The organism is Acidimicrobiales bacterium (assembly GCA_016794585.1).
In the GTDB taxonomy this organism is placed as follows: domain Bacteria; phylum Actinomycetota; class Acidimicrobiia; order Acidimicrobiales; family DATDAH01; genus JAEUJM01.
The window spans coordinates 57,672-115,342 of the sequence record JAEUJM010000019.1 but is presented as its reverse complement, the minus strand read 5'-3'; the positions used below and the strand labels follow the sequence as shown (position 1 = coordinate 115,342).

The window sequence follows — 57,671 nt, the reverse complement described above, 5'->3', positions numbered from 1 at the left end:
GAGGAGCTCTGGCGCTTTCCCCAGGGGTACCACCCGCTCTACTTCTTCGAGATCCCGGGGGACACCGTCTGGGGCGCCACCGCGCGGTTGTTGCACCAGTTGCTCTCGGTCGTCACGGGGACGGGACGATGAGCGAGGGGACGGGCCCCGTGGAGCCGCCCAGCTTCCACATGACGCCCGACGAGTTCCGCCGGCGGGGCTACGAGGTCGTGGACTGGATCGCCCGCTACCTGGAGGGAGTCGAGGACCGACCGGTGCTGTCGCAGGTGGCGCCGGGCGAGGTCCGGTCGCAGCTGCCCGAGCACCCGCCCGAGCACCCGGAGCCCTTCGAGGCGGTCATGGCCGACGTCGAGCGGGTCATCCTCCCCGGGGTCACGCACTGGCAGTCCCCCAACTTCTTCGCCTACTTCCCGGCCAACTCGTCGGGCCCGTCGGTGCTCGGCGACCTGCTCTCGTCGGGCCTCGGCGTGCAGGGGATGCTCTGGGCCACCAGCCCGGCCTGCACCGAGCTCGAGACCGTCGTGCTCGACTGGGTCATCGATCTGCTCGATCTGCCCGACCGCTTCCGCTCGACCGGTGCGGGGGGAGGCGTGATCCAGGACTCGGCGTCGAGCGCCACCCTCTGCGCCGTCATCGCCGCCCGTCACCGGGCGGCCCCCGACGGCGACCTGACCGGCCTGGTGGCCTACACCTCGAACCAGGCCCACTCGTCGGTCGAGAAGGGCGTGCGGGTCGCCGGGCTGCCCGCGTCCGCCCTGCGCACCATCGACGTCGACGAGTCGTTCGCGATGCGCCCCGACGCCCTCGCCGCCGCGGTCGAGGCCGACCTGGCCGCCGGACTTCGGCCATTCTTCGTGTGCGCCACCGTGGGCACGACGTCGTCGACGGCGCTCGACCCGGTGCCGGCCATCGCCGACGTGTGCGAGCGCCACGGCCTCTGGCTCCATGTGGACGCGGCCATGAGCGGATCCGCAGCGGTGGTGCCCGAGCTGCGCTTCGTGAACGACGGCCTCGAGCGGGTCGACAGCTACTGCTTCGACCCCCACAAATGGCTGTTCACCAACTTCGACTGCGACTGCTTCTACGTGGCCGACCGCTCGGCCCTCGTCGGGGCGCTTTCGGTGCTGCCCGAGTACCTGCGCAACGCCGCCTCCGAGGCGGGCGCGGTCGTCGACTACCGCGACTGGCACGTGCCCCTGGGCCGGCGCTTCCGCGCCCTGAAGCTCTGGATGGTCATCCGCCACTACGGCGCCGAGGGCCTGCGCCACCACCTCCGGCGCCACGTCGAGCTCACCCGCGAGCTGGTGGGCTGGATCGACGCCGACGACCGCTTCGAACTGGCTGCCCCCGTGCCCCTGAACCTCGTGTGTTTCCGCCACGTCGGCGGGGACGAGGTCAACCAGCGCGTCCTCGACGCCTGCAACGCATCGGGGGCCCTCCACCTCACCCACACCCGGCTCGACGGACACCTCACCCTGCGCCTGTGCGTCGGCCAGACCACCACCGAGCGCCGCCACGTCGAGGCCGCCTGGCAGCGCATCGCCGGTCTGGCCTGACGGGTGCGCCGACGCGCGCGCCTGCTTCAGCGGGGCGGAGCCACGTCTGCCATCTCCGTCAGCATCGGGGCCAACTCGGCCCACATGGCCTCCGCCACCATCCGGGCGCCGATCTCGTTGGTGTGGACGTCGCTGATGTAGACCTCGTCCTGACGTCCGTCCAGTGCGTCGGAGATGTCGACGACGTCGTTCGGCAGGCCGGTGAGGACCGCGGGGCTCCACCCCGTGGAGGTCGGCTGCCAGAAGAAGCGGACGGGTACGCGGTGCGTCCGGGCGAGTGGTCGGATCAGGTCCAGGGACCGGCGGTAGACCGACAGGGCGGCGGCCCGTTGCTCTTCTTCGCTCTCATCGCTCAGGTGGGCTTGCCACGACGGTGCCGGTGCCGTGCCGAAGAGGTGGTCCGCCGTCCGCCAGAGCCCACTGCTGCGGCGGTAGGCGTCGAGGAGCTCCCGCGGTCCTCCGAGGAAGCCGGGGGCGGTCTCGTGTTCCTCGTGGAAGCGGGTGGCGAGGGACTGGAGGCTGCTGGCGCCGAAGTGCGTGGGATCGGTGGAGTACTCGGTGCGCTGCGCCAGGAACTCGTTGTACCCGTCGTAGAACACCGCCAGATCGAACTCACGCCCTGCGGCGAGGAGACGTTCGAAGTAGGCCTGCTCCTGCCAGGAGACCCATGCCGGGAAGCCGTAGTTGTGCACCTCGAGGGTGACGCCGTCCTCCTCGGCGAGGCGAGCCACCTCCGAGGGGACGGTGTGCTCGTCGCGCTGTCCGATGCCGAAGGTCGTGGACCCACCGAAGAACGCCACCCGGAGCGGGGTCGCGCCAGGTGATGGTGAGGGCCGGTAGGACCGCCGCGCCCCGTCCTCCACGTTGAGGTGAGGGCTCCGGAAAGGGTGAGGTGCGGCGACGATGAAGGGGACGTACGTGGGTGTTACGAGCTGGAAGTCGGCGAGGGACTCACCGAAGCTCGCGGCCCAGGGCTCGTCGACGACGTTGGGCATGGCCATCGTCTCGGCCGCCGCCTCCCGCTTCTGGGTCACGAGATCCCCACGGTCGGCGGGAGGGAGGAGCCCGGTCCCCGAGAGCAGGGCGCCGGCGAGGACGTCGACGGCAAGGAGTCCCAGGACGAAGGAGGCGACGAGGGCCGGTCGGGGTCGCGGCAGACTCCGTCGCCGAGCCTGGCGCCGGCGACCCGGCGAGGTCGGCCGAGCCCGGGTGGCCGGGGGAGGGTCGCCGGTCGCTCTTGCTGTGTGGGCACGGCGGGCCGCCCTCGGGTCGTTGGGTGCCCGGGTGCGCCACCGGCTGTCGCGTTGGCGCCGGGTGGTTCCGAGGGGCGGGCTCCGAAAGAGCAGGCCGAGGATCCAGCCGGGGACCACCAGGACCACGAAGACCATGGTCAACGCGACCCGCGCTGCGGCCAGCGCCACTGCTCGTGGTGCGGCCAGGACGAAGGTGACGGTTCGTCGGGCGAGGCGGGGGCGGAGAACCACGAGCTGTGCCCAACCCGCCGCGACCACGATGATCGCCCCGCCGAGGACGGGCCGACGAGCGGACAGGGCCACGGCCAGCGCGAGGGTCGTGGCGATGACCGCCAAGGTCCCAGGGCCGAGCGCGGCGCGCGGCCGGTCACCCGCCCGTCCGTCGGCTTTGTCCTCCGCCCCGAACGCACTCGACGTCGCCATTTCGGCCGCGACCCCAGTACCGATGACGGCCATCGTAGTCATCGGAGCCGATCGGCTCAGGGGCTACTTCGCCGTCATCTCGATCTTCAGGCGGCCCATTGTCGGATTCGGGGGAGCGCCCGCCGTGATCGCCGGTGGCCGGGTACCGTTTTGCCCATGTCGGTGACCGTGACCTTCGAGGGCGACGACCACGCGCACGTCGTGACACAGGTGCGGGAATGGCTGGAGACCGTGGAGGCCGAGCCCCAGGGCCCGCTGACGCCGGCCGAGGCCATCACCCAAGGCGCTGAGGTCACCAAGGACGCGCTGCGCATCATCGCCCAGGCCGCGCCCGCCCCCATCGCCCAGAACGACGTGTTCCAGCGCCTCACCGGCATGGGGTACAAGGCGACCGACGCCACCCGGAACGCCCTCGTCACCGGGGTGGGGGCGATCGAGGACGCCACCGGCGGGGGCGTGGTCAAGGAGGTGCGCGACACCGGCCGCGATGCGATCTATGAGATGAACGTGGCGGTGGCCAAGCAGATCCTCAAGCAGCTCCACGGCACCTGACGGAGCCGCTCAGCGCTCGGCGTCATCTGAGAGCGCCTCGAGCTCGGGCCCGATCTCGGCCCACAGCGCCTCGGCCATGATCCGGGCTCCCACCTCGTCGGTGTGCACCTCGTCGATGTAGACCTCGTCCTCCCGGCCGTCGAGCGCATGGGAGACGTCGATGACGCCGTCCGGGAGGCGGTCGATGAGCTCGTCGGGCCATCCCGCCTTCGCCGGTTGCCAGAAGAAGCGGACGGGGGTGTCGTGTGCGTCGCCGAGGGCGTTCGCCAAGGCGATGGCCCGTCCGTAGATGTCGATCGCGGCATCCGCCTGCTCCTCGGGGGTGGCGGTGGCGCGTCGCAGCCCGCCCTGCGAGGCGGTCGGGTCGGGGACGGCCTCGCCCAGCAGGAGGGCGATCCCGCTGTTGCGCCGGTAGGCCGTGGCGAGCTCGGAGGCACCGTCCCAGAGGCCCGGGTCCTCCTCGTGCTCGGCGTGGTAGTCCGAAGCGAACCGGTCCATCACGTCGGCGCCGAGGTGGGTCGGGTCGGGGGAGTAGCCGGTGCCCTGCACCAACAGCTCGTTGAAGCCGTCGTAGAAGACGATCAGGTCGTACTGGTCGCCACGGGCGAGGAGGCGCTCGAGGTACTGCACCTCCTGCCAGCTCACCCAGCCGGGCAGCCCGTAGTTGTCGACCTCGAGCGCGATGCCCTCCTCCTCGGCGAGGCGGGCGACCTCCGAGGGGATGGTGTGCTCGTCGCGCTGGCCGACCCCGAACATGACCGACCCGCCGAAGAACGCCACCCGCAGGGGCTCGCCCTCGCCGGCGGCAGGTGTGTAGGACAAGCGCTCGTCCTCGGTCGTGTTCAACGACTCGCTGGTGAAAGCTCGCGGTCCTCGCACGAGGAAGGGCGTGTAGGTGCCGCCGCCGAGCTGGTAGTCGATCAGCGCCTGGCGGTACTCCTCGACCCACGGCTCGTCGGCGAGGGGAGGGGCTGCCATGGTGGCCGAGACGGCCTGCTCGACCTGGCGGCGGGTGTCGCCCCGGGGTCCCTCACGCACACCGGTGGCCGAGAGCACCGCGCCGAGGGCCAGGTCGGCCACGAGCAGGGCGAGCACGACGCCGAAGCCCACGAGCACGCGGTGGCGTCTCCCGGACCAGCGTGGCGGACGGACAGGGGCGGAAGGGGGGTTGTCACGGGCGGGCTCGTCGGTCGCGGGGGCACGCGCCTCCGTCGGCGTGCCGGCCGAGCCTCCGAAGCCCCGCTCCGGTCCGAACGTCCGGTGCGACGGCGGGGACGACACCGCGGACCCGCGGGTGATCCAGCCGTCGCCCTTCACGCCACGCGGTCGGCCGAACCGGCGGCGGTGGAACGGGACGGTGAGCACCCAGACGGGGACGACGATCGCCACGAACACCACGGACAGCAGGAACCAGGACAATCCCGTGCCGACCACGTGGGCCACCAGGTGCGCGGCGCGCGTCGCCGTGGCCTCGAACCAGCCCCGGAAGCGGGGCGAGACGAGGCGCGCCTGGAGGAGAGCGAACACCAGGGCCGCCATCGCGAGGGCCAGCCAGAGGTGGCCACGGACGACCAGGACCGCTGCGACCACCAGCCCGCCCACCGGGGCGAGGCGGGCGAACCAGCGGTGCGATCCGCTCGTCACCGGGTCGGTGGACGCGACCGGTCCCCAAGTGTCCCAGGTACTCGGGTGCGCGTCGGTGGTCAGGGGGCCGTCCTCTCGCTGGACCGTCCATGTTCGCCCACCGCAACCCCCGGGAGGGGGTCGGCGCCGGGCCAGAGGTGGACCAGCGCGCCGGCGGCCAGCACTGCGACCAAGGGGACGACCGGGTAGCGGTAGTGGGGATCGACGACGCCGCCGGCGATGGCGAGGGTGTAGAGGGCGATGGGCACCCAGACGACCGAGGCCCGACGGCAGGCCGGGACGAGGGCCAGTCCGGCCACGGCCCCCGCGCCCACGAGCCACCCCCACCAGTCGGCGACCGCCTCGAGGGGCCCGTGCCAGTGGCCCGCCCAGCCCGGATCCTCGAAGTTGCGGGCGCCGTCCACCACCCGGCCCTCGCTGCTCCACGTCTCCCAGACCTTGCGGGCGCTGAGCTCGGCCTCCTCCACGGGGTGGGTGACGGCCCAGCGGACGCCGCGGCCGGTGGCATCCCGGTACCACGCGACCTCGTCGGTGTCGACGGGCATCGCCTCCGCGGCCGACCCCGAGAGGCCGTAGAGCGTGGCGAAGCGGCGCTCGGCGTAGGGCGAGGTGCCGTAGCAGTCGTCCTGGATCTCCTGGCTGAGCTTCTCGGGCTCCCACAGGGCCGGCGCCTCGTCGTGGTGGCCGAAGCACACTGCCCCCGCGTTGTTGGTCGAGGCCGGGGACCAGAAGCCGACCTGCACGCCGTTGCGGATGGTCCAGGGGACGAGGCAGGCCGCCGCGACCCCCACCACGATCAGCGTCGGCCGCAGCGCACCGCGCCACGAGCCCCGCGTGCCGCGGACGGCCAATGCGGGCGCGGCGAGCGCGATGACGCCGGGGCTGCGGACGAGGAAGGCCGCGGCCACGAGTGCGCCGACCGCCACCCATCGGCGGGTCGATGGCCGGGCCGCGGCGATCGAGGCCATCGAGAGCGCGCCGAGGAACAGAGGGGTGAAGGCCGTCTCGGTGTGGGCCGTGGACGTCCAGTAGACGAGCGCGGGGCACAGCGCGACCAGCCACGCGGCGGTGTTGCGTGCCGCTCGGCCGAGCCAGCGGTCGGCGAGGACGCCGGCGAGCGCGACGGTGGCCGTGCCCGCCGCCACGTTGACGAGCGAGGCCACGAAGGCCGTGCTGGCCCAGCCGGTCTGGCGGGCCAGCCACACGAAGGGCGAGAGGACAGCGGGATAGCCGGGTGGCCAGAAGGCGCTGGGGCCTCCACCTCCGCCGAACGTGGGCATGTCGCCCTCGGAGAACCCGACCGCGATGCGGAGGTACTCGGCAGGGTCTCGCAGCCCGGTCGGCGTGCGGGTCGCCCACACCACCCAGACCAGGCGCACGGCGAACCCCACGACGATCGCGGCGACGAAGACCGCTCGTCGGCCCCCGCCCGGTCGTCGGCGGCGCACGGCGCCGGCGGCACGGACGCCGGTTGCGTGCGCACGGTGGGTCGAGGAGCGGGCCCCCGCCGAAGCCGCCGAAGCCGCCGAAGCCGCCGCAGCCGCGACCGCGACCGCAGGCCGGACGCGGTGCGTGCGCTGTGATCGTCGGGCCCGCCGGGAACGGCGGAGCAGGGCCCACTCCGTGAGGAAGAGCAGGCCGAGGGTCACCGCCACCGCCGCCGCGAGCCGCTCGCCGAGGGCCGCGGACATGGCGGCGACGTTACCGCGGCGGCCCGACCCGTCGGTCCGCGACCAGGGGTGCGAACGCCGGCGGCCCGCGCCCGAGGACCCGGTCGAGAATCCCGCGTGCGCCGGTCTCGCCGGCCGCGACGCCCGACTAGACTGACCACCTTCACAAAGACGATGACACCGACAGACAAGGGGTGAACCGGCGTGGCTGAGATCGAGATCGGGATCGGCAAGTCGGGGCGGCGGGCCTACGGGTTCGACGACATCGCCATCGTCCCCAGCCGTCGCACGCGCGACCCCGAAGACGTCGACATCTCGTGGGAGATCGACGCCTTCAACTTCGAGCTCCCCCTCATGGCCTCGGCCATGGACGGCGTGGTCAGCCCGGCCACCGCCATCGAGATCGGCCGGCTGGGCGGCGTGGGCGTGCTCAACCTCGAGGGCCTCTGGACCCGCTACGAGGACCCCGACACGCTGTTCGCCGAGATCGCCGAGCTCCCGCCCGAGAAGGCCACCCTGCGCATGCAGGACATCTACTCGGCGCCCATCATCCCCGAGCTCATCGGTGAGCGCATCCGCCAGATCAAAGAGGCCGGGGTCGTGTCGTGCGCCTCGGTCACCCCACAGCGCACCGAGGCCTTCGCCAAGGAGATCCTCGACGCCGAGCTCGACCTCCTCGTCATCCAGGGCACGGTCGTGTCGGCCGAGCACGTCTCCAAGACCGCCGAGCCCCTCAACCTGAAGCGCTTCGTGCGTGAGCTCGACATCCCCGTGATCGTGGGCGGCTGCGCCAGCTACCAGGCCGCCCTGCACCTCATGCGCACCGGCGCCGCCGGCGTGCTCGTGGGTGTCGGCCCCGGCCACGCCTGCACCACCCGTGCGGTGCTCGGCCTCGGGGTCCCGCAGGCCACCGCCATCGCCGACGCCCGGGCCGCCCGCATGCGTCACCTCGACGAGACCGGCGTCTACGTCCACGTCATCGCCGACGGCGGCATGGGCACGGGCGGCGACATCGCCAAGGCCATCGTCTGTGGCGCCGACGCCGTGATGATCGGCTCGCCCCTCGCCGCCGCCAGCGAGGCGCCGGGCCGGGGTTACCACTGGGGCATGGCCACCTTCCACCCGACGCTGCCCCGCGGCGCCCGGGTCCAGACCGTCACCCGGGGCACCCTCGAGGAGATCCTCGTCGGCCCCGCCCACGAGAACGACGGCCGCATGAACCTCTTCGGGGGCCTGCGCACTTCGATGGCCACGTGCGGCTACGAGTCGGTCAAGGAGTTCCAGAAGGCCGAGGTCATGGTGGCGCCCGCGCTCCAGACCGAGGGCAAGAACCTCCAGAAGGCCCAGGGCGTGGGGATGGGTCACTGAGCCAGGCAGCGGCGACCGACGAGGTCACGCCCACCGTCCTGGTCGTCGACTTCGGCGCCCAGTACGCACAGCTCATCGCGCGCCGGGTCCGTGAGGCCCACGTCTTCAGCGAGATCGTCCCCCACTCGGTGAGCGCCGCCGAGGTCGCGACCCGGGCGCCCGCCGCCATCATCTTGTCCGGCGGCCCGGCCTCCGTGAACGTCGAAGGCGCCCCCCGGCTCGATCCCGAGATCTACGAGCTCGGCGTCCCCCTGCTCGGCATCTGCTACGGCGCCCAGCTCGTCGCCCTGCAGCTCGGCGGCGCCGTCGAGGGCACCGGGAAGGGCGAGTACGGGCGCACCCAGCTCGAGGTCACCAACCCCGGGGTGCTCATCCACGACTTCCCGCCGGCCACCCAGGACGTCTGGATGAGCCACTTCGACTCCATCGTGGCCGCGCCCGAGGGCTTCACCATCACCGCCCGCACCGCGGACGTGCCCGCCGCGGCCTTCGAGGACCCCGACCGGCGTATCTTCGCCACCCAGTTCCACCCCGAGGTGGTCCACACCCCCCAGGGTCAGGCCATCCTCGAGCGCTTCCTCTACGAGGGCGCCGGCTGCTCGCCCTCGTGGACGATGCGGTCGATCATCGACCAGTCCGTCGAGGCCATCCGCGCCCAGGTGGGCGACGAGAAGGTCATCTGCGGGCTCTCCGGCGGCGTGGACTCCGCCGTCGCCGCCGCCCTCGTGCACAAGGCCGTCGGCAGCCAGCTCACCTGCGTGTTCGTCGACACCGGCCTGATGCGCCGCGACGAGGGCGACCAGGTCGTCGAGACCTTCCGCCGGCACCAGGGCATCGAGCTCGTCCACGTGCGTGCCGCCGACCGCTTCTTCGAGCGCCTCGCCGGGGTCATCGACCCCGAGGAGAAGCGCAAGACCATCGGTGAGCTGTTCATCCGGGTCTTCGAGGAGGCCGCCGGCGGGCTGTCCGACGCCCGCTTCCTCGTGCAGGGCACGCTGTACCCCGACGTCATCGAGTCGGGCACGCCCGACGCCGCCAAGATCAAGAGCCACCACAACGTCGGCGGCCTGCCCGAGGACATGGACTTCGAGCTCGTCGAGCCCCTCCGCAGCCTCTTCAAGGACGAGGTCCGCGAGGTCGGCCGCGAGCTGGGCCTGCCCGACGAGATCGTGTGGCGCCAGCCCTTCCCCGGTCCCGGCCTGGGCGTGCGCATCATCGGTGAAGTCACCCCCGAACGGGTGGCCATCCTCCAGCACGCCGACGCCGTCGTCCGCGAGGAGATCAAGGCCGCCGGCCTCGAACGCGACATCTGGCAGGCCTTCGCGGTGCTGCCCGACATCCGCAGCGTCGGGGTCATGGGCGACGAGCGCACCTACGCCTATCCCATCATCGTGCGGGCGGTCACCAGCGAGGACGCGATGACCGCCGACTGGGCGAGGCTGCCCTACGACGTGCTCGAGCGCATCTCCTCGAGGGTGATCAATGAAGTGCGCGGCGTGAACCGCGTCGCCTACGACATCACCTCGAAGCCGCCGGGCACGATCGAGTGGGAATAGCTTCTCCTCTCCTCGCTTTCCTCTTCGTCTTCCGTCACTGACCGGTCGGCGGGTCCTGTCGGCGGAGTCCGTTTCCGGCCATGCTCGTCCCTGCGCGTGGCCGGAAGCCGTTCCGCCGCCACCCGCCGACCTCCCCTGCCGCCTTCGGCGGTCGTGGGGCGGTCGTTGCGCACCTCGGGGCGATCGTGTCCGGCGGCGGGGACGTGCTGCGGCTCCGCCGTTCCTTGCTTGGGGGCCGAGCCTCACCGGTGGTGACCCACGTCTTGTGGCGGGTGAGGCCCAGCCGTCTCGTGGCGGGGCCTAGCGGTCGGCGGGGGCCTCGGGGGTGATGGTGGGGTCGGCGGGCACGACGACGGGGTCGGGGGACGCGGGAACGGGCTTGGGGGCGGCGGCGTCGTTGCTGCCGGCCTTGAACTCGCGCTGGGCCTGGCCGAGGGAGCGGGCGAGGTCGGGGACCTTGCGGGCGCCGAAGAGGAGCATGACGACGGCGAGGACGATGAGGAGCTCGGGGGCACCGAGGTTCATGGGGACGGTCCTTTCACGGGGTTGCCTGGTCTACGGAGCCACCCCCTGGTCTGGATGAGAATTCGCCCGGACCCGTCCAGATCCGGGCTCGCCTCCGTACCAGGGGCATGTCCTCGCTGATCCCGATCCCGTGCGCGGCCCTCGTGGCCGCACACGGGTAGTCCCGTGTTCAACATCGGTGGGGCCGAGCTCTTGGTGATCCTGCTCGTGGCGCTGCTCGTCCTCGGGCCGGACAAGCTGCCCCAGGCCGCCCGTCAGGTGGGCCACTTCGTCGGAGAGTTCCAGCGGGTCGCCGGCGGTTTCCGCCAGGAGATCCAATCGGCGCTCGTCGTCGAGGACGCCAAGGCAGGACGGGTGGGCAAGGAGGACAACGCCGGCCGCCCGTCGACGCCGCGATCCTCGATGCCGACCGCTGACGGTCCTGGTGTCGACTCGGCGGGTGAGCCACCGGCCGAGCAGGTGGCGCCGTGACCGCCACCGCGACGGGACCTCCGTCAGAGGCGCCGGTCGACGAGGCACCCCACATGACGCTGTTCGAGCACCTGACCGAGCTGCGCAACCGGCTGTTCAAGGCCGTGCTGGCCGTGGTGCTCGGAGGGGCGGTCGGCTGGCTCTTCTACAACCAGATCCTCGACTTCCTCGTCCAGCCCTACTGCGAGGTCCAGGGCGGGGACTGTGCCCTGTTCGTCACCGATCCGCTCGAGGGCTTCCGCACCCGCTTGCAGATCGCCGGGTACGGCGGCGTGTTCCTGGCCATGCCCGTGATCTTGTGGCAGGTCTGGCGCTTCGTCACGCCGGGACTGCACGACCACGAGAAGCGCTACGCCGTACCGTTCGTGGGCTCGGCGTTGACGCTGTTCGCCATGGGTGCCGCGCTGGCGTTCGTGACGCTGCCGAAGGCCCTCGACTTCCTGATCAGCATCGGCGGCAGCGAGTTGCAGGAGATCTACTCGCCCGCGAAGTACCTCAGCCTCATCACCTACATGATGCTGGCGTTCGGCGTGGGCTTCGAGTTTCCCGTCTTCCTGGTGTTCCTCCAGATGGTGGGCATCGTCTCGCCCGAGAAGCTGGCCGGTGCGCGGCGCTGGGCCATCGTCGTCATCTTCGTGGCGGTGGCGGTGCTGACCCCGAGCGGCGACCCCTACAGCCAGTTCGTGCTGTCCATCCCGATGGTCCTCTTCTACGAGATCTCGATCCTGATCGGTCGCGCCCTGCGCCGTCGCCGGCTGGCGGCCGCTGAGGCATGAGGTCATCCGCCGACCCCGACGGCTCCGGATACCACCCAGTACCAACACCCACAACGAGGAGACACACCATGAGTGTCGATGACCGAGGGCTTCGAGAGCTGATCTCGGAGTCCCAGGACCTGCAGAGCGATGCACTGCGAGAGGCCAGGGCGAACGCCCCAGCGGTGCAGGAGCTCGGCGCGTCCCGACGTGGGCGGAAGCCGGATCTGGACAAGACGAGGCAGGTCAACAGCGAGCGACGCCGCCTGCTGCGCAACGGCGGCTTCGGCGTGAGCGCCCTGGCCGCCCGCGGCCTGCTCGGCTCGGCCTTCGGTGCTGCGGTGTTGAACATCGTGGCCCGCCCGGCCGGGGCCCAGGAGGACGTCGACGTGATGACGCTCCAGACGGCGGCTTCGCTGGAGAACCTCGCCGTGGCGACCTACGAGGCCGCGCTGACCCTGCCGTTCATCAAGAACGGCAACGAGGTGGTCAAGGCCTTCGCCATGACCACCATGGAGCAGCACGCCGAGCACGGTGCCTCGTTCAACGCCCAGGCCGAGGACCTGGGCGGCCAGCGTCAGACGGAGGCGAACCCCAAGTACGCCCCCATCGTCGAGGACGCGACCCCCGGCCTGAACTCCCCGCTGAAGGTCGTCGATCTGGCGGCCACCCTCGAGGAGGTGGCCACGGACACGTACCTCGCCAACCTGTCGCTCGTCCAGGATGCGGAGACCCGCACCCTGTTCGGCAGCGTCATGGGCGTGGAGTCGCAGCACCTCGCCGTCCTGCGTGCCGTCAAGGCGCTCCTGGAGGCCGACGCGGCCGACCTGATCGCCCTGCCGCCCGACATCGCCGCCTACCCGGCAGCGGCCGGCAGCGTGGCCTTCCCACAGCCGTTCGAAGAGCCAGACATGGCCAGCCCGCCCGAGGAGGGTGCCGTCCGATGACCATCGATACCCAAGGATCCAATCCCGTGTCGGCGGCTCCCACGTCGAGTGGGCTCAGCCGGCGCAAGTTCCTGGCGGTCAGCGGCATGACCGCCGGCGTCGCGGTCCTCGCGGTCGCCTGCGGCAGCGATGACGACAGCGGCTCCGGCGCAGCCGGGACCACCGCGACCACGGCTGCTGGTGGCAACACCACGACGACCGCGGGCGGCGGCGGGGGCGACCTCGCCATCGCCGCCGGTGCGGCCGGGCTCGAGGTCCTCGCCGTCAACACCTATGGGGCGGCGCTCGACGCCGCCACCGCCGGTGACCTCGGCGAAGTGCCGCCCGCCGTGGCGGAGTTCGCGACCAAGGCCAAGAACCAGCACCAGGCCGCGCTCGACGCGTGGAACGGTGTGCTCGCCGACAACGGCGAGGCCGAGGTCAGCGATCCCCCGGCCGACCTCGAGACCACGGTGAACGATGCGTTCGCCGAGGTCACCGACGTCATCGGTGTCGCGGAACTGGCGCTGATGCTCGAGGGCATCGCGGCGGACACGTACCTGGACGCCCAGTCCATGCTGGAAGGCAGCGATGCCAAGGCGCTGGCGGGTTCCATCCAGGTGATCGACCGCCAGCACATCGCCATCCTCAACTACGTCCTGGGCGAGTACCCCGTCCCGGACACGTTCCAGAACACCGACCAGTCGGTCCTCTCCGGCTGATCCACGACGGCCGCTCGCGCGGCCCGACCAGGTGCTCAGGTGCCTGGTCGGGCCGTGTGGCGCGCTCGGGTGTCCTCGCTCAGAGAAGGCCGTAGCGGTCGGGGGTGGTGTCGAGGAGCTCGTCGCTCGGGCCGCCGAGCCAATCGAGTGCGAGCGCCTGGAGCGAGCGGGCGTCGAGGGTGGAGGGGAGGTCGCCGTCGACGAGTGCGCCGAGGCCCAACTCGCCGACGATGCCACCGCGTGCCAGCGGGCCCACGACGAACTGGACGTTGCCGTTGCCGTGATCGGTGCCGAGGCTCCCGTTCTCCGCGACCCGTCGGCCGAACTCGCTCGTGGTGATCACGAGCACGTCGTCGGCCCGGCCTTGGGCCTCCATGGCGGCGAGGAAGCGGGTCAGGCCCGTGGTGACGTCGGCGAGGAGCTGGGCGTGGCGCTCGGGCTGGTTGGCGTGGGTGTCGAACCCGTCGACGCCGACCACCACCACCTCGGTGCCCACGTCGAGGCCGATGATCTGCGCCGCGACCTCGAGCAGCGTCGTGGCCGGGGTGGGGTCGACGGCCTTGGTGGACCCGCCGCCGACGCCCCCGCCCGCTCGGGCGAGAACGTCAACGCCCTCGATGGTGGCCGGGATGGCGACCTGCGCCGCGGCGACGAGCGGATCGGCGCTGACGGGGGCCGCAGACGCGGCGAACGCTGCGGCCACGGCGTCGGCATCGACCCCCGGGCCCGGCGGCGCGAGGAGTTGGAAGGACCGGGGGGAGGTCACCACCGTGGAGAGGCTGCGCTCGGCCAGCAGGACCTGACTACTCGCGCCGAGGGCCACGGCACGCAGCGGCGTCGGCCGTTCGCCCCCCGTGGCGTCGAGCCAGCGCCCCAGCCACGAGTCGGTGAACGGGGTGCGTCCGCCGGCGCGCCACACATCGGTGGCGACGAAGTGGGAACGGCTCTGGTCGTCGAGCCCGATCCCTTGGAGCGCGGCGAGACGACCGGCCTCCCAGAGGGGGAGCAGTGGGGCGAGGGCCGGGTGCAGGGAGTACCGGTCCTCACCGGGGAGGGCCAGCAGGTCGGCCTCGGGGACCGCGACCGTGGGCCGGGCACTCCGGTAGCGGCCGCTCGCGGGCACGAGGGTGTTGAGGCCGTCGTTGCCGCCGGCGAGCTCGATGACGAGCAACACCCGCCGGCTCGAGCTGCTCGGCGTGGACGTCGCGGCGTCCTGCACCTGATCGTCGATGAGCTGGGACCAGAGCGCGGTGCCGGCCGCCAGCGCTCCCGCGGTCCCACCCGCCAGGGCCAGGAAGCGGCGACGGGTCAGGGGGGACGTCACGCCTGGACCAGGTCCGGGGAGGCCAGCGCTACGGCCAGCACGCCGATCCCGTCGTCGTTCCGGCTCGACGACGCGAGGCCAGCGAGCGCCTCGCGGGTGGCCGGGCCGAATCCCTCGGGGCGACCGAGGGCGTCGGCGAGGGCACCCAGGTCCCCGCTCGCCGCGGCGCGGCGGGCCGGGTTGTCCTCGCCGGTGGCCCCGGCCACGACGCCGGCCAGGTTGTACCGATGGGCCGTCGTGGAGGAGGTGAGCCACGTGGTGCCTCCCGTCCATCCCGACACATTGGGGGGCCACAGCGGCAGGTGCCCGGCGTCGTAGAGGGTCCAGTAGCGGTCGATGCGATCGATGGTGGCCCCGGTGGCGCGTTGCGCGGCGAGGAGCCAGGGCAGAGGGCCGAGCACGAGGCCGGCGGTGCGTCCCTCGGCCACGGCCTCGAGGGTGGCCCGGGCGAGCACCCTCAGGTCGAGGTCCGCGGCGCGGAAGCGTCTGCCCAGCTCGGCCAGGAGCGCGGGGTCGGCCTCCGGCCCCAGCACGGCGCGGCCGAATCGCGCGGCGACGAAGCGGGCGCAGGCCTCGTGCTCGACCACCGCGGCGATGACGCTGTCGACGTCGTGCACCCTGTCACGACCTAGGTAGCGCTGCGCGGTGTCGTCGTGGTCCGCGGCCACGAAGACGCCGCGGCCCGCCGACCGGAGTGGGTCCGGGTTCGCGATGTCGGCGTCGATGCGCCAGCCAGTGAGCGCTCGCGCCCCGGCTCGGACGTCCTCCTCGGTGTACTCGCCGACGCCGAGGGCGAAGAGCTCGAGCAGCTCCCGGGAGTAGTTCTCGTTCGGTGCCGTCCCCGTGCTGTCGCCCCCGTCGAGGTAGCGCAGCATGGCGGCGTCGATGGTGATCGCCCGGAGGAGTTCCGGGAACGGGCCCAGCCCGGCCCGCCGGAACAGCTGGATCTGGTTGACCATGGTGGGCACGTGCACGACGACCGCGATGCTCGAGACCAGGTGGCCGTGCCAGTACCAGGCCATCCACTCCTCGAAGGGCCGCTCGGCCACCAGCAGGTGGTCCATCCACCGGCTCGACGCGTTGAGCGCTCCGCCGCCGCCGTCGGCCAAGGGCATGTCGACCCCCACCCAGGGGTCGGCGGGGCCGTTGGGCAGGCCATGGGTGTCCGGTTCGACCAGGCGGTCGATGACGGTGTCGACCCCGAGGGCGGCGAGCTCGTCGAGCTCGCCCGGGGCGAGTCCGAACGCCGCCCGCCGGTAGAGGCGCGCGATCGCCTCGCGCTCGTTGTCCCCGTCAGCCATCGTTCGCGACCTCGGGGCCGATCGTAGCCGTGGGCTCTCGGCGGCGAACGTCGGGCCGGACCCGGCGACTCGTTACCATGCGCCCGCCCATGACCTGCGCTCGATTGGTGGACCGCCGCCCCTCGCTCACGGCCGACGAGCTGGCGGCCGGTTTCGTGCCCCCGGCCCGCTTCGCCGGCGTCCGCTTCGACAACTACGTGCCCAACCCGGCCCATCCCTCGCAGGCGGCGGCGCTGGGTGCCCTCGAGGCGTTCGGCGCCGTGCCGGCCGAGCCGGCGGCCGGCGACGGGGGTGGCCGGTTCTTCCGCCGAGCGAGGACCTCTGCACCGGCCTCGCCCGCGGCGCTCTACCTCGACGGCGGGTACGGGGTCGGGAAGACCCACCTGATCGCTGCCCTCTTCCACGCCGTGCCGGGGCCGGCGGCCTACCTGACCTTCGCCGAGCTGACTGCGGTGATCGGCTTCGTGGGGATGGACGAGGCCGTGCGGGCCTTCTCCCGCTACCGGTTGCTGTGCATCGACGAGTTCGAGCTCGATGACGTGGCCAACACGCTGATGGCGGTCACCTTCCTGCGTCGCGTCCTGCCGGGCGAGGAGCGGCCCACGGGCACCCGGGTGGCCACCACCTCGAACTCCGTGCCCGACCAGCTGGGCGAGGGTCGCTTCGCCGCCGACGACTTCAAGCGCGAGATCGCGGCCATCGCCGCGCACTTCGACGTGCTGCGCATCGACGGGCCCGACTACCGGGCGTCGTCGATCGTGCCCGTCGAGTCCCTCGACGACGACGAGGTGGCCGGCGTGGCTGCCGCGGCGGCGGGGCCGGTGTCCGACGACGACTTCGACCCCCTACTCGCCCACCTCCGGGTGGTGCACCCGGTGCAGTTCGCCGCCCTCATCGACGGGCTCGACACCGTGGTGCTCCGAGGCCTGCACCCCATCGCCAACCAGGGCGACGCGCTCCTGTTCGTCCACCTCGTCGACGAGCTCTACGACGCCGGCGTCACCGTGGCCGCCACCGGGTGCGGGGTGCACGAGCTCTTCCCCGAGCCCTATCGCTCGGGGGGCTACCGCAAGAAGTACGGGCGGGCGGAGTCCCGCCTGTCGGCGCTCCTGGCCGAAGCCACCACCTGATCCCGCCGGCGGAGCCGCTCCGAGGGGCGAGGAGCCAGTCTGGGGCGGGGGAGGTTGACCGCCGGAGGCGGGCAGCGGGGTGATCGAACCGGGTGGCGGAGCCGCTCCGAGGGACGAGGAGCCAGTGTCAGGTGCCGGCGAGGCGGGCGACGACGGGCGCCATGTCGTCGATCGCGCTCATGCTGAGGCCGATGTAGGAGATGCCGAAGCGCTCGCGTTGCTCGACCAACTCGTCGACGATCTCGTCGACGGTGCCCGCCAGCGAGTGGGGGCTGGCAAGGGCGGCTTCGGGGGTGAGGCCGAAGCCCGGCCCGAGCTGCTCGGCCAGGCCGACGCGGTCGTCGGTGATCACCGCGAGGTGGATGCGCACCTGGAGCTCGAGGTCGTCGAAGCGGGCGCCGGCGGCCTCCCGGATCCAGGCGATCTTCTCGGCGGTGTGCTCCGCGGTGCCGTCGGGGCCGACGCTGGCGTCGATGCGTCCGCCGTGGAGGTTGAAGTTGAGACCCACGATGTCGGCCTCGCGGGCCGCCAGCGTCAGCATCCGCCGACCCCCGCCCCCGAGGAGCAAGGGCGGTCCGGGGCGCTGGACCGGTTTCGGTGTGCCTTCGAGCCCGCGGATCTCGTAGTGGTCGCCGCGGAAGTCGACGGGACCGTCGGCGAAGAGGCCCTTCATCACGGTCAGTGCCTCGCCCAGGCGGTCGATGCGGGTGCCGGCAGGGTCGAGGGGGATGCCGGCCTGTTCGTAGTCGCTCGTCATCCAGCCGGCCCCCACCCCCAGCTCGAGGCGGCCGTCGGACAGCAGGTCGAGGGTGGCCGCCTCCTTCGCCAGGACGACGGGGTGGTGGTAGTCGTTGGCATAGGTGAGCGCGCCGATGCGGATGGTGCTGGTCGCCGCGGCCGCGGCCATCAGGCCGACGGTGGGGGAGAACTGCGCGTCCAGGTGGTCGCCCATCGTGAAGGTGGCGTACCCGAGCTCCTCGGCCTTGCGGGCGAGGGCCGCCCAGCCGGCGGCGCCGCCTTCGCAGTGGCCGCACTGGACGCCGAAGCGGAACGGGTGGGGCATGGCGGCAGAGACTACTTTCGGCCCATGGCGGACACCCCCGACGGTTGGGACCCACTGGACGACTTCGTCGCGCACGAAGTCACCTACGACGGTCAGCGCAAGACCGTCTACCGAAAGGGTGAGGGCCCCGCGGTCGTCGTCATCTCCGAGATCCCGGGCATCACGCCGGCCGTGGCCGACTTCGCCCGCCGGGTGGTCGACCTCGGTTGCACCGTGGCGATGCCGTCGCTGTTCGGCGACCCTGGCCGGCCCATCTCGAACGGCTACGCGGCCCGGTCGCTGACCGGTGCCTGCGTCTCGAAGGAGTTCGCCACGTGGGCAGCGGGTCGGACCTCTCCGGTCACGGCGTGGCTCCGGCACCTCTCCCGGGACCTGCACGACGAGCTGGGCGGGCCCGGCGTCGGCGTGGTCGGCATGTGCCTGACCGGCGGGTTCGCGCTGGCCATGATGGTCGACGAGGAGGTGGTGGCCCCCGTGCTCAGCCAGCCGTCGCTGCCCTTCCCGGTCGGCAGGGGCCGCAAGCGCGACCTCGGCATCTCCGACGCGGACCTCGCCCGCGTCAAGGAGCGGGTCGACGAGGGCGTCTGCGTGCTCGGCCTGCGCTTCACAGGCGACCCGGTGATGCCCGCCGACCGATTCGCCCGCCTGCGCGAAGAGCTGGGGGACGGCTTCGTGGGCGTCGAGATCGACTCGTCGAAGGGCAACCCCCACGGCATCCCCACCAACGCCCACTCGGTGCTCACCGAGCACCTGGTGGACGAGCCCGGCCACCCCACCCACGACGCGCTCAACCAGGTGCTCGATCTCTTCCGCGAGCGCCTCTTGAGCGAGGCCTGAGGCCGGGTCCGAACGGGCCCACCCTTCGAAATCCCAGGGATGTGATGCACGGGTAGGGTGAGCGCGTGAGCTCGTCCGGCCCCTCCGCCGACCCCTTCGGCGGGGGCGGCGCGGCCAGCCTGCTCGACGGTCTGAACCCCGCGCAGCAGGAGGCGGTCCTGCACCACGAGGGCCCGCTGCTGGTGGTCGCCGGCGCCGGCTCGGGCAAGACGCGCGTGCTCACCCACCGCATCGCCCACCTGATCCGCGAGCACCGCGTCTCGCCCTTCGAGATCATGGCCATCACCTTCACCAACAAGGCCGCCGACGAGATGAAGCAGCGCGTGGCGGCGCTGGTGGGCCCGGTGGCCGCCAAGATGTGGGTGTCGACGTTCCACTCGGCCTGCGTGCGCATCCTGCGCCGTGACGCGGCCCGCCTCGACTACCCGTCGTCGTTCACGATCTACGACCAGTCCGACGCCCGCCGCCTCACCGGCTACGTCATCCGCGACCTCAACCTCGACCCCAAGCGGTTTCCGCCACGGGGCGTGCACGCCACCATCAGCGCGGCCAAGAACGACCTGATCCGCGCCGACGAGTACGCCGAACGTGCGCAGGTCATCTACGAGCGCAAGGTGGCCGACGTCTACTCCGAGTACCAGCTGCGCCTGCGTCGGGCGGGGGCCATGGATTTCGACGACCTGCTCATGGTGGCCGTCGAGCTCTTCCAGAAGAACCCGGACGTGCTCGAGCACTACCGGCGGCGCTTCGGCCACATCATGGTGGACGAGTACCAGGACACGAACCGGGTGCAGAACGAGCTGGTCCTCTTGTTGGCCGGCGGCCACCGCAACGTCTGCGTGGTGGGCGACAGCGACCAGTCGATCTACCAGTTCCGCGGCGCCGACATCCGCAACATCCTCGAGTTCGAGGAGGCCTTCCCCGACGCCACGGTGATCGTCCTCGAGCAGAACTACCGGTCCACCCAGACCATCCTCGACGCCGCCAACGCCGTCATCGCCAACAACATGGGCCGCAAGCCCAAGGAGCTCTGGACCGACCAGGGCGGGGGCATGGCCATCGCCCGCTACCACGCCGACGACGAGGGCGACGAGTCCCAGTGGGTGGTGCACGAGATGTCGCGCCTCCACGACGACGGCGACGCCCGGTGGGGGGACTTCGCGGTCTTCTACCGCACCAACGCCCAGAGCCGGGTGCTCGAAGAGCAGCTGATGCGCCAGGGCGTGCCCTACAAGGTGATCGGGGGCACGCGCTTCTACGACCGACGCGAGGTGAAGGACGCCCTCGCGTACATGAAGGCGGCGGTCAACCCGGTGGACGAGGTCAGCATCAAGCGCATCCTCAACGTCCCCAAGCGCGGCATCGGGGACAGCACCATCGGCCGGCTCGACGCCTGGGCCAAGTCGCACGACCTCGCCTTCATCGACGCCTTGCGGGCCGCACAGGAGGCAGGGGTCAAGGGCACCGCGGTCAAGGGCATCGCCGCCTTCCTCGAGCTGTTCGACGAGCTCGGTCGCATCGCCGCCGACGGGCCCGCCTCGCTGCTGCAGGCCGTGCTCGATCGCACCGGCTACGCCGACGAGCTCGAGGCCGAGCACAGCGTCGAGGCGGAGGGCCGTCTCGAGAACCTCGCCGAGCTCGTGGGCGTCGCGCAGGAGTTCGAGAGCGTCGACGAGTTCCTCGAGCAGGTGAGCCTGGTGGCCGACACCGACCAGCTCGACGACGACGACTCGTTCGTGGTGCTGATGACCCTGCACTCGGCCAAGGGCCTCGAGTACCCCAACGTGTTCCTCATCGGCCTCGAGGACGGCGTGTTCCCGCACCTGCGCTCGCTGGGCGAGCCCGACCAGCTCGAAGAGGAGCGCCGCCTCTGCTACGTCGGCATCACCCGGGCCCGGGAGCGCCTCTTCCTCAGCCACGCGTGGAGCCGGATGCTCTACGGGTCGACGCAGTACAACCCGCCCAGCCGCTTCCTCGACGAGATCCCGGAGGCGCTGGTCGAGGTGGTGGAGGGCAGCCGGGCGGTGGGACGGCGGCGCCAGGCCTCCACGTTCGCCGGTGAGGGTCGGTCCTCTGGGGGTGGCGGCTCGTCGTACTCGTCGCACTCACCCGGGCGTTCGTCCATGGACCGCCACCGCGACGAGGTGGTCGAGCGGGCCCTGCGGCCGGCGCCCCCCCAACCCAGCGGTGCCGATGCCCTCGGCCTGCGGGTGGGCGACGACGTCCGCCACGGCACCTTCGGTGAGGGCGTCATCATCGACATGGAGGGCAGCGGCGACAAGACGCAGGCCACCGTCCACTTCCGCGACGCCGGCCAGAAGGTGCTGCTCCTCTCCTGGGCACCCTTGGAGAAGCTCTAGCCGGGCACCGAGAACCACCCTGTCCAGATCGGGTCAAGTGAGGACCCTGTGCCGGGCCCCAGGTCCGCGAGCACACACATGTAGGGAGGATTCGACAAACAGCGATAACCGTCGCAGGGGCGCTCACCGCCCGACTTCATCGCCAACTGCCGTTCGACGATGCTACCGTTCCGATGCTCGTAGACGATGAGGCAAACCGAACAACTGGAACATTACCATGACCTCTAAGGACGATGAGGAATGGCGCGCCTTTGAACACGAAGTGGCGCGTCTATATCGGGCTCTTGGCTACAGCGTCACCGAGGATGTGCTGATCCGGCAATGTCAGATTGATGTTCTTGCGGAGCGCTCAGTTGGAGGAATCCGCCCTCTACGAATAGCAGTTGAGGTTAAGCACCGTAGGACAGGCTCGGTTCCGATACAAGAGGTGCGAGACTTCATTCATACGGCAACTATTCTGCTAACCGCCGGAGAAGTTGCTACGGCGGTACTCGTTACCAACACAGCGATTACGCGCGCATCTCGAGCGCTGGTCGAGACAGATCACCGGATTAGACTATCCACCATCGATGATGTACGCCGAGACCTCGTCTACAACGAGGATCATTTGCGCAACTGGATGTTGGAGTACGAGCGCACGCAGGTTTCGACGCGGTTCATTGACATAGGACTCGCCTTGAAAGGCCGCCGAGCGTCAGGGGCCACTGTGCTGACGCTGGTTTCTACTCTTGATGCAGACCCCGAGACCAACTCCGTCGTTCTTCTTGCCGACTATGGTGCGGGCAAGACCACAGCGTTGGAGCGCATCAAATACCAACTCCTTCAGTCTCATCTTGCATCTAAAGAGGGGCGCGTTCCATTCATGATGAGCCTTAAGGGCCTGCTAGACTATCCCGATCTCGACTCGTACATACGAGCATCTCTAATGCAGGACCTGGGCAGTCAATGCGATCTTCGTACGTTCTGGCGTCTGGTTGACGAGGAACAGTACCTGCTGCTGTTCGATGGATTTGACGAGATCGCCGTCCAACCTTCGGCAAAGGATCGCGCTGCGTATATGGCACGCATAGCGCCACTCTTCTTCAGCAGGTCTCCAGCAATCCTGTCGAGCCGGCCCAGCTATTTCGCTACAAGAGCTGAGTATCAACGGTTGACGAAACCGGCTGCCGGCTCAGTGTCTTCGCGCGCTGCCACCGGTGATGAAGACCGCCACGTCACGAGTTCGCGCGCCCGAACACTGTATTCGACACTACAGCAGGAAATGCAGCGCGAGCGTGGAGATCGACCGGCACCGGTGTGGGAGTGCAAGACCTTCGTAATTCAACCTCTGACGATGGATCAAGTGCGCTCGTATGTATGCGCTCTAGGCGATGAGTTTGCAGATCTGGGTATAGCGGATCCTGGTGATGTTCTAGACTTCCTAGAGGCGGTATACGACCTTTCGGACTTGGTTACTAGACCGATTCTTCTGCAGATGATAGTCAGGACCGTGCTTTCGGGAGGTATCGACATATATGATCGCACTCGGTCGCTTGGGGCATCTGAGCTTTACGAGGTCTATACCGAGATCCGGCTGGAAGACGATCCGCATAAGGTACCAGCACGTAGGAAGGGTCTGGGTGTCACGAAGCGTCGACAGTTCGCTGAGCTGTGTGCGTGGAGAATGACATCCCTACAGCAACTTCATCTAAGTCGGGAGGAAGCAGAACGACTCGCCCGGCGACTGGAACCGAGCCCACCGCGAGTTAGTTCGGAGACACACGGTAATGCTGTCGAACGTGTCATGACCGATCTTCGTACGTGTTCCTTCCTCACAACGGATGATGACGGCAATCTTCGATTCGTCCACAAGTCGTTCCTAGAATTCTTCTTGGCGTCGAAAATACGCCAGACGGTGCTTGTCGGCTCTGATATGACGGAATTGGAGACACCGCTTTCGCAAGAAGTGCTGTACTTTCTCGGCGCCATGACGGTTGTGACCGACTCAGGCGGATCGAATGACCTGCATGTAGCGATTGCGGAGTGGATCTCTCGTACGAATCGACTGCAAGACGCAGGAAGATCGCGTGAATCTGCGATCCGGAGTAATCTGCTCGCCGTTTTGTTCTATGGTCCCCAAGACGTGTCTCACGCAGACCTGGACAAGGGTTCGGTTCCACATGTTCGACGAAGGACCTTGCGGATCAGGGAATCCCACTTGCGAGACATCGTGTTCGACCAACTGGACATTTTGGAGCTGTCGCTTGAGGATTGCAAGCTTGATCAGTGCGTGCTTAACGGCAGTATTGACGCCACAAGTATTCTGAGATCTGACGTTCGCTTGGAACTTCGTGGAGCCAAGTCGGTGACGTGCGAGGATGTGGTCGGAGAGATGGTGCTCCGTGACGTGAGCGCGGTGGCTCTCACCGAGTGCGACCGGTTGGCGGTGTCGGTGGACGGTGGGACCGCTACCAGCGTCGACCTAGTCAAGGGCGTCGTGAGTGTCCGCGGAGGAGCTATTAGGCGTTTGAGCATTGCCGAATCGGTGTCTGAGATCAGGGTCGAGCAGGCTCAATCCTCGGCAGTGAGTCGTATCGAAGCCGTGGATTCGCTCGTCACTATTCGGCCGGGGGCAAGTCTGGGTCGCCTGGTAGGTGGCGCTGACTTCACCAGTGAGGTCGATACCCAGTTTACTGGCGTTCTCGAGTCGTGTCTCCTTCTCCTTGACTTTCGTATGCCACTGGCATTCCTCAACAATTTGTCCCTTGAGAGATGTGTGGTCGTAGGTGGTTATCTTGTTCGGTCTGGCTCTCAGTTACTCCAAGAGTATCGAGAGACGGGGCGCTTCGAGGCACCTATATATGCCTCTAGTTTGGCAATGTCCATTCAGGTCGGTCATCGGTCCGGGGGCAGGTCGGATCAGCGGAAGCGACGACGCCGAACGATTGACGATTTGTCATTGAGCGCCGCGAGCTTTGAGTTCGGCTGGGGTGATCGTATTCCTTGCGAATCACCGGTGTGGAGTCGTATCGATGACCGATCTGAGTTCGGGCGGCAGTTGAATGTATTGAACTCCCCAGGAGTCGCGGAGCCAGCACTCAGCCTCCTTGAGCCGTTCAATGAGCTTGTGCGTGGCACCTGCGGCGCTGGAGCTGGTCCTCTTCTCACCAGGTTCGTTGAGGAAGCTGAGACGGCGATAGCGAGTTCGCTGGCGTGGGCGTGATCTGAGTGAGGCCTGGTTGGCGGTGCTTGAGGGCCTGGCAGCTGGCCCGTCAGTTCTCGTCGGGGACGTCGGCGGGGTCGGCCTGCCAGATGAACCGGGCGGACGCCGTGGCGTCGGTCTCGTCGGTTTCGGGCACGCCGGCCAGCTCGAAGGTGAAGCGGAACGTCTCCGCGGCAGGCAGCTCGGTCACGGTGGCCGCCTCGACACCGTCGCCGCGTGCGGCCAGGCCGGCGAGCGTGCCGTCGTAGACCGTCTCGGTCGGCGTGAAGCCGGTGCAGTCCTGGAAGGCGCCACCGGTGCCCCGCTCGACCTGCACGTCGAGGAGCCCGGCGAGCGTCCCCTCGGCCTCGGTGGACAGGCCGACGGTCACGGGCAGGACGTTGCCCTCGTAGCTGACCACGATGCAGTCGCGCTCGGGCCGACCGGGGACCATGTCGTCCACCGCGAAGAGCGAGCTGCCGGCGTCGTCGTCGGTCAGCTCGACCGAGCCCACGCCGAGGCTCACGTCGGCCCCGGCGTCCTGGGTGCCGAGTGCGGCGCGTGACCGGGTCACCACCAGGACGCTCACGATCAACAGTGCGATGGCGGTGGCGAGCGAGCGGGCGGTGGTGCGCCCGGTGCTGGCCTCCTCCGCGGCGAGGTCGATGGGGCCGCTCTCACGCTCCAGGATCCGGCTCATTCGCCTTGCACCTCCTCCGTCGGTGCCCCTTCGGGATCCGGTTCGTCGAGCGCCGCTGCTCCGCTCCGCTCCGCAGCCTCGAGGATCATGCTCGCACCCCCATGGGCGGTCGGGCCGCCAGCGGGGTGGGCACGCCGCCGAGGAGGACGGCGACCTGCTCCGGGCTCGTGGGCCGGTGCAGGAGGTAGCCCTGGATGAGGTCGGCGCGCATCTCCCGCAACAGCACGAGCTGCTCCTCGACCTCGATGCCCTCGGCGATCACGCGGAGGCCGAGCTCGTGGGCCAGGCCGATGACGGATCGGACGATGGCCCGGTCGTGGTCCTCCTCGCCGGCGAGGCCGTCCACGAACACCTTGTCGATCTTCAACACGTCGAGGGGGAGCTCGCGGAGGTGGCGCAATGACGTCTGCCCCTGCCCGAAGTCGTCGAGGGCGAGGCGCACGCCGCGGGCCCGCAGGCTCTTCATAAGGTCGACGAGATCGCTGCCGAGGGCGACCACGTTCTCGGTCACCTCGAGGAGGAGCGATGCCGGGGGCATGGCCGTCTCGCCGAGGATGCGGTCGAGGTCGGCGCTGAAGGCAGGGTGGTTCAGCTGGCTGGGGGAGACGTTGACGGCGAGCAGGAGCGTGGCGCCCCGGGGGGCCTGGCGCCACTGGGCATGGGCGCGGGTGGCGGTGCGCAGCACCCACCGGCCGACGTCGACGATGAGTCCCGACTCCTCGGCCATCGGGATGAGGGTGCTCGGCGGGATGGCCCCGTGCTGGGGGTGATCCCAGCGCACGAGGGCCTCGACCGCCACGATGGACTGGTCGTACGCCCGGTAGATGGGCTGGTACACGAGGCGTAGCTGGTCGCGCTGCAACGCGGTCCGGAGGTCGGCCTCGAGCTGGAGGCGGGTGACCGACGCCGTGTCGTGTCCGGCCTGGTAGAGCGCCCAGCGGGCCCGACCACCGGCCTTGGCCCGATACATGGCCTGGTCCGCCCGACGGACGAGCTCGGCGGGGTTGGTGAACGGGCGCGGCGCCAGGGCGATGCCGATGGAACAGGAGATCGCCACCTCGTGGCTGGCGACCACGAAGGGCTCGTTGAGGGCGCCCACCAGGCGCTCGGCGACCCTGGTGGCGTCGTCCGCGGTGGCGACCCGGTCGAGCAGCACCACGAACTCGTCGCCGCCGAGGCGACCCACGATGTCCTCGGCCCCGACCGCCCGCACGAGGCGTTGGGCCACCGCGATGAGCAGCTCGTTGCCGGCGTCGTGGCCGAGGCTGTCGTTGACGGGCTTGAAGCGGTCGAGGTCGATGAACAGCACGGCGGCCTGCTCGTCGACGGGCGCGGGCCGGGTGACCGACTCCTCGAGCTTCTGGAGGAAGCGGGCCCGGTTGGGCAGGCCGGTGAGACCGTCGTGGAAGGCCCGGTGCTCGAGCTGGTCCCGCATGGCCCGCTGCTCGGCCACCAGATCGTTGTTGCGCATGGCCACGCCGGCCTGCGCCGCCAACAGCTCGAGGCACTCGAACTGTGCGGCGCTCACCGTCGAGCCCGCCCGGGCGCCGGCCCGGAGCGACGCCGACGCGCCCAGCGCGTGGAGCGGGCTCGCCACCACGACCTCGAGGCCGGCGCTCTGGAGGTCGACGAGCTCCTCGGGGACGTCGGTGGAGCGATCGCTGACCATGGTGCGGTGGGTGGCGGCGGCGGCCACGGCCCCACCCGCGGGCCGCTCGGGGCCGGGAAGATGGAGGTCACTGGTGGACTGGGTGCCGGTGACGAACCAATCGCCCGACGGACGCCGCACCGCGAGGTCGACCGCGTCGAAGCCGAGCCCGAGGGCGGACGACGTGACGGCGGACACGACCTCGACCTCGATGCTGGTGACGCGGTGACCGGCCTCGGCGACCGTCTCGAGGAGCTTGCCCCGCTCGGAGGCCTGCTCCCAGGCGTCGCGCTGGCTGCGGATGTCGATCAGGAGCTGCTCGGACAGGTAGCCGGCCGGGATGGTGACGAGCAGGATGACGCCCACGCGCTGGACGGCGAGGTCGATGGCGGCGAGCACCTCCTCCTGGGCGGCGCCGGCGGCGTTGACCATGAGGGCGATGTACGCGGTGGAGATGAGGGCCCACACCGCCATCGCGCCGCGCAGTCGGTACTTCAGGGCGCCTTCGAGGACGGGCACCACGAGCAACACCCACATGATGTCGCGGCCGGACACGTCGAGTGAGGTGGCGAGGGCCAGCACCAGGGCGCTGTCGGCGGAGATCTCGACGAACGACAGCAGCGACTGCTTGCGAGGGTCGGAGGTCCGCTCACCGGCGAGCGAGATGAGGCTGATGAGCCCGAGCACGGCCGCGACGGCGAGGCCGAAGATCACCCCCGAGGTCGGCAGGGTGGGGTCGCCGGGGCCCGGCCGGTAGGTGGCGTACTGGACGAAGAGCAGCGCGGCGACGATGAAGCGCATCCGCCGCAGCGCGGAGCCGATGACCTGGGCCGACCGGCGCGGGTTGGACCGGACCGACGTGCGCCGCTCGACCTTGGGTGTCACCTCGTGGGGCGGCGGGGCGGAGCCGGCCGGGGCACCGCCGGCCGTCGGTGCCGCCGCGGGCGCCGGCGGTGCGGACGGTGGGGCGGCGCCGGGCGTGACGCCCGGGTGCGGCGTCGATGCTGGTGCGGTGGCGAACGGGGCCGGCGGGGGAGGGGGAGGGGGAGGGGCCAGGGCGGTGTCGGGGGTACCGACGGGTGGAGCGGTCACGGCATGGCCTCGCCGGGTCGCCGGGTCCGCCGCAGCACGGCCCAGAGCGCGAGTCCGGTGCCCACGGCCCAGAGCGCCATCAGCGCCAGGTCGCCTCGCTCCAGCCACACCTTGGGGAGGCCCACCGCAGGGATCAGGAGGCGGCCCACGCCCTCCACGTCGCCGGGAGCCACCTCGTAGGAGTCGGCGGCGACGTTGGCGTCTCCCCTCGTCACGTAGGTGCCGTCGGCGGTGACCCGCTCGATGCGATGGGTGAGGGTCCCTCCGGGACGTACCGGGTCGGAGAACGTGACCACCGTCCCCTCTTCGAGACCTTCGCCGCCATCCGCGGGTGCGCCGGAGAGGATGATGTCGCCCGGATTGATGCTGGGCTGCATCGATCCGCTCGTGACCACCATCGGTGTCCACCCGACGAGCAGGCGGACGACGAACACCCAGACCAGGAGGCAGGCGACGATCGACAGGTAGAACCAGCACACCAGGCTGGCCACCGGCGCGGCGCGCTGGAGGAGGGTGCGCTCCCCGGTCCGCCCTCGGTCGTTGGTGGTTCGTTCGCCCGACGGTGGTGCGGCCGGCTCGGCAACAGTCATGTCCACAGCCATGTGCTCTCCGGGACCCATCGGTCGTTCCCGCCCCGAGGCGAGGTTTTCGGCGAGGGGAGGTCGGGGCCGGCCAAATAGGTCGTTCGGCCCATTGGCGCCGGTCCGGGCGCCGCCGACAGGGGAACCGTCAGCGCCGTCGGCAGCGAAGGGCACAGGGTGGGTACAGGACGCGAGCGGTCACGGCGGGCACTTGCGGTCGTCTCCGTGGCGGCCGTGGTGTCGGCCGCGTTCGTGGCGGTGCTCCTGCTGGGCGGAACCCGGGCGGCCTTCGTCGACACCACCGACAACTCGACCAACACCTTCAGCGCCGGCGACGTGGTGCTGAGCGACGACGACGCCGGCAGCGTCCTGTTCGACGTCGCCAACCTCGCCCCCGGCGACGCGCGGACGCGCTGCATCGCGGTCGACTACAACGGGTCGCTGACCGCCGACGTCCGTCTCTACGGTGAGGTCGGGGGGAACGGCCTGGCTGGCTTCCTCGAGGTCGACATCGAGGCCGGCAGCGGTGGCGGGGCGTCGTCATGCAGCGGTTTCGTGCCCTCGACCACTCTCTTCTCCGGCACGTTGGCCGAGTTCGGGGCCGCCCACACGGGCTACGCGAGCGGCCTCGGCGGGTTCACCGGCGCGACCGACCCCGCCTCCCGGACGTACCGGGTCACGGTCGTCCTGCGCGACGACAACGCCGCCCAGGGGCGCTCGGCCACTGCCGGGTTCACCTGGGAGGCGCAGAGCGCCTGACCTAGAGGTCCAGCTGGTCGGCGGGACCGAAGTCGTCCCAGCGGGGTTGGCCCCCGCCGGGCTCGTCGGCTGTCGCTCCCGGGTGATCGGAGGCCTCGTCCGCACGGTCGGCACCCGTCGCGGACGCGGCCGAGGCGTCCCCGGGTGCGTCGTCACGCAGGGTGGCCACGGCCAGGGCGGTGGTGATGGGCACCGACAGCACGAGGCCGATGCTGCCGACCAGCGCCCGCACGATCTCGATGGCCACCACCTCTCGGGTGATCACCCGACCGAGCTCGCGCCCCTCCTGCTGGAAGAAGAGCAGGAGGGCGAGCGACGCGCCGGTGTAGGCCAGGACCAGCGTGTTGATCGTGGACGCAACGTGGTCGCGGCCGATGCGCATGGCCCCCTGGTAGAGGGCGCGTGCGCTGAGGTCGGGGTTGGCGTGGCGAAGCTCGTCGACGGCGGCGACCTGGGTGACGGTGACATCGTCGAGCACGCCCAGCGCGCCGATCACCATGCCGGCGATGACGATGCCGCGCAGGTCCAGCGCTGACGCGGTGACCCGGAGGGTCTGGACGTTGGCGTCGTTGAGGCCGGTGAGCTCGGCGACCCCTGCGAGGACGGCGGCGAGCACGGTGATCAACGCCACGCTGGCGAGGGTGCCCACGAGCGCGACCGTGGTCGAGGCGCGGATGCCGTGGGCGACGTAGAGGGCAGCGAACGCGATGACCGAGGTGGTGACGAGGGCGACGGCCACCGGGTTCTGGTCCCGGAGCAGGGCCGGCAACAGGAAGAGCATGATCACGCCCAGGCTGAGGGCGAGCCCGGCGAGCGAGCGCACGCCCTTCCAGCGGCCGACGGCCACGACGACGACCACGAACACGACGGTCAGCCAGACGAGGGGCGTCGAGCGCTGGTACTCGACGAAGCTGTACTGGAACTCCTCGGGGGCGAGGGCGTTGTAGAGCAGCACCACGTCGTCCCCCTCGGAGAACTCCGGGGCGCTGAAGTCGATGTCCGAGCTGAGGAAGGTGGCGAGGTCGTTGCGCTCCGGGCCGGAGGTGAGCCGGACGGTCACCTCCTGGCACTCGGTCGGCAGCTGCTCGTCGATGTCGGTGCAGTCGGTGGTGTCGACCCGGGTGACAGTGGCGTCGACGTAGATCAGGCCCTGGGTGCTGGCGCCCAGGTCGGGGCCCTCGCCGCGGGGCCACAGCACCACGACGCCGAGCACCGTGACGAGGGCGACGGCGCCCACGAACCAGTTGAGGCCGCGGCGCACGTGCTCGGCCTCGGGCCGGTTGCCGTGGCGATGGGCCATCTCGTCGCGTCCTTCGGGTGATTTCTCGATTCGACCGGGGCCCAGGCTCGCGCGCGAGGGCGCGGCCGACGCGGACCGCCGTCCTAATCCTGGGGGCGACCCCTAGTGCTGACCGCGGGGCCGCCCGCGACAGTGCCGGGGCACCTCTCCCGCGGCATGGCTGTGCCCTCCCCCCGATCTCCCAGGAGCCGAACTCTCATGACGACCTCTCGCCTCTCGACCCGGCGCGGCGCGCTCGCGTGCCTGGTGGCCGCTGCGCTCGTCCTGGCCGCCTGTGGAGGCGGTGGTGGAGACGGTGGAGACGAGGAGGCCGATGCCTCCGTCGACACGACGGTGGCCCCCACGGCCACGACGGCGCCGGACCTCGAGCCCCTGTTCGACGACGACATGGGGGACGACGCCAACGGCTGGGGCGAGTCCGAGACCGACCAGTTCTCCGCCGCCTTCACCGCCGACGGCTACGAGGTGTCGGTCGATGGCACCCCGTCGTTCTTCGGCTACGCCGACGACGGTCCGGTCGACGTCGCCGACAGCACCACGACGGTGGGCCTCGCCGGGCCGACCGAAGGCGGCGCCCAGGCGGGGGTGTCCTGCCGGGTGAGCCGGACCGGTCCCAACGCCTTCTACACCCTCACCGTCGACCCCGGTTCCGGTGCCTTCGCCATCGCCCGGTGGAGCCAGGCCGCGCCGGACGAGCCCGTCGTGCTCGAGGAGGGCGTCGACGAGGGGCTGGCCACCTCGGAGCCGGTCGAAGTGGCGGGTACGTGTCTCGGCGAGGGAGACGGTGGTCCCGTGACGCTGACCCTGACCGTCGGGGGCGTCGAGGTGGCGTCGGCGACCGACGACGACGGCCTCGGGGCCGGGTTCACCGGCATCGCGGTGAACCTCGACGGCACCACCGCCGGCGGGGCCACCTTCACCAGCGTGGACATCGCCGGCGAGGCCGGCGACGGCTCACTGGAGCTCGAGGACGACTTCTCGGATCCGGACAGCGGCTTCCCCGAACTCTCGGGCCCCAGCGGCACGGCCGGCTACGTCGACGGGGCGTACGCGTTCGAGATGACGGGGATCGTGGACGCCGGCGTGCCGGTGAAGGCACCGATCCCCGACGTGGGCACGATCACCGCCACCCTCGACGGCGATCTCACCGGTGCCTTCGGTGGCTTGTGCCTCCAGGGCGCCGAGGGCACCTACGAGTTCGCGCTCTCGGCTGACGGCTACGCCTCGATCGGGCTGTACCCCGTGGACGGCGAGTTCGTGCTGCTCGACGAGGTGACGGGAGCGTTCGCCGGCGAAGGCCCCTGGCGGCTCTCCGCGGGCTGGAACACCAACGGGGACAGCAGCAACCTCGACGTGTTCGTCGACGGCGAGCGCCTGGTGTCGGTGAACGATGACGTGGTGAAGGGCTTCTCGGGATTGTCGTTCTGCGGAACCGTGAGCCAGGACGCCGCCGCCGGCGTGACGACCACGTACACCTACGACGACCTCGTGGTGGTCGGCGAGGCCTGAGGTCCACTCCTTCGCTCACCACTGTCCAGGCCCCGGGCGTCTGCGTCCGGGGCCTGGGTAGGGTCGCGGCGATGAACCCTTTCGCCCGGGCCCAGTTCGCCCTGGGTCGTGATCTGACCCTCGGCACGCTGCTCGCCCGACTGGCGTCGTTCCACGGCTCGACCCGCCTCGTCGCCGAGGCCGACGGCGAAGACCTGAGCTACGCCGACGCCGCCGACCGGGTGGCTCGCTGGGCGGGTGCCGTCGCCGAGCGCGTGGAGCCGGGTGATCGGGTGGTGCTCGCGCTGCCCAACACCTACGACCTGCTCCTCGCCTGCCTCGCGGTGAGTCGCGCCGGTGCGCTCCCCGTGCCGGTCAACGACCGCATGCGCCCCGAGGAGGTCGACCACGTCATCGCCGACTCGGGCGCCCATCTCGTCGTGCGGAACCTCGACGAGCTCGACGGCGGGTCTCCGCTCGACGAGGCGGCTCCGGCCGAGCCGGGAGACATCGCCGCGCTGTTCTACACCTCGGGCACCACCGGCAAGCCGAAAGGCGCCGAGCTCACCCACCGGGCCCTGATCGGTGCGGTCAACGCCGGCGCGGCCAACCCGGACTGGCTCCGCCGTGACGAGGCGGTCGTCGGCCTGCCCATCGCCCACATCATGGGCTTCGCCGCCCTCGTGGGCCTCGCCTGCGCCGGCATCCCCGTGTACTTCCTCGGCCGGTTCCGCCCCACCGACGTGCTCGATGCGCTCGAGGCGCGGAAGTCGTCGCTGTTCATCGGAGTGCCGGCGATGTACCGCATGATGTGGGAGGCCGGTGCCGCCGAGCGTGACCTGTCGTCGGTGCGGGTGTGGATCTCCGGGGCCGACGCCATGCCTCCGGACCTCGCCGCGGCCTTCCGGCGGATGGGGGCCACCGCGCACCTCCCGGTCGTCGGAGCGGTCGGTGACGCCCTGTTCGTCGAGGGCTACGGCATGGTCGAGACCGGGGGCGCGGCGGCGGCCAAGCTCTCGCTGCCCGCCGTCGGCGACTCGCTCCTGCCCCTGCCCGGCTACCAGTTCAAGGTCGTCGACGAGCACGGCCAGGACGTCGGGGTCGGTGGCGAGGGCGAGCTCTGGATGAAGGGACCCGGCGTCCTGAAGGGCTACTGGGGCAGCCCCGAGGCCACCGCCGACGCGGTGACCGAAGACGGCTGGCTGCGCACGGGCGACCTCGTGCGCAAGGGCATGCTCGGCACCGCGACCTTCGCCGGTCGCAAGAAGGACGTGTTCATGCACGGCGGCTACTCGGTCTACGCCCGTGAGGTGGAAGCCGCGCTCGAGGAGCACCCCGCGGTGCTCGAAGCCGCCGTGGTCGGCCTGCCCGACGAGGTCAAAGGAGCGGTGCCCGCGGCGGCCGTTCGAGTGGACGGGACCGTCGACCTGTCGCCGGACGACCTCGTGGCGTGGGCGGCCGATCGCCTGTCCTCCTACAAGGCGCCACAGCGGGTGCTCTTCGTCGAGGACCTGCCCCGCACGGGCACGACGAAGGTGCAGAAGCGCGAGGTCATCGCGCTGTTCGAGGCCGCCGAGGGCTAGGCGCTCGCCGGCGTGAGGGCGGCGGGGAGCTCGCGCCGCGACCGCACGCCGAGCTTCCCGTAGGCGTTCCCCAGGTGGTACTCGACGGTCTTCACGGTCACGAACAGCTGTTGGGCGACCTCACGGTTGGTGAGTCCTTCGGCGGCGAGCTCGGCGACGCGGCGCTCGCCCGGCGTGAGCGCGGCCGGGCCCACGAGCGCGACCCGTCGCAGGCGCCCGCCGGCGAGGCGCAGCTCGGCGCGGGCGGCATCGGCGACGGCCCGGGCGCCGCCGGCATCGGCCTCCTGCACGGCTCGACGCAAGTGGGCGCGGGCCGCCACCGGCTGCCCCTGGCGCCGGGTCTCCGCCCCCAGCGCCAGCAGCACCTTCATCCGTTCGAGCGCGCAGGGTGTGGACTCGATCAGCGCCAGCGCCTCCTCGAGATGGTCGAGCGCGGCGGTGCGGTCCTGCTCGATGGACCCCAGCAGGCGAAGGGGGACCGCGGTCAGTCGTGGTGCGCCGAAGGCGCGCGCCAGCGCGAGCTCCTCGTCGAGGAGCGCCATCGCCCCGCGGTGGTCGCCGGACCGGTGCAGGGCCAGCGCCAGGGTGCGCCGCCAGGGTGCCGTCGCCGGGTTCTCGGATCCCGCGGCCTGCCGTCGCCGCCCCGCTTCGCGGGCGTCGGCCACGGCGCCCGCGACGTCGTCGACGGCGAGGCGCGCCTGGGATCGGGCCAGCAGCCAGAGATCCAAACCTGGCCCCTGGTCCCAGGCCCGCCCGGACGGGAGGACCAGGTCGGCCAGCACGTCGGGGGCGGGATCACCGGCCTCGAGGCGGGCGAGGGCCCGTGTGGCCTCGAGGCCGGGGAGGTCCAGGTCGAAGAGGTCCCGACCGGCATCGTGGGCATCGTTGATGTCGCCGAGGGCGTCCGCGATGCGACCCGTGTGGAACCGGACCCGGGCCCGGTAGAGCAGCGAGGCGGTGTAGGGCACCACTCGCCCGGAACGGGCAGCGGTGTCGACCGCCGTGTCGAGGAGCGTCCCCGCCGCCTCCCAGTCGTCAAGGAAGGTGAGGCACAGCACGACCAACAGGTAGGGCCTCGAGCCCGGCGCGAGACCGGCGCCGCCGGGCTCGTGGGCGAGGGCTCGCTCCGCCAGCTCGCGCACGTCGTGGGCCCCGTCCACACGACGAGCCCGCTCGAACGCCACCTGGGCCAGGAGGGCCCTGCCGCCCGGCGTGAGCGCCGTCGGCGGTTGGGCGAGGACGAGGGCGAGCGCCCGCTCCCGCTCGCGTCGGGCCGCAGGGTCCGAGCGGGCCGCGAAGGCCAGCCCGGCCACCAGTCGGAGGCGGAGGTCGAGGTGGGGGTCACTACCTGTCGGGTCGTCGGCGAAGAGCGCGAGGCCCTGGCGGAAGGCGTCGCCGGCGGCGGCGAGCTCGCCCGCGACGAGGAGGGCGTCGCCCACCCTGGCCAGCGCCGCCGACCGTTCCTGGGCGTCGCCCCCTGCCGTCAGCTCGTCGAGGTGGGTCCGCCACGACTCGTCGTCGCGGGCACCGATCTCGGCCCGCACGAGGTCGGTCAGGAGCGCGATGCGCCGCTCGTCCGGCGGTGGTTCGTAGGACGCCCGTCGGAGCCACCGGACGGCCGCGTGCGGCGACCCCGCGCTGAGGGCCCGGCGTCCGGCGGCGTGGAGCAGGCGGAACCGGCCGGCGTCGCCGCGGGGTGGGGACGCGGCGAGGTGCGGGGCGACCACCTCTGCCGGTGCCTGCCGGGCCAGGAGGACCTCGACGGCCCGTTCGTGCAGCGCCGCCGCCTCATCGGGCACGACGGTGTCGCGCACCGCGGCCCGCACGACGGGATGGGCGAAGGTGACCGAGGGGCCCGCGGCGAGGAGGGCGGCGTCGGCGAGTCCGGTGACGGCACGGCGGGCGACGGCGGCGCTGACGCCCGCCATCGCCGCCACGACGTCGACCGTGGTGCCGTCCTCGACGAGGGCCGCCGCCCGCAGCACGCCGAGCGCGGAGGCGTCGAGATCGCGCATCCGGTGCTCGACGGAGCGGTGCACCAGGTCCTCGACGCCCGGGAGACCCGACGGTTCGGCATCGCCGACGTCGGATCCCCGCAACGAGACGACGTCGGCGTCGGCGAGGAGCTGGGAGGCGACGAGCGGGTTCCCACCCACGAGGCGCACGAAGTCGTCCCCGGCGATGCTCGCGCCGGCCCCTCCCGTCCGCTGGAGCGCGAGGACCGCCGCGTCGCTGAGGGGCGCGAGATCGAGGACGACCGCGGCCGGGAGCCGACGAAGCGCCTCGATCCCGTCATCGCTCGCCGGCTCCTCGGGGCGGGAGGCGATGACCACCGCGACCGCGACGTCGCCGATGCGGCGGCTGAGGTGGAGCAGGAACCGGCGGCTGGGCTGGTCGAGCCACTGCAGGTCGTCGACCACCACGAGGACGGGACGCCGATCTGCGAGGTTGGCCACCACCCAGTGCAGGCTGTGGAGCACGCTGGGCAGGTCACCGGCGAGGTTGCCACCCCCCTCCTCGCCGTCGGCGGTGAGCAGGCCGGCGGCTCGTGCGGCCGCGCCGGACAGCACCCGGCGCCTCGTCGGCTCGTCCAGCCGCGCCAGGGCGGGCTCGAGCAGGAGTCGGACGCCACCGAAGGCGAAGTCCTGCTCGAGCTCGCTGCCCTGTGCCCGCAGCACCTCGATGCCTTCGGCGGCGGCGGTGCCGGCGACGGCGTCGAGCAGACTCGACTTGCCCAGTCCCGGGGCGGCCCGAACGAGGGTGAGGGTGCCGAGGCCCGCCCGCAGCGCCTCGCAGGCCTGGTCGACGTGGGCGAGCTCTGCGCTGCGCTCGAGCAGGTCGCGGGTGCCAGGGACCCTCGATCGGCCCGACCCCGCCACGTTGCCCGCCCCGTCGCCCGCCCCGTCGCCCATGGTCCGACCCCGACCAGCTACGGCGCCGGCGCCGCGGTGGACGTGGTGGTGTCGCCGCCGCTCCCGCCGGTGGTCGAGCGCAGGTCGATGATGAGGCGTCCGTCGGCGTTGACGGTGGTGGGGTAGGCCGTGAGCCCTTCGCCATCGGCGGGGAAGGTGAGCTCGGCGTCGCAGGTGGCCACGAACTGCCCGGTGGCGACGTCCCACTCGGCGAAGCAGTCCTCGCGATCGGGCACCCGGGTCTCGAACGCGGTCCAGCCCTCGTCGTCGTCCGTGCCGAGGTGCTGGACGTAGATGTCGCGGTCGCCGCCGGACACGTCGCTGAAGATCAGCGGCTGCCCGTCGCCCTCGTCGATGGCGTCGGCGAGCACCTCGGTGAAGCCGGCGTTGAACTCGTCCTCGCCGAGGTTGATGTCGGCCTGCCCGGACGAGGCGAGCTGGAGCACCAGCCACCCGACGCCCAGGCCGGCCACGACGGCCACGACGGCGATCACGACGGCTTTGGTGCCCTTGGTCACACCCTCTTACTATCGGCCGTCGTGGAGCACCGCTACCGGGTCGTCGTGGCCAAGACCGGCCTCGACGGTCACGACCGCGGCGTGAAGGTCATCGCCCGGGCGCTCCGCGACGCCGGGTTCGAGGTCATCTACACCGGCCTCTTCCAGACCCCCGAGCAGGTGGCCGCCGCCGTCGTGCAGGAGGACGCCGACGCCGTCGGCCTCTCGGTGCTCTCCGGCGCCCACCTCACGCTGTTCCCCCGCGTCATCGCCGAGCTACGGGCCCAGGGGCGCGAGGATGCCCTCGTGTTCGGCGGCGGGATCATCCCCGACGCCGACGTGCCGGCCCTCGAAGCGGCCGGCGTGGCCGCGGTCTTCAGCCCCGGCACCTCGATCGACACCATCACCGACTGGCTCACGACCGCCCTCGAGGCGCGTGAGCGAAACATGGAGGCACACGCCTAGTGGACCTGTACGAGTACCAGGGGAAGCAGTTCTTCGCTTCCTACGACATCCCCGTCTCGCCCGGTGAGGCGGTCACCACGGTGGACGACGCCGTGGCCGCCGCCGACCGCATCGGCTACCCGGTCGTGGTGAAGGCCCAGGTGCAGGTCGGCGGTCGCGGCAAGGCCGGCGGCATCAAGCTCGCCGACGACGCTGCGTCCTGCCGTGAGCACGCCCAGAACATCCTGGGCATGGACATCAAGGGCCACACCGTCGAGATCCTCTGGATCGAGCTCGCCTCGGACATCGCCGAGGAGTACTACGCCAGCTTCACCCTCGACCGTGCGGCCAAGAAGCACCTCGGCATGCTCTCGGCCCAGGGCGGCGTGGAGATCGAGGCCGTGGCCGAGACCGACCCCGACGCCATCGCCAAGATCCACATCGACCCGGTCGACGGCCTCACCCCCGAGGCCTGCCGTGAGTGGGTGCTGGCCGCCAAGCTGAACCCCGACGTCACCGACGGGGCCGTCGACATCCTCCTCAAGCTCTACCGGGCCTACGTCGAGGGCGACGCCGACCTCGTCGAGATCAACCCGCTCATCGTCAAGCCGGACGGGGCCGTGCACGCGCTGGACGCGAAGGTCACCCTCGACACCAACGCGCTGTTCCGCCACCCCGACTACGAGCAGTACGACGCCACCCAGGTGCGCGACGAGCGCGAGGAGGCGGCGCACGAGAAGGGCCTCCAGTACGTGGGCCTCGACGGCAGCGTCGGCATCATCGCCAACGGTGCCGGCCTGGCCATGAGCACCGTCGACGTGGTCAGCCAGGTCGGCGGCTCGCCCGCCAACTTCCTCGACATCGGTGGCGGCGCCAACGCCGACGTGATGGCCGGCGCCCTCGAGGTGATCAACAACGACGAGAAAGTCCGCTCGATCTTCATCAACATCTTCGGCGGCATCACCCGCGGCGAGGAGGTGGCCAACGGCATCGTCCAGGCCCTGAGCCGCGTGGAGATCAGCTCCCCCATCGTGATCCGCCTCGACGGCACCAACGCCGACGAGGGCCGGGCGATCCTCGCCGAGCACGCATCCGACAAGCTGCTGTCCGAGCCGACGATGCTCGAGGCGGCCCGCCGCGCCGTGGCCCTTGCCGCGGAAGGAGCCTGATCCCGATGGCAATTTTCGTCGACGAGAACACCAAGGTCGTCTACCAGGGCCTCACCGGCAGCCAGGGCCGCTTCTACGGCCTGCGCAACCGGGACTACGGCACCCAGGTGGTGGCCGGCACCAACCCGAAGAAGGCCGGCGAGGAGGTCGACGGCATCCCGATCTTCGCCTCCGTGGGCGACGCGGTCGAGGCCACCGGCGCCGACGTGTCCTGCATCTTCATCCCCGCCCCCGGCGTCAAGGCCGCGGTCATGGAGGCCGCCGAGGGCGGCGTGAAGATGATCGTGGTCATCACCGAGGGCGTGCCTGCCCAGGACGAGGCGCTGTTCTACAACGACCTCAAGCGCAACTTCCCCGACGTGCAGCTGCTCGGCCCGAACTGCCCCGGCATCATCAGCCCCGGCAAGTGCAACATCGGCATCACCGCCGGCGAGATCGCCATGGGCGGCGGTCCGGTGGGCATCGTGAGCCGCTCGGGCACGCTCACCTACCAGGCCCTGCACGAGCTCACCCAGAAGGGCATCGGTCAGACCACCTGCGTGGGCATCGGCGGGGACCCCGTCCCCGGCACCACCTTCATCGACTGCCTCGAGCGCTTCGAGGCCGACCCGGACACCAAGGCCGTGATGATGATCGGCGAGATCGGTGGCTCGGCCGAGGAGGAGGCGGCGGACTTCATCAAGAGCTCCATGACGAAGCCGGTGTCCGCGTACATCGCCGGCGTGACCGCCCCTCCCGGCAAGAAGATGGGCCACGCCGGCGCCATCGTTTCGGGTGGCAAGGGCACGGCCTCGGCGAAGATGGACGCCTTGCGCGCCGCCGGCGCCCAGGTGGGCCAGAACCCCACCGAGGCCGGCGAGCTCATGGCCGGCATCGTCAAAGACCTAGGGCTCTAGGGGGCTGCCCCCGCGGGCCGGCGGCTCCAGGGGGCTGCCCCGCGGGCCGGCGGGTCCTGTCCCCGTTCCGGTATCCAGGACCGCCGGCTCTAGGGGGCTGCCCCCGCGGGCCGGCGGGTCCTGTCCCCGTTCCGGTATCCAGGACCGCCGCCAAAACCAAGAACCGGCGGCGGCTCCTGGACCCTCCGGAACGGCGCCACCCCCGGCCCGCTACCCCGTTTCTCAGGGGTCGGTGGCCGGCGGGGGAGGTGGTCCTGGCAAGACCTGCGACCATTCGACAAGCACCTCGTCATCGGTTTGCTGGATGAAACCGTCGGGGGTGTCGGGGATGCGTAGGGTGCCGCCGCCCTCGTCACCGAAGGTGAGGCGCAGGGCCCACTTGCCGTCGCCGTCCTGGATGCCGCTCACCGCGTTGCGGTAGATGCGGGTGGGACCGATGACGAAGTGGCTGGCCCCCGGGTCGCCGTCGGCGTTCTCGCGGATGTAGGCCATCGCGGCCACGGCGTCGTCCCCGGCCTCGATCCACGAGCCGAGGGAGATGCGCTGGCCGATGAGGCACACACCCACGAAGGCGGCCACGCCGGCGTAGATCAGGCCCCGGGCGATCCGATGGGACGGCAGCGAGGCGTGGCTGCGGTCCCAGGCGAAGCGCACGATGCCCACCACGACGAGGGCCGAGCCGATGGAGGACGCCGCGAACAGCCGGTCGTTCTGGCCGTGTGACCCCAGCGGCAGGGTGAAGCCCACCCAGGCGCTCACGACCATGAGGGCGATGCCGGCGAGCACGAGGCTGGGGCCGGACTCGCGCCCTCGCTCGCCCCGCAGCCAGGCGACCAGGCACACGACCACGCCGACCGCGGCCAGGGCGGCCAACGCGAGGCGCAGTGCCGCCGGTGGGGCGGCGCTGGCCAGCAAGCCGGTGCCGAAGTGGCCGGACCAGTAGACGACGGGGTCGGGCAGGCGGAGCTCGAGCGGGTAGATCGAGTGCGTGGCCGACCAGGCCGCGGCGGCGAGGCCGGCGCCGATCACGACGGCCCGCTGCCATGGCCGCACCGTTCGGGGGCTGGTGTGGCGCTGCCACGGCCCGGGCACCAGCAGGGGGGCGAGCAGGCACAGTGGGGTGAAGAGCTCGTAGCTGAGCACCGAGGCACCGAGGAGGACCGCGGCGATGGCCCAGCGCCCATAGGTGAGGGCGAGCACCCCGGCGAGGGTGAGGACGAGGGCGGTGAGGCCGTTGCCGATGGCCCCCCACAAAGCGATGGTGTTGTGGTTGGGCAGGACCACCCAGACCGCGGCGACCGCCACCGCCACGAGGGGGGACAGGTAGCGGCCGAGCAGCAGGTACAGCAGCACGGTGGCGGCCAGGTACAGGGCGGTGATCACGCCGAACAGCACCAACGGGTGGGTGTCGGCGACGGTGTAGATCGCGGTGAGCGAGGCCCACGTGCCGGGGCGGCTCTCGAGCATGGGCTCGGTCATGGCGCCGTTGAAGTGGCGGTAGCCGGCGAGGCTCCAGTCGTCGAGCACGAAGTTGACGCCCTGCACGGCGTACCAGGCGGCCCGGCCGAGCACGAGGGCGGCCAGTGCGCCGAGGGCCCAGCGTCGTTCGGCGAGGCGGGCGGCGAGCGCGGTCACGGCTCGACGACCTCGCTGCGGCCGGCGAGCTCGCGCTGCCACGCGACGGTGCGGGCGAAGCCGTCGGCGAAGGTCGTGGTGGGGCGCCAGCCCAGCTCGGCGGCGATGCGGCGGGGGTCGGCGACCCAGACGTCGGTGTCCCACGAACGAGGGGTCAGCGTCGACCACGCCGGCTCGGCCTCGATGGCGAAGGTGGCCCGGGCGACGGCGACGGCATCGCGCAACAACGTCTGCACGCCCGTGCCGACGTTGTAGATGCGGCCGCCTGCGACCGCCGGTCGGGCCGCAGCGGAGACGAGGGCGTCGACCACATCGTCCACGTGCACGAAGTCCCGCGCCGTGGCCGGGTCGGCCAGTGGCGGCAGGCGGCCCTCGAGGCCGTGCTCGACGAGGGTGGCCACCAGGCGCCGCGGGTCCTCCCACGGTCCGTACACCGAGTAGAGGCGCAGCGACGTGTAGCCGGCGTGCTGGACGGCGAGGCTGGCCCAGCTCTTGGTCAGGGCGTAGTAGCTGTTCGGGTGCGGGGCCTCGTCCTCGCCCGGGGCGTGGTCGACGGCGCCGTACTCGGACGAAGAGCCCGTGTGCACCAGGACCGGCACCTCGGCGCGCCGGCAGGCGGCCACCAGGTGGTCGGTGGCGACGACATTGGTCGCGAAGATGGCCCGCTCGTCGGTCTGCCAGGAGTAGGCGCCGTGGGCGGCCAGGTGGAAGACCTGGTCGGGCGCCATGACGTGGACGAGGTCGGCCAGCTCATCACGGGCGCCGAGGTCGACCTCGCGCCAGTGCAGGTCGTCGGCCACGTCCTCCAGGCGCCACCGGTGGTGGCCGGGGCGCACGAGGAGGTGCACCTCGTGGCCGTCGTGGCGCAGGCGGCGCACGAGGTTTGCCCCCACGAACCCGGTCCCGCCGGTGACCGCCACCCGAGCCATCAGAGCCGCGCCATCAGAGCCGTGCCATCAGAGGAGGTCCGAGTAGCCCAGCTCGTCGAGGTAGGGCCAGGCGCCGGCGCGGACGTGCTCGACCTCTGCGGGGCTGAGCTCGTGGGCGGTGGCGAGGTTGGCCTCGGGCGTGGCAGACCGGATGGTGCCCCACGGGTAGACCTCGTCGAGGGCCTCGCCGTTCCAGCTCGGGGTGGCCAGCGAGTCCCGCACCTCGAGGCCGAGGGCCCGGCACACCGGGCCGAGGGCGGCGACCGCGTCGGCCATGACGTCCTCCGCCTTCACGATGTGGACCCGCTCGGGGTCCCGGCGCTGGGCGAGGAGGGCGTGCTGCTGGCAGGTCGTCCACGCCTGGAGGTAGGCGTCGATGCCCATGGGGACGGGTCGCTTCTTGGTGTCGGCGTACGCCGACCAGGGGTTGCGCACGACGTGCAGGACGTGGGCGCCGGGCAGGTCGTCGAGGATGCGGACGGTGTCGACGGTGACGATCGGGCTGTAGCCGACGTAGACCTCCTCGGCGCCCGAGGCGTTCCAGTTCTTCCACGTGGCGAACGTGGCCCGGAAGAACGCCGCCACGTTGTCGCCCCGGGAGCGGCCCGAGGCGGCGACGAGCTCGGCGTACACGGCCTTGCGCTCCTCGTCGTCGAGGTCGAAGCGGACGTGGCGGAACTTGCTGACGTGGGGGGTGCGGGCCCGGACCTTGGCCTCCTCGTCGATGATGGCGTGGAAGTCCTGCGCCGGCGTGGCGTCCAGCAGGAATTCGGGCCAGCGGTACTTGAGGGGGAACATCGAGCTGAGGCCGTCCTGGACGTGGCGGGTGCCCAACTGCGACTCGAAGGGGTACACCGCCAGCTGCGGGTGCCCGTCGAGGCTGCGGTGGGTGACGTTCCCCCCGTTCTCGTACATGGCGCCCAGCATGAGCAGGCGGAACTCGGTCGCGTCGGCGGTCACTGCGGTCCCTTCCCCCTCGTCGGCTCGAAATCGTAGAACAGGGAGTCGCGCATGCCTGCACCTCTGTTCGGTCCAGCCGGTAGCCCGCTGGTGAACTGCGCCGGCACGGCCTCGACGGCGAAGACCTGGTCGCCGTTCTTCCAGCGGAGCGAGGCCAGAGCCGTTCCCGACCTGAGATCGATGATGTGAACACCGCACACGCAGGCGTCCGGATCCAGCCCGGGTGCGTACTGGTGGAACCGGGGGAGCACCCTGGAGGTCGCCACGATGGCGAGGTGGCCGTGGAGGGCGAGGCCACGGGTCCAACCGGGGAGACTGATGACGGGCTCGAACAGCCCCGCACGGATGTCGACGGTCCCGAGTTCGCCGTACCCGCTGTTGAGGACCCAGAGGCTGTCGTCGGTGGCGGAGAGTCGCGCTGAGTGGGGCCGGGTCAGTCCGCGCACCACCGGTTCTCGGGTGCGTCCTGAGAACACCACACCCCGTCCGTCGACGGGAAAGGCCGGATGCCCGGGTGTCTTGTCGCCCGGGCGATCCGTGGATGCGGTGAAGAACGACGCCGCCAGGGTGCGGCCGGCCGCGATGGAGTTGAGTTGGAGGAAGTTCACGCGTCGGTCGGGCGTCTCCTCCTCGATCACCTTGGGCGCCCACACGTCCGCGTAGGAGCCGTGAGAGATGCGGATCACGGCGTCGTGGCCAACGGCGTTGCCGTGCAGGCGTCCGCCGATGAGCGCCAGATCGTGGAGGTACAGACGTCCGGGAAGGACAGCGGTGCGTAGCGGGATCAGTGGACCGCCGCCGAGCTGACCGTCTGTGTGCCTCCAATCGGGCGACGCCACTGGTTCGAGCTCCAGCACCTGGTTCGGATTCCGCGTGCTGGCCACGTGGACGATCCCTCGCGATGCGTCGAACGCGACGCCCGATGGATGGGGGACGGGCAGGTAGGTGATCTCACGCCGCCCACCGCGTCCGGACAGCGCCATCAGAAGGTGCTCGTACTCTCGTGAGACGAGCAAAAGGATCCCGGCCTCGTCGAGGAGCTCCCAGAACGGGCCGTGGGTCCTGTGGAGGAGCAGGCGCGGGTCGACCGGTTGGGTAGCACCGGTGACCACTTGCAGCGGATCGCGCCAGGCGGCGTCGGCGTCGCTCACGTGCTGCCCTCCCGCATCGAACGGGTCCCTCGGCAACATTGGAGGAAATAGCAGTCACCTGTGACTGCCATTTCCTCCAGAGTTGTGCGGCCGGGCGCATGGGTCACGGCTGGGCCCGTTTGAGCTCGAAGGCGCCGCGGTAGAGGCGCCAAGCCGTCTTGAAGCCCGTGGTGGAGCGACCGCCGGCGCGGCTGGTGGAGAAGAGGGGTAGCTCGATCATCGGGTAGCCCTCGGCCCGGCACACGAGCGCGAACTCGGTGTCGATGAGGTCGTCGTCTCGGGTCAGCGACAGGAGGCGGTCGAAGGCGCGGGGGAACACCTTGGGGGTGCCGTTGATGTCCCAGGCGGAGAGATCGAACAGGGCGCGGCACTCGAGGTTGTAGAGGAGTGAGCCCGCACGGCGGACCACCCCTTCCCGGATCTTGCGGTTGGCCTTGACCACGACGTCCTCGGGGAGGGCGGCGGCGTAGGCCAGGGCGCGGCGCAGATCATCGGGGTCGGTGCGGGCCGAGTTGGTGTAGCAGAGGGTGGCTCCCTCGGCTTCGGCGAGGCCGTGCCGCACCGCCCGCCCCCAGCCGCCGCGGTCGAGCACGAGCGTGCGGACCTCGGGGTGGCGCTCGGCGAGGTCGGCGCAGATGGACGGCGAGTCGTCGTGGCAGCCGTTGGGGACGAGCAGCAGCTCGAACGGGTGGGGGAGGGTCGCCAACGCGGCCACGTGCTCGTGCACCACCGCGGCGATGTGGTCGGCCTGGTCGTGCACCGGGAGGACGACGGAGAGCTCAGCCACGGCCCGCCCCCAGGTGGGCGCGGGCGGCGGCGGCAACGGCCTCGGCGGTGAGCCCGGCCTCGGTCTCGAACCAGGCCTGGCTGCCCACCCGGCCCCCGGGATCCAGGCGCACCCCTTGGCGGACCAGGCGACACCCGAGGCCGTGGTCGGCGATGACCTCCGCCACCAGGGAGCCGAGCCCGCCGGTCGCGTGGTGGGCCTCGACGGTCACGGCGAGGGGCGCGTCCGCGAGCGCTTCGATCAGGTCGTCCACGGGCGCTGGTGCGATCGAGGCCGCGACCACGACCGAGACGCTGACGCCGTCCGCTCGTAGGAGGTCGGCGGCGGCCACCGCGGCGCCGGCCGCGGTGCCGGTGGCGATCAGCACCACGTCGGGCGGGCCCCCCGGTGCGGGCAGCACCTCGGCACGGCCGACCCGGAACCGCCCGTCGAGGCCGGGGACCGGCGGCGGGTCGGCCTTGGCCACCCGGAGGTACACCGGGCCGGGCAAGCCGGCGGTGGCCTCGACCGCGGTCACGAGCTGGGCGGTGTCCGCGGGGGCCACCACGGTGAGGCCGGGGAGCAGGCGCAGGACGCCGAGGTCCTCGAGGCCGTGGTGGGTGGGGCCCTGGACGCCGTAGTCGAAGCCGCCGCCCACACCGATGAGGCGGACCGGCAGCTGGTGCAGCACCGGGCCGTTGCGGATGAACTCGTAGGGGCGCAGGGCGGTGAAGCTGGCGAGTGAGTACGTGTAGGGGACGAGGCCGGCGTCGGCCATCCCGGTGGCCAGCCCGACGAGGTTCTGCTCGGCGACGCCCACGTTGACGAAGCGGTCGGGGAAGCGCTCGGCGAACGGCTCGACCACGGTGAAGCCGAGGTCGCCGGTGAGCAGGGCCACGCGTCGATCGCGCTCGGCCAGGCCGACGAGGGTCTCGATGAGGGCGCGTCGCACGGGCTCTGACCGCCGGCTCAGCCGGCGGTCACCTCCGCGAGGGCCGTGGCGTACTGCTCGTCGTCCATGGGCCAGTAGTGCCAGCCCAACTGGCCTTCCATGAACGCGACCCCCTTGCCGAAGGTCGTGCGGGCGACCACGACGTGGGGCGGGCCCTCCGTGCGGTCGAGGCCCGACAGCGTGGCGGCGAGCGCGTCGACGTCGTGCCCGTCGACCTCGTGCACGTCCCAGCCGAAGGCCCGCCAGCGGTCGGCGAGGTGGCCGAGCGACAGCACCGCCTCGGTGGCGCCGAGGGCCTGCTGCCCGTTGAGATCGACCACGGCCACCAGGTTGGCGAGGCGGTGGTGGGCCGCGAACATCACCGCCTCCCACAGTGCGCCCTCGTTGCACTCGGCGTCGCTGACGAGGGCGTAAGCGCTGCGTGCCGACCCTTGGAGCCGGGCGGCGAGGGCGGCGCCGGCGGCGTACGACAGGCCCTGGCCCAGCGAGCCGGTGGAGAAGTCGATGCCGCGCAGGCCGACGTCGGGATGCACGCCGAGCAGGGTGTCGTCGCCGCAGAAGGTGTCGAGCTCGTCTTGGCTGAGCCAGCCTCGGGCCTGCACGGCCGCGTAGACCGCGAGCACGGCGTGGCCCTTCGAGATCACGACGCGGTCACGGTCGGGATCGTCGGGATCGAGGCCGGCCAGCACGTCCCCGTAGAGCGCGGCGACGATGTCGGCCACGCACAGCGCCGAGCCGATGTGTCCCACGCCGGCGCGCTTCGACTGCTCGAGCACCACCCGCCGGATCGTGCGGGCGAGCTCGGCGGGAGCGACGGACGTGGGGGTGCTCACCGGTTCGCCTCCGCGAGAACGTCGGGCCACGCCACCAGGATCTCGCCGTCCTCGGCGACGAACTGCTCGGGCGCCTCCGCGGTGCGGATGTTCCCGCCCTTGACCCCGAACCACGTCCACTGGGTCCACTTGCCGTGGCCCCCGGACACACCCAGGATGCCGTTGCGGTAGGGCGGGGTGGGGCCGACCACGAAGCGCTGCTGGGCGGCGTCGGGGTAGTTGCGCTCGAGGTGGTGCATCAGAGCGACGGCGTCGGCGCCGGCGTCGCTCCACGAGCGCAGGGCCACGAACTGGCCGACGAGGCACACGGTCACGAGCGCGACCGCGCCCGTGGTGGCCACGCCGGGACGCAGGCTCCGGACGTAGCGGTAGGCGCCGACGAGGGCGACGGCCGACCCGATCGTGGACACTGCGTAGAGCCGGTCGACCACGCCGTGCGAGCCGATGGGCAGGACGACGGCGATCCAGGCGCCCGTGGCGAGCAGGGCGAGGCCGGCGACCACGAGGCCAGGCCCTGACTCGAGCCGTCGCTCACCCCGGAGCCAGGCCACGCACGCCGAGGCGAGGACACCGAGGAGCAGGGCCAGGGTGCCGAAGCGCAGCACGCCCGGTGCGCTCGCCGACGCGAACAGGCCGCTGCCGAAGTGCGCCGAGGCGTAGACGACCGGGTTGGGGACCAGCAGCGTGAAGGCCTCGTCGTAGACGGAATGGGTGGCCGACCACAGCGCCGTGGCCGCCACCACGGCGAACGTCACCACCCGCGGCACCCGTCCCACCGTCCGCTCGGCGGTGACCCGCTGGTAGGAGGAGGGGAGCACGATCGCCCCCAGCAACAGCAGCGGCGTGGAGAGCTCGTAGCAGAGGACCGACGCCGCCATCGCGGCTGCGGCGAGCACCCACCGGCCGTGGGTGAGAAGGAGCAGGCCCACGATCGCGAGGATCATGCCCACCAGCGAGTTGGTGGTGGAGCCCCAGGTGGCGATGGTGGTGTGGGTCGGGAGCAGCACCCACACCGCGGCCACCGCGAGCGCGGTGGCGGGGGCCAGGAAGCGGCGCAGCAGGGCGTGCAGGGCGAGCACCACGCCGAGGTAGAGCGCGGTCACCACCGCGAACACCGCCACCGGGTGCACCCCGCCGATGCCGAAGACCGCGGTGAACACGAGGTACGAGCCGGGGCGGCTCTCGAGGATGAAGCGGCCCTGGTGGCCGTCGAGGTGCATCGCGCCGGCGAGGCTCCAGTCGTCGCTCACGAAGCCGGGACCGAGGGCGAGGTAGACCGCGGCTCTCGCGGCGACGAGGCCGGCGAGGACGAGCACCGCGACGCGCAGGGGCGGGCGCTCTCGTGCCGGGTCGGTGACCGTGGCCGCGGCCGGGTCTGTCCGGGCGCGCGCGGGAGTGGGTGCCCCGGCGGCGAGGGGGTCAGGAGGGGTGCGGTGGGAGCGGGCCATGGCTCGGCGCGTCGTCGACCGACGGCACGTTCAAGGACGCGCCCAGGCAGGCACCGGCACTCGCCGCCAGGGCGAGGAAGATGCCGAACCTGCGGCGCAGCTCGACGGTCACGTCGAGGACCGTCTCGTCGTCGCCGAGGACCACCTTGACGAGGACGAGGAGCGCGGCGACCCCGGCGTCGGTGAGTGCGAGTTGGGACATCGGCACGGGCAGCTCGGGGAGGGAGGTGCCCGTCAGGCGGCGGGTCAGGGCCATCCCGGTCGAGGCCACGACCAGCACGAGTGGGACGATGCCGAAGAAGGCGTAGTCCCAGCCGCGGGTCGATCGCGGGCCCTGGCCGAACCAGGGGAGGAACATGGACAGCACGAACGCGAGGGTCGAGAGCGCGAGCACCTTGTCGCCCGTGGTGAGGCGGTCGAGTGCCACGGTGGGGCCGGTTGGGGTCAGAAGGGCTGCGGCGGCGTGCTGCCGCTGCTGCCGCCGAGGGGCTTGCCGCCGGCCTGCATGGCGAGGAAGCCGGCGGCGACCATGCCCAGGGAGGCCAGGAACGCCAGGAAGATCCCGAACGAGCGGCTGACGTCGATGCTCAGGCCGAAGGCCTCGGCGGCTCCGGCGCCCTCGACGTCGGCGCCGATCAGCAGCTTGACCAGCACGAGGAAGGCGGCGAAGCCGGCGATGGCGAGCGGGAGGAAGGGCGGCAGGTCGGGCAGGGTGACGTCGGGAGCGAACTTGGGCAGCAGCAACAGGGCGAGCAGGGCGAAGCCGCAGAGGAGGGGCAGGCCCGACCACAGGAACCCGGCGTCCCAGCCGTTCGCGCTGGGGAAGTCCTGGCCGCTGAGGATGCCGCTGGAGTCGCCCCCCACGCTCACCGTGAACCAGGGGAGGAACGTCGCGATGAAGAACACGGCGACGGAGGCGATGGCGATGATCTCCGGAGGGCCAACCTGCTTGTCGTCCATCGGGGGTTCCTTCCTCATGGGCGTCGGCGTGGGCCGCTCGCGGGTGCCCGTCAACCTAGTCGCAGGCGCTCCTCCCGCCGCGGGAGCGTCGCGGCCCCGCTGGTAGGTTCGGTCCGTGCGCATCGGGGTGCTGGCATCGGGCAGTGGGACGATCCTCGAAGCCATCCTCGGCGCCGACCTGCCCGTGGTGGTGGTGCTCGTCGACCGGCCGTGCCGGGCCACCGAGGTGGCCGAAGCCGCCGGGGTGCCCGGCGTGCTGGTCGAGCGCGAGGGCTTCGGGCCCGACTTCGACCGTGAGGCCTACACGCAGAGAGTGGTGGACGCCCTGGAAGGCCACGAGGTGGACCTGGTGGTCATGGCGGGCTTCGGCACCATCCTGGCCGAGCCCATCCACCGGGCCTTCCCCGGTCGCATCCTGAACACCCATCCGGCGCTGCTCCCCTCGTTCAGGGGGTGGCGCGCGGTCGAGGCGGCGCTCGCCCACGGGGTGAAGGTCACCGGGTGCACGGTGCACCTCGCGACCTCCGAGGTGGACGAGGGCCCGATCCTGGCGCAGGAGGCCGTGCCCGTCCTGCCCGACGACACCGTCGACACCCTGCACGAGCGCATCAAGGACGTCGAGCGCCGGCTCTACCCGGCCACCATCCGGGCGGTCGTGGACGACGCCGCCCTCCTGACCCCCACGAGGACCGCCCCATGAGCGACACCGACCCCGACGCCCCCACCCGGCGGGCCTTGCTCTCCGTCTACGACAAGACCGGCCTCGTCGACTTCGCCCAGGGCCTCTCCGAGCTGGGCTGGGAGCTCGTGTCGAGCGGCGGCACCGCCTCGGCGCTGGCCGACGCCGGCCTCGAGGTGCTGGCCGTCGAGCAGGTGACGGGATCGCCCGAGATGCTCGGGGGCCGGGTGAAGACCCTGCACCCCAAGATCCACGGCGGCATCCTCGCCGACCGCTCGAAGCCAGAGCACCTGCAGGACCTCGAGCGTCAGGGCATCGGGCCCATCGACCTCGTGGTCAGCAACCTCTACCCGTTCGTGGCTGAGCCTTCGGTGGAGATGATCGACATCGGCGGCCCCACGATGGTGCGGGCTGCGGCCAAGAACCACGACCACGTGGCCATCGTGGTCGAGCCCGACGCCTACCCGGCGGTCCTCGACGAGCTGCGGGCCACCGGCGAGGTCTCCCTGGCCACCCGCCGCTCCCTGGCTCGGGCCGCGTTCGCCCACACCGCCGCCTACGACGCCGCCATCGTCAACTGGCTCGACGAGCGCGAGCTCGAGGACCTCGACGGGAAGGGTGACGGCGACCCGCTGCCGCCCACCCTGCACCTCGCCCTCGACCGGGCCCAGGACCTGCGTTACGGCGAGAACCCCCACCAGGTGGGGGCCCGGTACCGGCACACCCACGGCACCGGCTGGTGGGACGGGGCCACCCAGCACGGCGGCAAGGAGCTGTCCTACCTCAACCTCTACGACACCGAGGCGGCGTGGCGCCTGGTCCACACCTTGGGGGACGGGCCTGCGGTGGCGGTGATCAAGCACGCCAACCCCTGCGGCGTGGCCGTGCACGACGACATCACGGTGGCCTACCAGCGGGCCCACGAGTGCGACCCGACGTCGGCGTTCGGCGGCATCGTCGCGGTGAACCGGCCCGTGCCCGCCAGCCTGGCGGAGGCCCTCGCCCCCGTGTTCACCGAGGTCGTCGTGGCCCCGTCGTTCGACGACGAGGCCCTCGCCATCCTGTCGGCGAAGAAGAACCTGCGCATCCTGTCGGCGCCGGCCCCCAGCCCGGCGCCCCTGGAGATGCGCTCGATCGACGGCGGCCTCCTCGTGCAGACCGCGGACAAGGTCACCGTCGACCGCAGCACCTGGCGGGTGGTCACCAAGGTGGCCCCCACCGAGGCCCAGTGGCTGGACCTCGAGCTGGCCTGGCGGGTCGTGGCCCGCACGTCGTCCAATGCCATCGTGCTGGTGAAGGACGGCCAGGCCGTGGGCATCGGCTGCGGCCAGCAGAACCGCCGGGACGCCGGCCGACTCGCCGGCGAGAAGGCCGACGGTCGGGCCCGGGGCGGCGCCTACGCCAGCGACGCCTTCTTCCCGTTCCCCGACGGCCTCGACGGCGCCATCGACGCCGGCGCCGCCGCGGTCATCCAGCCCGGCGGGTCCATCCGCGACGACGAGGTCATCGCCGCGGCCGACGAGCACGGCCTCGCCATGGTCTTCACCGGCGAACGCCACTTCCGCCACTGATGACGGCCATCACGCTCGACGGCGAGGCCCTCGCCGCTCAGATCAAGGGCGAGCTGCGGGTGCGGGTCGAGGCCCTCGCCGAGGCCGGCGTCACCCCCGGGCTCGGCACGATCCTCGTCGGCGACGACGGCCCCAGCAGCAACTACGTCTCCATGAAGCACCGGGACTGCGCCGAGATCGGCATCGGCTCGGTGCACGAGCACCTGCCGGCGTCGGCCACCCAGGACGACGTCCTCGAGGTCATCCGCCAGTTCAACGCCGATCCCCTCATCGACGCCTACCTCGCCCAGTACCCCTTCCCGGCCGGCCTCGACTACGAGTCGGCACTCCTCACCGTCGACCCGGCGAAGGACGTCGACGGCCTGCACCCGGTGAACCTGGGCCTGCTGGTCATGGGCGTCGATGCGCCGCTGCCTTGCACCCCCCACGGCATCCAGGTGCTGCTCGAGCACCACGACGTGCCCATCGCCGGCGCCCACGTGGTGATCGTCGGACGCGGCCTCACCATCGGCCGCCCCCTCGCCAACCTGCTTTCGCTGAAGCGGCCCAACGCCAACGCCGCCGTGACCGTGGTCCACACCGGCGTCGCCGACATCGGGTCGTACACCCGACAGGCCGACATCCTCATCGCCGCGGCGGGATCACCCGGGATGATCACGGCCGACATGGTCAAGCCCGGCGCCGCGGTCGTTGCCGCCGGGGTTTCCTTCGAGGGCAAGAAGCTCCTGTCCGACGTGGCCGACGAGGTGGCCGAGGTGGCCGGCTGGCTCTCGCCCCGCATCGGTGGCGTCGGGCCCATGACCCGCGCCATGCTGTTGCGCAACACCGTGGAAGCGGCGGAACGGCGGGCCGCGGCCGAGAGCTGAGGCGGCGCCGACGACTCGAAGGCGGACCCATGATCAGCACCCGACCCACCCGGCGCCGCCTGGCGCTCCTCGTCGCCGCGGCACTCGCGTTGGTCGCCGTGGCGGCCGGCACGGGTCCGTCGGCGTCGGCCCAGGTGCCCGAGGGCGCCGGCGACCCCGAGATCGTGGGGGGCGTGCCCGTCGAGGACGCCGCCGACTTCCCCTATCAGGTCGCGCTCGTCAGTCGCGGGGTCGCGAACCCCTTCCAGGCCCAGTTCTGCGGCGGCTCCCTGATCTCTCCGGACACCGTCTTGACCGCCGCCCACTGCGTCGACGGCGAGGTGGCCGGCGACCTGGCGGTGCGCACGGGCATCGTCGACCTGGTCGACGACATCGGCCACCGGGCCAACGTGCGCCAGATCCGCATGCACCCCGGCTACGACGCTGACACCAGTGACAACGACATCGCAGTCCTCCAGCTGGCCACGACGCTGCCCGAGACCCCGGTCGCTCTGGCGCAGCCCAGCCAGTCCGGGCTGTGGCCGGCGGACACCCTGGCCACCATCACCGGCTGGGGCGACCTGACCGGCGACCAGAACTTCCCGACGGACCTGCACGTGGCCCAGGTGCCGGTCGTGTCCGATTCCGCCTGCAACGCCGCGTACAGCGGCTCGATCATCGTCGCCCACATGATGTGCGCCGGCGACCTCGAGGTCGGCGGGGTCGACACCTGCCAGGGCGACAGCGGCGGGCCCATCGTCGTCGACAACGGCGGCTCGCCGCTCCAGATCGGGGTCACCAGCTTCGGCGAGGGCTGCGCGCTGGCCGACTTCCCCGGTGTCTACGCCCAGGTCGACGCCTACTACGGGCCGTTCCTCGAGCGGTTCCTCGACCCCGACAGCCCCCCGGACGCGCCCCGGGGTCTCGCCGCAGGCTCGGCCTTCGGCCTGGTGCGGGCCACGTGGCGACCGCCGTTCTTCGACGGCGGCACCCCGATCACCGGCTACAAGGTCCGCATCCTGCCGGGTGGGCGGGTGTTCAACCTCCCGGCGACGGCCCGGTCGCTCGATGTCCGCCTCGCCCCCGGGGTCACCCACACCTTCAAGGTGAAGGCCCGCAACGCGGTCGGCCTCGGTGTGGCGGCGTCGAGGTCCATCCCCCTGCCCATCCCGTAGCTCCGGGCAGGTCGACACGGGGGTCGTTGGCCCCCGAGGGCCGGCTCCCGTAGCCTCGCGTCCCCATGACCAAGATCGCCGACCTGCTCGCGGCGGGGCGCACCTACTCGTTCGAGTTCTTCCCCCCGAAGTCCGACGAGGCCACCGCGCTGCTCGAGAAGACCATCGGCGAGCTCGAGCCCCTCGGGCCCTCGTTCGTTTCGGTCACCTACGGCGCCGGCGGCAGCACCCGCGAGCGCACCCGCGACGTGGTGCTGCACATCGAGCGGGACACCTCCCTGCCGGCGATGGCGCACCTCACCTGCATCGGCCACACCCGCGACGAGCTCGTGGACATCCTCACCGGCTACCGCGAGGCGGGCATCGAGAACATCCTGGCCCTGGCGGGCGATCCGCCGGCGGGTGAGGAGATCGCCGCCACCGATGAGCTGACCTACGCCCTCGACCTCGTCGAGCTGGTGCGCGAGGTGGGCGACTTCTCCGTCGGCGTGGCCGCCCACCCCGAGCTGCACCCCCGCTCGCCCGACCGCGACAGCGACCGCGTCCACCTCGCCGCCAAGCTGGCCGTGGCCGACTTCGGCATCACCCAGTTCTTCTTCCGGGCTTCGGACTACCTCTCGATGATCGACGAGCTCGCCGCCCTCGGCTGCACCAAGCCGGTACTGCCCGGGATCATGCCGGTGACCAACGCCGGCCAGGTGAAGCGCTTCGCCGAGATGGCCGGCGCCGAGTTCCCGGCCGACCTCGCGGAGCGCCTCGTGGCCGCCAGCGACGACCCCGCCGAGCTGCGCCGCATCGGCGTCGAGGTGGCCACCGAGCTCTGCCAGGACCTGCTCGACGCCGGCGTCCCGGGCCTGCACTTCTACACCCTCAACCGCTCCACCGCGACCCGCGAGATCTACGCCAACCTGGGCCTCGCCGCCGACGCCTGACCGCGGGCTCGTCCGCTCGTTGCGGCCCGACGTGGTCGCAGACCGGTCGGGCGAGCGTTCGGCGGAACGCCGGCGGCGTCGGGCCGGTAGCGTTCCCTGCATGAGGGATCACGACAAGTTCTACATCGACGGGGCCTGGGTCGAGCCGGATGGCAAGGGCACGATCGAGGTCATCAACGCCTCCACCGAAGAGGTCATGGGCCACATCCCCGAGGGGACAACGGCCGACGTCGACAAGGCCGTCGCCGCCGCGGCCGCGGCCTTCCAGACGTGGGGCTACACCCCCAAGGAGGAGCGCGGGAAGTACCTCCAACGCCTCGCCGAGGGCCTGGCCGCACGCAGCGCCGAGATCGGCGAGGTCATCAGCCAGGAAGTGGGCATGCCCCTCATGTGGGCGAACATGATCCAGGCCGGCCTGCCCGTGGGCAACGCCGCCAACTACGTCGAGATCCTCGAGAACTACGAGTTCGAGGAGGAGATCGGCAACTCCCTCGTGGTGAAGGAGCCCGTCGGCGTCGTCGGCGCCATCACCCCGTGGAACTACCCGCTCCACCAGATCGTCTGCAAGGTCGCCCCGGCGCTCGCCGCCGGCTGCACCGTCGTGCTCAAGCCCAGCGAGGTCGCACCCCTCAACGCCTTCATCCTCGCCGAGGTCATCGACGAGGTCGGCTTCCCCGCCGGCGTGTTCAACCTCGTGACCGGTGTCGGCCCGGTCGTCGGCGAGCGCCTCGCCGAGCACCCCGACGTGAACATGGTGTCGTTCACCGGCTCCACCGCGGCGGGCAAGCGCGTCGCCGAGGTGGCGGCCAAGACCGTGAAGCGGGTCGCCCTCGAGCTCGGCGGCAAGTCCGCCAACATCCTGCTCGACGACGCCGATTTCGAGAAGGTCGTGGGCAAGGGCGTGTTCGGCTGCTACCTCAACTCCGGTCAGACCTGCACCGCCCACACCCGGATGCTGGTCCCCCGCGACAAGCAGGACGAGGTCGCCGCCCTGGCCAAGGCCGCCGCCGAGGCCATCCCGGTCGGCCCCGCCGACAGCGAGGCCACCCTCGGCCCGGTCATCTCCGCCACCCAGCGCGACCGGGTGCGCAGCTACATCCAGAAGGGCATCGACGAGGGCGCCACCCTCGTCACCGGCGGTGTCGAGCCCCCCGAGGGCCTCGACACCGGCTACTTCATCCAGCCCACCGTCTTCGCCAACGTCGACCCCGACTCGACCATCGCGCAGGAGGAGATCTTCGGACCCGTCCTGTCGATCATCCCCTACGAGGACGAGGAGGACGCCATCCGCATCGCCAACGGCACCCTCTACGGCCTCGCCGGCGGCGTGCAGTCCGGGTCGCAGGAGCGGGCCGAGGCGGTGGCGCGACGCATGCGGGCCGGCCAGATCGACGTCAACGGCGGCTCGTACAACATCTTGGCTCCGTTCGGCGGCTACGGACAGAGCGGGTACGGGCGCGAGAACGGGGTCTACGGGCTCGAGGAGTTCCTCGAGGTGAAGTCGATCCAGCGCTAGCGCGCGTCTCGCGCATGGCCGGCCGCCTGCGGTCGGCGGGTCCTGTCCCCGATCCGGTATCCGAGAATCGCCACGGAAAGGCATGTGGCGATCTCTCGGACCCTCCGGATCGGCGCCACCCGCCGACCTTCGGCGGCCACCTGGCGGGTTTCCCGTGGGTGCCGGGGACATCGACCGTTCTGCTGTTTGGGGGGCGGGATCGGGAGAGCGCCCATCGAGGGCGCCCTCCCGATAGCTGGCGCTGATTCGATTTTTCGGTGACTGCGGGTCCTTTGGGTAGGTTCGGGGGATGAGCAAAGATCCAGTTCGGGTGGCGGTTACGGGGGGCGCGGGGCAGATCGGGTACTCGATCTTGTTCCGCATCGCGTCGGGGCAGCTGCTGGGGCCGGATCAGCCGGTCATCCTGCACCTGCTGGAGATCACGCCGGCCCTCGACGGGCTGCGCGGCGTCGCCATGGAGCTCGAGGACTGCGCCTTCCCGCTGCTCGCCGGCGTGGTGCAGACCGACGACGCCAACGTCGCCTTCGAGGGCGTGAACTACGCCCTGCTGGTCGGCTCCCGCCCCCGCACCAAGGGCATGGAGCGCGGTGAGCTGCTGGCCGCCAACGGCGCCATCTTCACCGCCCAGGGTAAGGCCCTGTCCGACAACGCCGCCGACGACGTGCGCATCCTCGTGGTGGGCAACCCCGCCAACACGAACTGCCTCATCGCCATGAACAACGCGCCGAACATCCCGAACGAGCGCTTCACGGCCATGACCCGCCTCGACCACAACCGGGCCAAGGCCCAGGTCGCGCTGAAGGCCGGCGTGCCCGTCAGCGACGTCACCAACATGACCATCTGGGGCAACCACTCGGCCACCCAGTACCCGGACCTGTTCCGCGCCAAGATCGGCGGTCGCAACGCCGCCGAGGTCATCGACGACCAGGCCTGGCTCGAGAGCGACTTCATCCCCACCGTGCAGAAGCGCGGCGCCGCCATCATCGAGGCCCGCGGCCTCTCCAGCGCCGCCTCGGCCGCCAACGCCGCCATCGATCACGTCCGCACCTGGGTCGACGGCACCCCCGAGGGCGACTGGGTCAGCATGGGCATCCCCTCCGACGGCTCCTACGGCGTCCCCGAGGGCCTCATCTCGTCGTTCCCCGTCACCACCAAGGACGGCCAGTACGAGATCGTGCAGGGCCTCGAGCTCGACGACTTCAGCCGCGAGCGCATCGACGCCTCGGTGGCCGAGCTCGGCGAGGAGCGCGACGAGGTCACTCAGCTCGGCTTGATCTGACCGCAGGCGCTCCGTTCTGGCTCCCGATTCGATCGCTCTGGCGACCGAATCGGGAGCCAGTTCGCGTTCTGGGACCGGCGCCCGGTCCGGCCGGTGGGCAACTGGGTGCATCGGGCTCGATCGTCGGGGTAGGACCCTGGCGTGTCCGACGCCCCCTCGCCGTCCTCGGCTTCGGAGTCGGCCGGCACCGTCCGCGCCGACGACCGTCGCCGTCGCCGTGAGCTCATCGCCATCGGCGTTCTCGGTTGCGTCCTGGCCCTGTTGGGCGGGATCGCCTTCTCGCTCCTGACCGCGTCCGTCGGTTCGTCCGGTCGAACGGACCCGGCCCCGGCACGAGCGACCGCCGCCTCGTCC

50 protein-coding genes (2 of these 50 cut by a window edge) are annotated in these 57,671 nt (G+C 71.3%); 27 read left to right on the top strand and 23 right to left on the bottom strand.

The window, feature by feature from the left end:
• Positions 1 to 132, top strand: the 3' portion of a protein-coding gene (locus JNK12_11525) for a CoA pyrophosphatase (protein MBL8776560.1). The gene continues 549 nt to the left of window position 1, outside the view; 132 of the gene's 681 nt are visible here — the last part of the coding sequence; its start codon lies off the left edge, out of view; the stop codon is at positions 130 to 132.
• Positions 133 to 170: 38 nt separating this feature from the next.
• A complete protein-coding gene (locus tag JNK12_11520) occupies positions 171 to 1,556 on the top strand; it encodes an aspartate aminotransferase family protein (protein ID MBL8776559.1) in 1,386 nt (461 codons plus the stop codon).
• A gap of 26 nt (positions 1,557 to 1,582) precedes the next feature.
• Here JNK12_11520 and JNK12_11515 read toward each other — a convergent pair whose 3' ends face one another.
• Positions 1,583 to 3,265 carry an SGNH/GDSL hydrolase family protein gene (locus JNK12_11515; protein ID MBL8776558.1) on the bottom strand — a complete coding sequence of 561 codons (1,683 nt, stop codon included), beginning with the start codon at positions 3,263 to 3,265 and terminating at the stop codon, positions 1,583 to 1,585.
• Positions 3,266 to 3,388: 123 nt separating this feature from the next.
• Between JNK12_11515 and JNK12_11510 the strand changes: the two genes are divergently transcribed.
• On the top strand, positions 3,389 to 3,784 hold the full coding sequence (locus JNK12_11510) for a hypothetical protein (protein ID MBL8776557.1): 396 nt from the start codon (positions 3,389 to 3,391) through the stop codon (positions 3,782 to 3,784).
• Between the two features lie 9 nt (positions 3,785 to 3,793).
• Here JNK12_11510 and JNK12_11505 read toward each other — a convergent pair whose 3' ends face one another.
• Positions 3,794 to 5,428, bottom strand: coding sequence for an SGNH/GDSL hydrolase family protein (locus JNK12_11505; GenBank protein ID MBL8776556.1), 1,635 nt, complete (start codon positions 5,426 to 5,428; stop codon positions 3,794 to 3,796).
• Between the two features lie 59 nt (positions 5,429 to 5,487).
• Positions 5,488 to 7,119, bottom strand: coding sequence for a glycosyltransferase family 39 protein (locus JNK12_11500; GenBank protein MBL8776555.1), 1,632 nt, complete (start codon positions 7,117 to 7,119; stop codon positions 5,488 to 5,490).
• Positions 7,120 to 7,302: 183 nt separating this feature from the next.
• On the opposite strand from JNK12_11500, the gene JNK12_11495 reads away from it, so the two are divergent.
• The gene (locus JNK12_11495; protein ID MBL8776554.1) at positions 7,303 to 8,466 is read left to right on the top strand and encodes a GuaB3 family IMP dehydrogenase-related protein; all 1,164 of its coding nucleotides are present in this window, start codon (positions 7,303 to 7,305) and stop codon (positions 8,464 to 8,466) included.
• The gene (guaA, locus tag JNK12_11490; protein MBL8776553.1) at positions 8,463 to 10,022 is read left to right on the top strand and encodes a glutamine-hydrolyzing GMP synthase; all 1,560 of its coding nucleotides are present in this window, start codon (positions 8,463 to 8,465) and stop codon (positions 10,020 to 10,022) included. The genes JNK12_11495 and guaA overlap by 4 nt, the downstream gene beginning before the upstream one ends.
• A 300-nt stretch (positions 10,023 to 10,322) precedes the next feature.
• On the opposite strand, the gene JNK12_11485 is transcribed toward guaA, so the two are convergent.
• Positions 10,323 to 10,547 carry a twin-arginine translocase TatA/TatE family subunit gene (locus JNK12_11485; protein MBL8776552.1) on the bottom strand — a complete coding sequence of 75 codons (225 nt, stop codon included), beginning with the start codon at positions 10,545 to 10,547 and terminating at the stop codon, positions 10,323 to 10,325.
• Between the two features lie 165 nt (positions 10,548 to 10,712).
• Between JNK12_11485 and tatB the strand changes: the two genes are divergently transcribed.
• The 4 genes from tatB (at position 10,713) to JNK12_11465 (ending at position 13,421) form a co-directional block, all read left to right on the top strand.
• Complete coding sequence (gene tatB / locus JNK12_11480; protein MBL8776551.1) at positions 10,713 to 11,018, top strand: twin-arginine translocase subunit TatB; 306 nt, start codon at positions 10,713 to 10,715, stop codon at positions 11,016 to 11,018.
• Complete coding sequence (gene tatC, locus JNK12_11475; protein MBL8776550.1) at positions 11,015 to 11,794, top strand: twin-arginine translocase subunit TatC; 780 nt, start codon at positions 11,015 to 11,017, stop codon at positions 11,792 to 11,794. Before tatB ends, tatC begins: the two co-directional genes overlap by 4 nt.
• A gap of 68 nt (positions 11,795 to 11,862) precedes the next feature.
• Positions 11,863 to 12,720 carry a ferritin-like domain-containing protein gene (locus tag JNK12_11470; GenBank protein ID MBL8776549.1) on the top strand — a complete coding sequence of 286 codons (858 nt, stop codon included), beginning with the start codon at positions 11,863 to 11,865 and terminating at the stop codon, positions 12,718 to 12,720.
• On the top strand, positions 12,717 to 13,421 hold the full coding sequence (locus JNK12_11465; protein ID MBL8776548.1) for a ferritin-like domain-containing protein: 705 nt from the start codon (positions 12,717 to 12,719) through the stop codon (positions 13,419 to 13,421). Before JNK12_11470 ends, JNK12_11465 begins: the two co-directional genes overlap by 4 nt.
• A 79-nt stretch (positions 13,422 to 13,500) precedes the next feature.
• Here JNK12_11465 and JNK12_11460 read toward each other — a convergent pair whose 3' ends face one another.
• A complete protein-coding gene (locus JNK12_11460) occupies positions 13,501 to 14,745 on the bottom strand; it encodes a DUF1501 domain-containing protein (protein ID MBL8776547.1) in 1,245 nt (414 codons plus the stop codon).
• Complete coding sequence (locus JNK12_11455) at positions 14,742 to 16,046, bottom strand: DUF1800 family protein (GenBank protein MBL8776546.1); 1,305 nt, start codon at positions 16,044 to 16,046, stop codon at positions 14,742 to 14,744. Before JNK12_11455 ends, JNK12_11460 begins: the two co-directional genes overlap by 4 nt.
• Before the next feature lie 89 nt (positions 16,047 to 16,135).
• On the opposite strand from JNK12_11455, the gene zapE reads away from it, so the two are divergent.
• On the top strand, positions 16,136 to 17,176 hold the full coding sequence (gene zapE / locus JNK12_11450; protein MBL8776545.1) for a cell division protein ZapE: 1,041 nt from the start codon (positions 16,136 to 16,138) through the stop codon (positions 17,174 to 17,176).
• A gap of 127 nt (positions 17,177 to 17,303) precedes the next feature.
• Here the strand turns inward: zapE and JNK12_11445 are convergent, their stop codons facing one another.
• Positions 17,304 to 18,239, bottom strand: coding sequence for a TIGR03621 family F420-dependent LLM class oxidoreductase (locus tag JNK12_11445; GenBank protein ID MBL8776544.1), 936 nt, complete (start codon positions 18,237 to 18,239; stop codon positions 17,304 to 17,306).
• Positions 18,240 to 18,263: 24 nt separating this feature from the next.
• Here JNK12_11445 and JNK12_11440 point away from each other — a divergent pair, with 24 nt between their 5' ends.
• The 3 genes from JNK12_11440 (at position 18,264) to JNK12_11430 (ending at position 24,638) form a co-directional block, all read left to right on the top strand.
• Positions 18,264 to 19,076 carry a dienelactone hydrolase family protein gene (locus tag JNK12_11440; protein ID MBL8776543.1) on the top strand — a complete coding sequence of 271 codons (813 nt, stop codon included), beginning with the start codon at positions 18,264 to 18,266 and terminating at the stop codon, positions 19,074 to 19,076.
• 65 nt (positions 19,077 to 19,141) lie between these two features.
• Positions 19,142 to 21,436, top strand: coding sequence for a DNA helicase PcrA (gene pcrA, locus JNK12_11435; GenBank protein ID MBL8776542.1), 2,295 nt, complete (start codon positions 19,142 to 19,144; stop codon positions 21,434 to 21,436).
• A 217-nt stretch (positions 21,437 to 21,653) separates the two neighbouring features.
• Complete coding sequence (locus tag JNK12_11430) at positions 21,654 to 24,638, top strand: restriction endonuclease (GenBank protein ID MBL8776541.1); 2,985 nt, start codon at positions 21,654 to 21,656, stop codon at positions 24,636 to 24,638.
• 49 nt (positions 24,639 to 24,687) lie between these two features.
• On the opposite strand, the gene JNK12_11425 is transcribed toward JNK12_11430, so the two are convergent.
• The 3 genes from JNK12_11425 to JNK12_11415 all read right to left on the bottom strand — a co-directional run bounded on the left by JNK12_11425 (position 24,688) and on the right by JNK12_11415 (position 28,647).
• Positions 24,688 to 25,317, bottom strand: a complete 630-nt coding sequence (locus JNK12_11425; protein MBL8776540.1) for a hypothetical protein — start codon at positions 25,315 to 25,317, stop codon at positions 24,688 to 24,690.
• An 85-nt stretch (positions 25,318 to 25,402) separates the two neighbouring features.
• Positions 25,403 to 28,057: a bifunctional diguanylate cyclase/phosphodiesterase gene (locus JNK12_11420; GenBank protein ID MBL8776539.1), complete on the bottom strand. Its 2,655-nt coding sequence runs from the start codon at positions 28,055 to 28,057 to the stop codon at positions 25,403 to 25,405.
• On the bottom strand, positions 28,054 to 28,647 hold the full coding sequence (locus JNK12_11415; protein MBL8776538.1) for a signal peptidase I: 594 nt from the start codon (positions 28,645 to 28,647) through the stop codon (positions 28,054 to 28,056). The genes JNK12_11420 and JNK12_11415 overlap by 4 nt, the downstream gene beginning before the upstream one ends.
• Positions 28,648 to 28,863: 216 nt before the next feature.
• On the opposite strand from JNK12_11415, the gene JNK12_11410 reads away from it, so the two are divergent.
• Positions 28,864 to 29,397 (top strand): hypothetical protein, encoded by a 534-nt coding sequence (locus JNK12_11410; protein ID MBL8776537.1) that lies wholly within the window; start codon positions 28,864 to 28,866, stop codon positions 29,395 to 29,397.
• Position 29,398: 1 nt separating this feature from the next.
• On the opposite strand, the gene JNK12_11405 is transcribed toward JNK12_11410, so the two are convergent.
• Complete coding sequence (locus JNK12_11405; GenBank protein ID MBL8776536.1) at positions 29,399 to 30,697, bottom strand: YibE/F family protein; 1,299 nt, start codon at positions 30,695 to 30,697, stop codon at positions 29,399 to 29,401.
• A gap of 198 nt (positions 30,698 to 30,895) precedes the next feature.
• Between JNK12_11405 and JNK12_11400 the strand changes: the two genes are divergently transcribed.
• Both JNK12_11400 and JNK12_11395 read left to right on the top strand, forming a co-directional pair.
• The gene (locus tag JNK12_11400) at positions 30,896 to 32,206 is read left to right on the top strand and encodes a hypothetical protein (GenBank protein MBL8776535.1); all 1,311 of its coding nucleotides are present in this window, start codon (positions 30,896 to 30,898) and stop codon (positions 32,204 to 32,206) included.
• 71 nt (positions 32,207 to 32,277) lie between these two features.
• Positions 32,278 to 33,768, top strand: a complete 1,491-nt coding sequence (locus JNK12_11395) for an AMP-binding protein (protein MBL8776534.1) — start codon at positions 32,278 to 32,280, stop codon at positions 33,766 to 33,768.
• Here the strand turns inward: JNK12_11395 and JNK12_11390 are convergent.
• The gene (locus JNK12_11390) at positions 33,765 to 36,680 is read right to left on the bottom strand and encodes an AAA family ATPase (GenBank protein MBL8776533.1); all 2,916 of its coding nucleotides are present in this window, start codon (positions 36,678 to 36,680) and stop codon (positions 33,765 to 33,767) included. The genes JNK12_11395 and JNK12_11390 overlap by 4 nt on opposite strands.
• Positions 36,681 to 36,697: 17 nt before the next feature.
• Positions 36,698 to 37,198 (bottom strand): hypothetical protein, encoded by a 501-nt coding sequence (locus JNK12_11385; protein MBL8776532.1) that lies wholly within the window; start codon positions 37,196 to 37,198, stop codon positions 36,698 to 36,700.
• Between the two features lie 21 nt (positions 37,199 to 37,219).
• On the opposite strand from JNK12_11385, the gene JNK12_11380 reads away from it, so the two are divergent.
• From JNK12_11380 to sucD, 3 genes are read left to right on the top strand one after another with little or no spacing between them, the layout of a single operon-like run.
• Positions 37,220 to 37,642, top strand: a complete 423-nt coding sequence (locus JNK12_11380; GenBank protein MBL8776531.1) for a cobalamin B12-binding domain-containing protein — start codon at positions 37,220 to 37,222, stop codon at positions 37,640 to 37,642.
• Entirely contained in the window at positions 37,642 to 38,790 is a 1,149-nt protein-coding gene (gene sucC, locus JNK12_11375) for an ADP-forming succinate--CoA ligase subunit beta (GenBank protein ID MBL8776530.1), read from the top strand. The genes JNK12_11380 and sucC overlap by 1 nt, the downstream gene beginning before the upstream one ends.
• 5 nt (positions 38,791 to 38,795) lie before the next feature.
• Positions 38,796 to 39,686, top strand: a complete 891-nt coding sequence (gene sucD, locus JNK12_11370; protein MBL8776529.1) for a succinate--CoA ligase subunit alpha — start codon at positions 38,796 to 38,798, stop codon at positions 39,684 to 39,686.
• A gap of 222 nt (positions 39,687 to 39,908) precedes the next feature.
• Here the strand turns inward: sucD and JNK12_11365 are convergent, their stop codons facing one another.
• The 10 genes from JNK12_11365 to JNK12_11320 all read right to left on the bottom strand — a co-directional run bounded on the left by JNK12_11365 (position 39,909) and on the right by JNK12_11320 (position 49,320).
• Positions 39,909 to 41,321: a hypothetical protein gene (locus JNK12_11365; protein MBL8776528.1), complete on the bottom strand. Its 1,413-nt coding sequence runs from the start codon at positions 41,319 to 41,321 to the stop codon at positions 39,909 to 39,911.
• Positions 41,318 to 42,250 carry an NAD-dependent epimerase/dehydratase family protein gene (locus tag JNK12_11360; protein MBL8776527.1) on the bottom strand — a complete coding sequence of 311 codons (933 nt, stop codon included), beginning with the start codon at positions 42,248 to 42,250 and terminating at the stop codon, positions 41,318 to 41,320. The genes JNK12_11365 and JNK12_11360 overlap by 4 nt, the downstream gene beginning before the upstream one ends.
• Before the next feature lie 27 nt (positions 42,251 to 42,277).
• On the bottom strand, positions 42,278 to 43,210 hold the full coding sequence (locus tag JNK12_11355; GenBank protein MBL8776526.1) for a sulfotransferase: 933 nt from the start codon (positions 43,208 to 43,210) through the stop codon (positions 42,278 to 42,280).
• On the bottom strand, positions 43,207 to 44,361 hold the full coding sequence (locus JNK12_11350; GenBank protein MBL8776525.1) for a DUF4915 domain-containing protein: 1,155 nt from the start codon (positions 44,359 to 44,361) through the stop codon (positions 43,207 to 43,209). The genes JNK12_11355 and JNK12_11350 overlap by 4 nt, the downstream gene beginning before the upstream one ends.
• A 103-nt stretch (positions 44,362 to 44,464) precedes the next feature.
• Positions 44,465 to 45,148, bottom strand: a complete 684-nt coding sequence (locus tag JNK12_11345) for a glycosyltransferase (protein ID MBL8776524.1) — start codon at positions 45,146 to 45,148, stop codon at positions 44,465 to 44,467.
• Complete coding sequence (locus JNK12_11340) at positions 45,141 to 46,079, bottom strand: hypothetical protein (GenBank protein MBL8776523.1); 939 nt, start codon at positions 46,077 to 46,079, stop codon at positions 45,141 to 45,143. Before JNK12_11340 ends, JNK12_11345 begins: the two co-directional genes overlap by 8 nt.
• A gap of 17 nt (positions 46,080 to 46,096) precedes the next feature.
• Positions 46,097 to 46,912 carry a transketolase gene (locus tag JNK12_11335; GenBank protein MBL8776522.1) on the bottom strand — a complete coding sequence of 272 codons (816 nt, stop codon included), beginning with the start codon at positions 46,910 to 46,912 and terminating at the stop codon, positions 46,097 to 46,099.
• Entirely contained in the window at positions 46,909 to 48,360 is a 1,452-nt protein-coding gene (locus JNK12_11330; protein ID MBL8776521.1) for a hypothetical protein, read from the bottom strand. The genes JNK12_11335 and JNK12_11330 overlap by 4 nt, the downstream gene beginning before the upstream one ends.
• On the bottom strand, positions 48,332 to 48,787 hold the full coding sequence (locus tag JNK12_11325) for a hypothetical protein (protein ID MBL8776520.1): 456 nt from the start codon (positions 48,785 to 48,787) through the stop codon (positions 48,332 to 48,334). The genes JNK12_11330 and JNK12_11325 overlap by 29 nt, the downstream gene beginning before the upstream one ends.
• Before the next feature lie 17 nt (positions 48,788 to 48,804).
• The gene (locus tag JNK12_11320) at positions 48,805 to 49,320 is read right to left on the bottom strand and encodes a hypothetical protein (GenBank protein MBL8776519.1); all 516 of its coding nucleotides are present in this window, start codon (positions 49,318 to 49,320) and stop codon (positions 48,805 to 48,807) included.
• A gap of 115 nt (positions 49,321 to 49,435) precedes the next feature.
• Here JNK12_11320 and JNK12_11315 point away from each other — a divergent pair, with 115 nt between their 5' ends.
• The 8 genes from JNK12_11315 to JNK12_11280 all read left to right on the top strand — a co-directional run.
• Positions 49,436 to 50,020 (top strand): phosphoribosylglycinamide formyltransferase, encoded by a 585-nt coding sequence (locus JNK12_11315; GenBank protein ID MBL8776518.1) that lies wholly within the window; start codon positions 49,436 to 49,438, stop codon positions 50,018 to 50,020.
• On the top strand, positions 50,017 to 51,570 hold the full coding sequence (gene purH, locus JNK12_11310; protein MBL8776517.1) for a bifunctional phosphoribosylaminoimidazolecarboxamide formyltransferase/IMP cyclohydrolase: 1,554 nt from the start codon (positions 50,017 to 50,019) through the stop codon (positions 51,568 to 51,570). The genes JNK12_11315 and purH overlap by 4 nt, the downstream gene beginning before the upstream one ends.
• The gene (locus JNK12_11305) at positions 51,570 to 52,436 is read left to right on the top strand and encodes a bifunctional 5,10-methylenetetrahydrofolate dehydrogenase/5,10-methenyltetrahydrofolate cyclohydrolase (GenBank protein ID MBL8776516.1); all 867 of its coding nucleotides are present in this window, start codon (positions 51,570 to 51,572) and stop codon (positions 52,434 to 52,436) included. Before purH ends, JNK12_11305 begins: the two co-directional genes overlap by 1 nt.
• Before the next feature lie 29 nt (positions 52,437 to 52,465).
• Complete coding sequence (locus JNK12_11300) at positions 52,466 to 53,590, top strand: trypsin-like serine protease (GenBank protein ID MBL8776515.1); 1,125 nt, start codon at positions 52,466 to 52,468, stop codon at positions 53,588 to 53,590.
• A gap of 65 nt (positions 53,591 to 53,655) precedes the next feature.
• Positions 53,656 to 54,522 carry a methylenetetrahydrofolate reductase [NAD(P)H] gene (gene metF / locus JNK12_11295; GenBank protein ID MBL8776514.1) on the top strand — a complete coding sequence of 289 codons (867 nt, stop codon included), beginning with the start codon at positions 53,656 to 53,658 and terminating at the stop codon, positions 54,520 to 54,522.
• Between the two features lie 100 nt (positions 54,523 to 54,622).
• Positions 54,623 to 56,038 carry an aldehyde dehydrogenase family protein gene (locus JNK12_11290; protein MBL8776513.1) on the top strand — a complete coding sequence of 472 codons (1,416 nt, stop codon included), beginning with the start codon at positions 54,623 to 54,625 and terminating at the stop codon, positions 56,036 to 56,038.
• Positions 56,039 to 56,327: 289 nt separating this feature from the next.
• Positions 56,328 to 57,317 (top strand): malate dehydrogenase, encoded by a 990-nt coding sequence (locus tag JNK12_11285; GenBank protein MBL8776512.1) that lies wholly within the window; start codon positions 56,328 to 56,330, stop codon positions 57,315 to 57,317.
• Between the two features lie 141 nt (positions 57,318 to 57,458).
• Positions 57,459 to 57,671 carry the beginning of a hypothetical protein gene (locus JNK12_11280; protein MBL8776511.1) on the top strand. 303 nt of this gene lie beyond the right edge of the window, so 213 of the gene's 516 nt are visible here — the first part of the coding sequence; its start codon is at positions 57,459 to 57,461; its stop codon lies beyond the right edge, outside the window.

Bases quoted from the DNA above. Each gene is read 5' to 3' on its own strand.
- JNK12_11520 (MBL8776559.1), top strand. From the start codon at position 171: ATGACGCCCGACGAGTTCCGCCGGCGGGGCTACGAGGTCGTGGACTGG.
- JNK12_11515 (MBL8776558.1), bottom strand. From the start codon at position 3,265: ATGGCCGTCATCGGTACTGGGGTCGCGGCCGAAATGGCGACGTCGAGT.
- JNK12_11510 (MBL8776557.1), top strand. From the start codon at position 3,389: ATGTCGGTGACCGTGACCTTCGAGGGCGACGACCACGCGCACGTCGTG.
- JNK12_11500 (MBL8776555.1), bottom strand. From the start codon at position 7,119: ATGTCCGCGGCCCTCGGCGAGCGGCTCGCGGCGGCGGTGGCGGTGACC.
- JNK12_11485 (MBL8776552.1), bottom strand. From the start codon at position 10,547: ATGAACCTCGGTGCCCCCGAGCTCCTCATCGTCCTCGCCGTCGTCATG.
- JNK12_11470 (MBL8776549.1), top strand. From the start codon at position 11,863: ATGAGTGTCGATGACCGAGGGCTTCGAGAGCTGATCTCGGAGTCCCAG.
- JNK12_11465 (MBL8776548.1), top strand. From the start codon at position 12,717: ATGACCATCGATACCCAAGGATCCAATCCCGTGTCGGCGGCTCCCACG.
- JNK12_11455 (MBL8776546.1), bottom strand. From the start codon at position 16,046: ATGGCTGACGGGGACAACGAGCGCGAGGCGATCGCGCGCCTCTACCGG.
- zapE (MBL8776545.1), top strand. From the start codon at position 16,136: ATGACCTGCGCTCGATTGGTGGACCGCCGCCCCTCGCTCACGGCCGAC.
- JNK12_11445 (MBL8776544.1), bottom strand. From the start codon at position 18,239: ATGCCCCACCCGTTCCGCTTCGGCGTCCAGTGCGGCCACTGCGAAGGC.
- JNK12_11440 (MBL8776543.1), top strand. From the start codon at position 18,264: ATGGCGGACACCCCCGACGGTTGGGACCCACTGGACGACTTCGTCGCG.
- JNK12_11430 (MBL8776541.1), top strand. From the start codon at position 21,654: ATGACCTCTAAGGACGATGAGGAATGGCGCGCCTTTGAACACGAAGTG.
- JNK12_11425 (MBL8776540.1), bottom strand. From the start codon at position 25,317: ATGAGCCGGATCCTGGAGCGTGAGAGCGGCCCCATCGACCTCGCCGCG.
- JNK12_11415 (MBL8776538.1), bottom strand. From the start codon at position 28,647: ATGACTGTTGCCGAGCCGGCCGCACCACCGTCGGGCGAACGAACCACC.
- JNK12_11405 (MBL8776536.1), bottom strand. From the start codon at position 30,697: ATGGCCCATCGCCACGGCAACCGGCCCGAGGCCGAGCACGTGCGCCGC.
- JNK12_11400 (MBL8776535.1), top strand. From the start codon at position 30,896: ATGACGACCTCTCGCCTCTCGACCCGGCGCGGCGCGCTCGCGTGCCTG.
- JNK12_11395 (MBL8776534.1), top strand. From the start codon at position 32,278: ATGAACCCTTTCGCCCGGGCCCAGTTCGCCCTGGGTCGTGATCTGACC.
- JNK12_11390 (MBL8776533.1), bottom strand. From the start codon at position 36,680: ATGGGCGACGGGGCGGGCGACGGGGCGGGCAACGTGGCGGGGTCGGGC.
- sucD (MBL8776529.1), top strand. From the start codon at position 38,796: ATGGCAATTTTCGTCGACGAGAACACCAAGGTCGTCTACCAGGGCCTC.
- JNK12_11360 (MBL8776527.1), bottom strand. From the start codon at position 42,250: ATGGCTCGGGTGGCGGTCACCGGCGGGACCGGGTTCGTGGGGGCAAAC.
- JNK12_11330 (MBL8776521.1), bottom strand. From the start codon at position 48,360: ATGGCCCGCTCCCACCGCACCCCTCCTGACCCCCTCGCCGCCGGGGCA.
- JNK12_11320 (MBL8776519.1), bottom strand. From the start codon at position 49,320: ATGGACGACAAGCAGGTTGGCCCTCCGGAGATCATCGCCATCGCCTCC.
- purH (MBL8776517.1), top strand. From the start codon at position 50,017: ATGAGCGACACCGACCCCGACGCCCCCACCCGGCGGGCCTTGCTCTCC.
- JNK12_11305 (MBL8776516.1), top strand. From the start codon at position 51,570: ATGACGGCCATCACGCTCGACGGCGAGGCCCTCGCCGCTCAGATCAAG.
- JNK12_11300 (MBL8776515.1), top strand. From the start codon at position 52,466: ATGATCAGCACCCGACCCACCCGGCGCCGCCTGGCGCTCCTCGTCGCC.
- metF (MBL8776514.1), top strand. From the start codon at position 53,656: ATGACCAAGATCGCCGACCTGCTCGCGGCGGGGCGCACCTACTCGTTC.
- JNK12_11290 (MBL8776513.1), top strand. From the start codon at position 54,623: ATGAGGGATCACGACAAGTTCTACATCGACGGGGCCTGGGTCGAGCCG.
- JNK12_11285 (MBL8776512.1), top strand. From the start codon at position 56,328: ATGAGCAAAGATCCAGTTCGGGTGGCGGTTACGGGGGGCGCGGGGCAG.